Annotated in this window: 51 protein-coding genes (1 of these 51 running past the window's edge); 13 read left to right on the forward strand and 38 right to left on the reverse strand. The window is 61.5% G+C overall.

Translation table 11 applies throughout. From position 1 onward, the window contains the following. Positions 1-584: 584 nt before the first annotated feature. Complete coding sequence (locus tag ABVQ20_RS34340) at positions 585-1445, reverse strand: helix-turn-helix transcriptional regulator (RefSeq protein ID WP_354464266.1); 861 nt, start codon at positions 1443-1445, stop codon at positions 585-587. A 33-nt stretch (positions 1446-1478) separates the two neighbouring features. Here ABVQ20_RS34340 and ABVQ20_RS34345 point away from each other — a divergent pair, with 33 nt between their 5' ends. Continuing rightward, a complete protein-coding gene (locus ABVQ20_RS34345) occupies positions 1479-1829 on the forward strand; it encodes a hypothetical protein (protein WP_354464267.1) in 351 nt (116 codons plus the stop codon). Here ABVQ20_RS34345 and ABVQ20_RS34350 read toward each other — a convergent pair. Further along, positions 1819-2325 carry a hypothetical protein gene (locus ABVQ20_RS34350; protein ID WP_354464268.1) on the reverse strand — a complete coding sequence of 169 codons (507 nt, stop codon included), beginning with the start codon at positions 2323-2325 and terminating at the stop codon, positions 1819-1821. The genes ABVQ20_RS34345 and ABVQ20_RS34350 overlap by 11 nt on opposite strands. Before the next feature lie 171 nt (positions 2326-2496). Between ABVQ20_RS34350 and ABVQ20_RS34355 the strand changes: the two genes are divergently transcribed. Beyond that, positions 2497-3012, forward strand: coding sequence for an Lrp/AsnC family transcriptional regulator (locus tag ABVQ20_RS34355; RefSeq protein WP_354464269.1), 516 nt, complete (start codon positions 2497-2499; stop codon positions 3010-3012). A 3-nt stretch (positions 3013-3015) separates the two neighbouring features. After that, complete coding sequence (locus ABVQ20_RS34360) at positions 3016-3984, forward strand: ATP-binding cassette domain-containing protein (RefSeq protein ID WP_354464270.1); 969 nt, start codon at positions 3016-3018, stop codon at positions 3982-3984. A 116-nt stretch (positions 3985-4100) separates the two neighbouring features. Here ABVQ20_RS34360 and ABVQ20_RS34365 read toward each other — a convergent pair whose 3' ends face one another. The 5 genes from ABVQ20_RS34365 to ABVQ20_RS34385 form a co-directional block, all read right to left on the reverse strand. Further along, a complete protein-coding gene (locus ABVQ20_RS34365) occupies positions 4101-4874 on the reverse strand; it encodes an OmpA family protein (protein WP_354464271.1) in 774 nt (257 codons plus the stop codon). 77 nt (positions 4875-4951) lie between these two features. Further along, complete coding sequence (locus ABVQ20_RS34370) at positions 4952-8182, reverse strand: DUF6212 domain-containing protein (RefSeq protein WP_354464272.1); 3231 nt, start codon at positions 8180-8182, stop codon at positions 4952-4954. Between the two features lie 168 nt (positions 8183-8350). Beyond that, entirely contained in the window at positions 8351-10372 is a 2022-nt protein-coding gene (locus tag ABVQ20_RS34375; protein WP_354464273.1) for a sulfatase-like hydrolase/transferase, read from the reverse strand. Between the two features lie 1005 nt (positions 10373-11377). Beyond that, complete coding sequence (locus tag ABVQ20_RS34380) at positions 11378-12160, reverse strand: hypothetical protein (RefSeq protein WP_354464274.1); 783 nt, start codon at positions 12158-12160, stop codon at positions 11378-11380. A gap of 133 nt (positions 12161-12293) precedes the next feature. Next, the gene (locus tag ABVQ20_RS34385) at positions 12294-12785 is read right to left on the reverse strand and encodes a hypothetical protein (RefSeq protein ID WP_354464275.1); all 492 of its coding nucleotides are present in this window, start codon (positions 12783-12785) and stop codon (positions 12294-12296) included. A gap of 221 nt (positions 12786-13006) precedes the next feature. Here ABVQ20_RS34385 and ABVQ20_RS34390 point away from each other — a divergent pair, with 221 nt between their 5' ends. Continuing rightward, on the forward strand, positions 13007-15712 hold the full coding sequence (locus ABVQ20_RS34390) for a DUF6212 domain-containing protein (RefSeq protein WP_354464276.1): 2706 nt from the start codon (positions 13007-13009) through the stop codon (positions 15710-15712). A gap of 148 nt (positions 15713-15860) precedes the next feature. Continuing rightward, positions 15861-16148 carry a hypothetical protein gene (locus ABVQ20_RS34395; protein ID WP_354464277.1) on the forward strand — a complete coding sequence of 96 codons (288 nt, stop codon included), beginning with the start codon at positions 15861-15863 and terminating at the stop codon, positions 16146-16148. Between the two features lie 160 nt (positions 16149-16308). Here ABVQ20_RS34395 and ABVQ20_RS34400 read toward each other — a convergent pair whose 3' ends face one another. From ABVQ20_RS34400 to ABVQ20_RS34435, 8 genes are all read right to left on the reverse strand, one after another. Continuing rightward, complete coding sequence (locus tag ABVQ20_RS34400; protein WP_354464278.1) at positions 16309-17361, reverse strand: glycosyltransferase family 2 protein; 1053 nt, start codon at positions 17359-17361, stop codon at positions 16309-16311. Continuing rightward, positions 17358-18344 carry a UDP-glucose 4-epimerase GalE gene (gene galE / locus ABVQ20_RS34405; protein ID WP_354464279.1) on the reverse strand — a complete coding sequence of 329 codons (987 nt, stop codon included), beginning with the start codon at positions 18342-18344 and terminating at the stop codon, positions 17358-17360. The genes ABVQ20_RS34400 and galE overlap by 4 nt, the downstream gene beginning before the upstream one ends. Beyond that, complete coding sequence (locus ABVQ20_RS34410; protein WP_354464280.1) at positions 18341-19381, reverse strand: UDP-glucuronic acid decarboxylase family protein; 1041 nt, start codon at positions 19379-19381, stop codon at positions 18341-18343. Before ABVQ20_RS34410 ends, galE begins: the two co-directional genes overlap by 4 nt. 1171 nt (positions 19382-20552) lie before the next feature. Continuing rightward, positions 20553-21146 carry a DJ-1/PfpI family protein gene (locus ABVQ20_RS34415; protein WP_354464281.1) on the reverse strand — a complete coding sequence of 198 codons (594 nt, stop codon included), beginning with the start codon at positions 21144-21146 and terminating at the stop codon, positions 20553-20555. 69 nt (positions 21147-21215) lie between these two features. Continuing rightward, positions 21216-22166: a substrate-binding domain-containing protein gene (locus ABVQ20_RS34420; RefSeq protein ID WP_354464282.1), complete on the reverse strand. Its 951-nt coding sequence runs from the start codon at positions 22164-22166 to the stop codon at positions 21216-21218. A 55-nt stretch (positions 22167-22221) separates the two neighbouring features. Then, complete coding sequence (locus ABVQ20_RS34425; RefSeq protein ID WP_354464283.1) at positions 22222-23220, reverse strand: ABC transporter permease; 999 nt, start codon at positions 23218-23220, stop codon at positions 22222-22224. Further along, positions 23208-24803 (reverse strand): sugar ABC transporter ATP-binding protein, encoded by a 1596-nt coding sequence (locus ABVQ20_RS34430; protein ID WP_354464284.1) that lies wholly within the window; start codon positions 24801-24803, stop codon positions 23208-23210. The genes ABVQ20_RS34425 and ABVQ20_RS34430 overlap by 13 nt, the downstream gene beginning before the upstream one ends. Positions 24804-24814: 11 nt before the next feature. Further along, the gene (locus ABVQ20_RS34435; protein ID WP_354464285.1) at positions 24815-25516 is read right to left on the reverse strand and encodes a GntR family transcriptional regulator; all 702 of its coding nucleotides are present in this window, start codon (positions 25514-25516) and stop codon (positions 24815-24817) included. Positions 25517-25709: 193 nt separating this feature from the next. Here ABVQ20_RS34435 and ABVQ20_RS34440 point away from each other — a divergent pair, with 193 nt between their 5' ends. From ABVQ20_RS34440 to ABVQ20_RS34450, 3 genes are read left to right on the forward strand one after another with little or no spacing between them, the layout of a single operon-like run. Continuing rightward, positions 25710-26936, forward strand: a complete 1227-nt coding sequence (locus ABVQ20_RS34440) for an iron-containing alcohol dehydrogenase (protein ID WP_354464286.1) — start codon at positions 25710-25712, stop codon at positions 26934-26936. Positions 26937-26953: 17 nt separating this feature from the next. Beyond that, on the forward strand, positions 26954-28441 hold the full coding sequence (locus ABVQ20_RS34445) for an NAD-dependent succinate-semialdehyde dehydrogenase (protein WP_354464287.1): 1488 nt from the start codon (positions 26954-26956) through the stop codon (positions 28439-28441). A gap of 10 nt (positions 28442-28451) precedes the next feature. Next, a complete protein-coding gene (locus tag ABVQ20_RS34450) occupies positions 28452-29276 on the forward strand; it encodes an alpha/beta hydrolase (RefSeq protein ID WP_354464288.1) in 825 nt (274 codons plus the stop codon). Positions 29277-29410: 134 nt separating this feature from the next. Here the strand turns inward: ABVQ20_RS34450 and ABVQ20_RS34455 are convergent, their stop codons facing one another. Continuing rightward, entirely contained in the window at positions 29411-30136 is a 726-nt protein-coding gene (locus tag ABVQ20_RS34455; protein WP_354464289.1) for an SDR family NAD(P)-dependent oxidoreductase, read from the reverse strand. A 734-nt stretch (positions 30137-30870) separates the two neighbouring features. Here ABVQ20_RS34455 and ABVQ20_RS34460 point away from each other — a divergent pair. Together ABVQ20_RS34460 and ABVQ20_RS34465 are read left to right on the forward strand one after the other, a co-directional pair. Beyond that, the gene (locus ABVQ20_RS34460) at positions 30871-31629 is read left to right on the forward strand and encodes an SDR family NAD(P)-dependent oxidoreductase (RefSeq protein ID WP_354464290.1); all 759 of its coding nucleotides are present in this window, start codon (positions 30871-30873) and stop codon (positions 31627-31629) included. Next, positions 31626-32525, forward strand: a complete 900-nt coding sequence (locus ABVQ20_RS34465) for a sigma-70 family RNA polymerase sigma factor (RefSeq protein ID WP_354464291.1) — start codon at positions 31626-31628, stop codon at positions 32523-32525. The genes ABVQ20_RS34460 and ABVQ20_RS34465 overlap by 4 nt, the downstream gene beginning before the upstream one ends. Positions 32526-33163: 638 nt before the next feature. Here the strand turns inward: ABVQ20_RS34465 and speD are convergent. The 21 genes from speD to ABVQ20_RS34570 all read right to left on the reverse strand — a co-directional run bounded on the left by speD (position 33164) and on the right by ABVQ20_RS34570 (position 54468). Then, a complete protein-coding gene (gene speD / locus ABVQ20_RS34470) occupies positions 33164-33532 on the reverse strand; it encodes an adenosylmethionine decarboxylase (protein ID WP_354464292.1) in 369 nt (122 codons plus the stop codon). 11 nt (positions 33533-33543) lie between these two features. Continuing rightward, positions 33544-34668: a hypothetical protein gene (locus tag ABVQ20_RS34475; protein ID WP_354464293.1), complete on the reverse strand. Its 1125-nt coding sequence runs from the start codon at positions 34666-34668 to the stop codon at positions 33544-33546. Then, the gene (locus ABVQ20_RS34480; RefSeq protein ID WP_354464294.1) at positions 34668-35318 is read right to left on the reverse strand and encodes a hypothetical protein; all 651 of its coding nucleotides are present in this window, start codon (positions 35316-35318) and stop codon (positions 34668-34670) included. The genes ABVQ20_RS34475 and ABVQ20_RS34480 overlap by 1 nt, the downstream gene beginning before the upstream one ends. Next, on the reverse strand, positions 35315-36316 hold the full coding sequence (locus ABVQ20_RS34485; RefSeq protein WP_354464295.1) for an FAD-dependent oxidoreductase: 1002 nt from the start codon (positions 36314-36316) through the stop codon (positions 35315-35317). Before ABVQ20_RS34485 ends, ABVQ20_RS34480 begins: the two co-directional genes overlap by 4 nt. A gap of 135 nt (positions 36317-36451) precedes the next feature. Continuing rightward, positions 36452-37963, reverse strand: a complete 1512-nt coding sequence (locus ABVQ20_RS34490) for a polyamine aminopropyltransferase (RefSeq protein WP_354464296.1) — start codon at positions 37961-37963, stop codon at positions 36452-36454. Positions 37964-38000: 37 nt separating this feature from the next. Beyond that, positions 38001-38228: a DUF350 domain-containing protein gene (locus tag ABVQ20_RS34495; protein ID WP_354464297.1), complete on the reverse strand. Its 228-nt coding sequence runs from the start codon at positions 38226-38228 to the stop codon at positions 38001-38003. Between the two features lie 9 nt (positions 38229-38237). After that, positions 38238-38375 (reverse strand): hypothetical protein, encoded by a 138-nt coding sequence (locus tag ABVQ20_RS34500; RefSeq protein WP_354464298.1) that lies wholly within the window; start codon positions 38373-38375, stop codon positions 38238-38240. A 16-nt stretch (positions 38376-38391) separates the two neighbouring features. Beyond that, complete coding sequence (locus ABVQ20_RS34505) at positions 38392-39690, reverse strand: DUF4178 domain-containing protein (protein WP_354464299.1); 1299 nt, start codon at positions 39688-39690, stop codon at positions 38392-38394. Further along, positions 39690-40367, reverse strand: a complete 678-nt coding sequence (locus ABVQ20_RS34510) for a DUF4178 domain-containing protein (protein WP_354464300.1) — start codon at positions 40365-40367, stop codon at positions 39690-39692. The genes ABVQ20_RS34505 and ABVQ20_RS34510 overlap by 1 nt, the downstream gene beginning before the upstream one ends. Before the next feature lie 69 nt (positions 40368-40436). Next, the gene (locus ABVQ20_RS34515) at positions 40437-41450 is read right to left on the reverse strand and encodes an SPFH domain-containing protein (RefSeq protein WP_354464301.1); all 1014 of its coding nucleotides are present in this window, start codon (positions 41448-41450) and stop codon (positions 40437-40439) included. A gap of 607 nt (positions 41451-42057) precedes the next feature. Continuing rightward, positions 42058-42747: an SDR family NAD(P)-dependent oxidoreductase gene (locus tag ABVQ20_RS34520; RefSeq protein ID WP_354464302.1), complete on the reverse strand. Its 690-nt coding sequence runs from the start codon at positions 42745-42747 to the stop codon at positions 42058-42060. 52 nt (positions 42748-42799) lie between these two features. Further along, positions 42800-44254, reverse strand: coding sequence for an NAD-dependent succinate-semialdehyde dehydrogenase (locus ABVQ20_RS34525; RefSeq protein WP_354464303.1), 1455 nt, complete (start codon positions 44252-44254; stop codon positions 42800-42802). Then, positions 44251-45555: a 4-aminobutyrate--2-oxoglutarate transaminase gene (gene gabT / locus ABVQ20_RS34530; RefSeq protein WP_354464304.1), complete on the reverse strand. Its 1305-nt coding sequence runs from the start codon at positions 45553-45555 to the stop codon at positions 44251-44253. Before gabT ends, ABVQ20_RS34525 begins: the two co-directional genes overlap by 4 nt. 207 nt (positions 45556-45762) lie before the next feature. Beyond that, entirely contained in the window at positions 45763-45954 is a 192-nt protein-coding gene (locus ABVQ20_RS34535) for a hypothetical protein (RefSeq protein WP_354464305.1), read from the reverse strand. A 4-nt stretch (positions 45955-45958) separates the two neighbouring features. Continuing rightward, positions 45959-47656, reverse strand: coding sequence for a hydantoinase B/oxoprolinase family protein (locus ABVQ20_RS34540; protein ID WP_354464306.1), 1698 nt, complete (start codon positions 47654-47656; stop codon positions 45959-45961). 11 nt (positions 47657-47667) lie between these two features. Further along, positions 47668-49698: a hydantoinase/oxoprolinase family protein gene (locus ABVQ20_RS34545; RefSeq protein ID WP_354464307.1), complete on the reverse strand. Its 2031-nt coding sequence runs from the start codon at positions 49696-49698 to the stop codon at positions 47668-47670. 26 nt (positions 49699-49724) lie between these two features. Further along, positions 49725-50426 (reverse strand): GntR family transcriptional regulator, encoded by a 702-nt coding sequence (locus tag ABVQ20_RS34550; RefSeq protein ID WP_354464308.1) that lies wholly within the window; start codon positions 50424-50426, stop codon positions 49725-49727. Further along, the gene (locus ABVQ20_RS34555; RefSeq protein ID WP_354464309.1) at positions 50419-51480 is read right to left on the reverse strand and encodes a branched-chain amino acid ABC transporter permease; all 1062 of its coding nucleotides are present in this window, start codon (positions 51478-51480) and stop codon (positions 50419-50421) included. Before ABVQ20_RS34555 ends, ABVQ20_RS34550 begins: the two co-directional genes overlap by 8 nt. Next, positions 51480-52394 carry a branched-chain amino acid ABC transporter permease gene (locus tag ABVQ20_RS34560; RefSeq protein ID WP_354464310.1) on the reverse strand — a complete coding sequence of 305 codons (915 nt, stop codon included), beginning with the start codon at positions 52392-52394 and terminating at the stop codon, positions 51480-51482. The genes ABVQ20_RS34555 and ABVQ20_RS34560 overlap by 1 nt, the downstream gene beginning before the upstream one ends. A gap of 11 nt (positions 52395-52405) precedes the next feature. After that, positions 52406-53176 (reverse strand): ABC transporter ATP-binding protein, encoded by a 771-nt coding sequence (locus ABVQ20_RS34565; RefSeq protein ID WP_354464311.1) that lies wholly within the window; start codon positions 53174-53176, stop codon positions 52406-52408. A 95-nt stretch (positions 53177-53271) separates the two neighbouring features. After that, a complete protein-coding gene (locus ABVQ20_RS34570) occupies positions 53272-54468 on the reverse strand; it encodes an ABC transporter substrate-binding protein (protein WP_354464312.1) in 1197 nt (398 codons plus the stop codon). Positions 54469-54631: 163 nt separating this feature from the next. On the opposite strand from ABVQ20_RS34570, the gene ABVQ20_RS34575 reads away from it, so the two are divergent. The 3 genes from ABVQ20_RS34575 to ABVQ20_RS34585 all read left to right on the forward strand — a co-directional run bounded on the left by ABVQ20_RS34575 (position 54632) and on the right by ABVQ20_RS34585 (position 56893). After that, entirely contained in the window at positions 54632-55360 is a 729-nt protein-coding gene (locus ABVQ20_RS34575; RefSeq protein ID WP_354464313.1) for an ABC transporter ATP-binding protein, read from the forward strand. Between the two features lie 26 nt (positions 55361-55386). Next, the gene (gene lhgO, locus ABVQ20_RS34580; RefSeq protein WP_354464394.1) at positions 55387-56595 is read left to right on the forward strand and encodes an L-2-hydroxyglutarate oxidase; all 1209 of its coding nucleotides are present in this window, start codon (positions 55387-55389) and stop codon (positions 56593-56595) included. 133 nt (positions 56596-56728) lie between these two features. Further along, complete coding sequence (locus ABVQ20_RS34585) at positions 56729-56893, forward strand: hypothetical protein (protein ID WP_354464314.1); 165 nt, start codon at positions 56729-56731, stop codon at positions 56891-56893. A 388-nt stretch (positions 56894-57281) separates the two neighbouring features. Here ABVQ20_RS34585 and ABVQ20_RS34590 read toward each other — a convergent pair whose 3' ends face one another. After that, positions 57282-57671, reverse strand: the final stretch of a protein-coding gene (locus ABVQ20_RS34590; protein ID WP_354464315.1) for an SDR family NAD(P)-dependent oxidoreductase. The gene runs 420 nt beyond the window's last position; 390 of the gene's 810 nt are visible here — the last part of the coding sequence; its start codon lies beyond the right edge, outside the window; its stop codon occupies positions 57282-57284.

Genomic DNA, 57671 nt, shown 5'->3' on the forward strand with positions numbered 1-57671 from the left:
GCTCGTAGACGATGCGAGCGTCGGGCTCTCCCAGCCACGTCATGAAGGCCTTGTGGCCGCCATTGTCGTTGGCAAAGCGGCGACTCGCACCGTCGCTCAGCCTGTGGGTGTCGAGATGGTCTTTCGATATGTCGACCCCGATGGTATCGTTGGTCATCTTTCGCTTGTCCTGTGCTTGTCATCCGGAGCCGAACTCCGGGTATCCGTTCAGGCCTCAAGAGAAAGACGAGGGCGATCCGACTCTAGCTCGACCCGTTAAACGGTCCGCAATTCCACCGATCCGACCCTCGCCGCTGAGGGAGGGCGGCTACCCTCTCCCAGCGGTTCCTTTCTGACCCGTTCGGCAGCAAATGTCGTAAGACAAGCAATTCCAATGTGAAACCGTTTTCCGTTTGGAATTCCGTCAAAACAAAGGGATAGGGCGGTTCTGCAATTCCGCGAGACGATGAACAACCTAATCTAGGCTGAGATGCGCCTTTCCCGGGCCGCGCACTCGGGCGGCGCAAAGGCGTGTGGAGACAGCTTGTCTGACTCCCCCCGCCCCCAGCCTTGACCGCATCAACACGATGGATTGTAGGCCGATATCAGAGCAGGCGCCCTAGAAGCGCGATCAGTTCACTCTGCTTGTGGGTGTCGGTCTTCTGAAAGATCACCTTCAGCCTGTGCCTGGCCGTTTCGGAAGCTATCCCCAGCATGTCGGCGGCTTCTTTCAGCGAATGGCCAAGCAAAAGCATCTCGCACAGCCTCTGTTCAGAGAGCGTCAGGCCGAAGGCCGTGGCCAGATCCGCTACCGTACCGGCTTCAGCCGGCACGGACAGGTCGCGCACGATGACGAGAAAGAGCGGACCGCCGGAAAACAGGGAGCGCATCCCGGCTCCCCTGGGAAGGCGCGTAACGCCGATCTGATAAGCACCATCGGCAAAGAAGACGCGTGTTGTCGTACCAGGCTCTACGCCGGCCGCCCAAAGGCGCAGCGTATCCGCCAGCCAGCCATTGATATCGTATGCCGATAGCGAAAACTTGCCGGCTCGCATCGAGACCACCTTGCGGCGCTGGAATTCGCTCTCGGCCCGGGCGTTCGCCTCCTTGACCTTCAGTTGCTCGTCGACGACGCACGCGACATCGCCGGAACGCGAAACAATCGCAGCAGCCGACCTTTCGCGCTCCATGGCCTGTTCGAACAGGCGTGCTGCTTCAGCCGATCGCAGCAGCGGCCGGCTGATGGCGAGCAGCAATTCCGACACGTGTCGGTCATAGCTGTCGGCGCGATCGAGCCCATAATGCACCGCTACCGCGGCCAGGTTCTGGTCACCCGCTTCCAGAATGATCGCCGCCCCCGCGCGCAGTTCGGGATGCAGCCAGTCGTAAAATTCCGTATGACTGAAGCTGCCGGAAGGGCAGTCACGCTCGCTGACCATCACCGTGCCGGACGCGACGGAGCGCATCGGCGCAATCCATGGATTCAAGGTACAATAATATTGCCGATAGCTGGCCTCGTCATCCGGATTCATGTTCAGGACGCGGTCATAGTCGACCCTGTTCCGGCGCAGGTCGAGACGCTGGAACACGATGCACGTGCCGGGAAACGCGCCCCCAAGCATCTCAACAAAATCGTCCCACGCACTCGCATCGAAAACGGCGCGCTCAGCCGTTTCAGCGATCCGGGCGGACGTGTCGGTTATGAATTTCTGGTCAAAGACAGTGTTCTGCAATTGCTCCCCCAAGCCCGCGTAGTTTTCATCACGCGGGCAGCCAAATCAAGGGTAAGCGGCAGGGTCTGTTATCATCCTATTTTCCCGATCTGGAATGCTTCCTTGATCATTGCCTGATGAACGCGCCCGAGTAGGTCTGGCCGGCGAGCGTATAGGTTCCAGCAAGGGTTCCGTCGGACAGCATGTTGAAGCTGATGTCCGCGCCATTCGGGAGGCGCCCAAGCTTCAACGTGGTCCCCGCAATTCTCCCGGCGCCGGCGGCCTCTCCCGGATTGTTGTCGCCCAGGTTTCCCCATGCATAGGTGACCGTCACCTGTCCGTTCGAGGAGACGGATTGAACGGCCAGTTTTCCTTCATATTGGCCCTCCAGGCGCCCCGCCCATATGCCCGAAAAGGCAGCGTATCTTGTTGGGACGTTTTTCGCGGGCGGGGTGATTGTCACGGATTGATCCATGATTGCCGAACCCGGGGAAGACGCGGCGGGAACGGAGGCAGCCTGAGGAGGAATGATCGCGGGATTCGACGCAGGTTCGAGAGCGGGTTGCGGCGCTTCAGGTGCCGATTGGCACGCGGCGAGCGCGAGCACCGCGAAGCCAAGCATCGTGTTCCGCATCAAATCCTCCACTTTGTTTCTCCGAGCAGAACGAACAATTGAGGTCCCGGCGTCCGCCCCTCAAACCGGCATCCCGCGCTGCAGGGCATTTCACATTAGGCTGATGCTGCCAAGCGGCATAGTGCGATCGCGGCACCAGGCCCGGAAGACGTGCCGGCGTCATTGATTTAGTTGGCTTTTCGTGGGTCAAAATCAGAGGTCATTGACGACCTCGATCGTGAGATCATCCGTTATCTCTCTGAAGACGGACGCCTTTCGGCGGCCGAGATTGCAGGCAGGATGGGAGGCGCGTCGGAGCGCACCATCCGCAATCGCATTGCCGCGCTGTTGCAGGCCAAGATGATCGTCATCGGGGCTATTCCCGATCCAGTGGCGCTTGGACGCGACGTTCAGGTTGAACTGATCATCGAGGTCGAACCGGGGCGATCGGAGGAAGTCGCGATCCTGCTCGCCGAATATGACGAGATTGGCTATCTCGCCGCGACCAGCGGCTCGTCGAACCTTAGCGCTTCGCTTTTCGTCACCGACCATGCGGCGCTTCTGGAGTTCATCGACCAGGAGCTGGGCAAGCTGCCCGGTGTCAGCCGGGTGACGAGCCTCGTTGTCCTGCGGCTCTACAAGGTTTTCGGCACAAGGACGACCGCGCTTCCCCGTGGAACAGGCCCCAGCGCCAAGAAGAAGGGATAACCCATGCTGCGCATCGGGGTGGACGTGGGCGGAACCAATACGGATGCGGCGCTGCTGAAAGGCCAGGCACTTCGCCGCGCGCGGCAAAAAATCGGGGTCGTGTCGCAGAACCCCTACCTCTCGCTTAGCCCACGACTGACGATTGCGGAAATCCTTGCCGAACCCATGCTTGCGCAAGGACAACGACCAGGCCCCAGCATGCGGAGAAAGATCGCGGGCCTGTTATCGGACTGTGGCCTGCCTGCTGATTTCCTTGAGCGGCGAGCGCGTGAGCTTTCCGGTGGTCAGGCGCAACGAGTAGCGATCGCGCGGGCGTTGGCGTTGGAACCTGGGCTCATGATACTTGATGAGCCCACCTCGGCGCTGGATGTTTCCGTGCAGGCGCAGATCCTAAACCTGTTGTCGGACTTGAAGGAAAGTCGGGGTTTGTCGATGCTGTTGGTCACTCACAACCTTAAAGCTGTCGCGCATATTTCCGACGCCCTTCATGTGTCGCGGCGATGTTGTCGAATTTGGCAGGGCCGAAGAAGTGATGAGAGCGCCCACTCAGGAATACACGCGCGAACTGCTCTCCTTTGGCCTTCGCATCAGGCCAACACGTTAGGCAAATTCCACCATGGTCCCACCAGGTTTCTTTCGAACGCCAGAAGCCTACGAGATAAAATGAATTCACGCGTGAAGGCTTTCGGGCAAGCCATGGACATTTTAGCTATGGACTATGGTGCGCCCGGAGGATGCGCCGCGAACATTGGTTTCATTGGCTTTTTCGTGGCTAAAATCAGAGGTCTTCCCGTATCGTTCCGCACGGTTCCACGATCGCATTATGGTCGGACCTCTGTGTCCGTCCGGTATAATGAGGTCGTGGGCAGCCCTTCGAGCTCGATAATGCTGGCGACGGCGGCGATCGCCACGATCGGACTGTTCGCCGCTTTGCCTACCCGGCTACTCTCCGGCAACGACTTGCGGCCTTGAACACCGCAAGATTCAAACCCACAAGAAGCAATCGTCTATTCGTGTCGATGAGATCGGCGAAGAACCTTCTCGACAGGTCGATCCGACAGGGCGGCAAATCCAGATTTCGCAAGCCACTACATCAGAGACGCGGTCGCCAGGCGACTGCCGGCGACGTTCGGCTTCTTGTCACCAACGTATTCAACGTTCGTGTCCACCATCCGATCGCTGTCGATACCTGCCGCGGTCAAAATGTCCATCATCACTTTCACACGCTGCTTAGCCAGTTCCTTGTTCGTCTTTGCAGCGTTGGCGCCAGTGAATTCCTTGGCCGCCAAAGCAGTCAGTTCGACATTGCAGCGCGAGTCTCGAATGCTCGCAGCAAACTTCTCGAGGTCGTCCTTGACCTGCGGTGAAATTACAGACGACTGGCTGCTGAAAAAGAGGTCGACCTGTACCGGGCTTCGCTTCTCATATCGCCGGCACGATATCCCTTGCTTCGGCAGCGTGTACAAGGTCGCGCTCCGCGCTGCGTTTGTGTCGGCAGCGCCGTCGTCAACCCAATGCTGAACTGTCAGCACCATTTCGGGCTTGACGCCCTGCGCCTTGAGAAAGTCGCCTGCTGCATTGAGCCTGTGCCCGGCCAGGTCGTAAGCTTTATCGCCTTCCTTGCTCGCCGTTGCGTAAAGCCTGTAGCCGCAATCGCGCCCTGCGTCCTTGATAAAAGCCTTCAACGCGTTCGCGGAATCGCCCGATATCTTGCTGTCACCCTTTTTGAAAAGGACGTGATACGAGTTCCACTGTACGCATTTTGGCCCCACGTCACGTTCCTGGGCGGCCGCTCCGAAAGACGCCGCGCTCCCGGCCATGACAATGATAAATGCCAGAGCGAGATAGGAAAATTTGTTCATTTTCTTGGTACCTCCCGCGCTAACTCATTGTAATACCGCACTCATCCCTTGACAAGATGCCACCGACGACGCGGCCGTCAGTCCCAAAGGAGCAACAGCTTGCGCCAAAAAGCATTGGATGGCGTCGGCTTCGAGCCGCGCGGTAGCCGGATGGCCAGATAGATCGTCAGCCATTTGCGATCTATCTCCCGGATCGAAACCTTCAAGTCATGCAGTTCGAAAGGTTCTGAGACCCGTGTCCATCCGGAGAATGCCAAGGCGCCGACCGGGACGTCGTGTTTCCAGACAAGCTTTTCTTCCTGCCTGCCCAGGGCCATGGCGAACTCGAATGGCGATGCATCCTCATGAGCGATTTCCACCGTCGCGATGACACTTCTGGCAAAGGCCGGGAAAGCGGAATTGAGGGCGGCAACAACCAGGCCACGCGTGTTCGGCCGCAGGAATATGCCGCCATCGTCGCCGGCGACGAGCAGCGTCGGCAGATCGGAGGGATAATCGGTCACAAGCGTTGAATGCTTCAGCTCGTCATTGGTCATCCGACGCATGCGCTGGCGTTGTTGCGGTGCGTTGAGGCGCGGACGCCTCGCGCCGGTCGAAACGACATGGCGGATCTGGATGGCTGAAAAGCCGCCGAGTACACGCGCGTCCGCGCGACTGCCGCATCTGACCGCGAGCAGCAGATCACGCCTGCCGGTTGCCGGGGATCGGGCGGTCGCCATTATCTCGCGCGGCTCGCGCGCCCGGCTGACATCGGCCCAACCACTCCCGCCATCACTCTCGAGGATGTGGGCGAGGTCGCCGAAGGTCTGGTTTTCCGCATCGACGATCGCCAACTGAAACTGCGCACGGTCCGTGAGCTCCTCGTCGAGATAGACCCAACAGGTCGCGCCAGTAGCGCCCGGCGGGCAGACGCCCTTCAGCAAAGCCATCGCGACATTGCCGCCTTTGGCTTCGAGAAACAGCTGGTCCGGCGATTGTTCGACATAGCTCAGCAAGTCCGGATCCACATCCGGATACGAACCGACATGAGCCAGACGCATGGGCTCGGCGGAGAGATACTCCTCGCGGTAAAGTGAAGAATGCAACTCCGGCATGGTCTCTTCCGCCGCAGCGTTGAGCATTTCCACCACACCCAAGGCGAAGTCGGATCGCCCTGCATGGGCGAGCAGCGAAATCGCGGTATCCGCCCTGCCTTCGCGCGCGGCTATTTCGGCCAGCAACTGCATTGCGTCTGCCGTATTGGCCGAACCCGTACTCAGCCTGAGATACCGTTCGTCGTTGACCCGCAGCTCCAAATTCCAGAGGTTGAGGTCCTTCTCGTGACTGGCGGTGTTCGAGCTGATGCCGAGTTCCACGAACATGTCCGTTTTCGCGAACTTGTGCTTTCGGAAAACGTCGATGATCGGCTTGCGATTCCTCAGCCACTCGGCATTTCGATTCATGCCCGTCGGCGCCGACCGATACCAATAGAGCGGCTCCGGGATGGTGACGATCTCGAGGCCTGCCAGGTCCGCGCGAAGGAAAAACTCCCAATCGCTTGCGGAAAAGCCCCGCTGCTCGTTCAGATAACCTACCGTGTCGAATACCTCGCGCCGGAACATTGCATTGGCATCGCCATAGGGATTGATGAGCAGGGTGATGTCCGTAGGTCCGCCGACCGGGAAGTAGAGCATGTAGCCACTTTTCGTGTCCGGCGGCACGAAGGGCTCATTGAGCCACTTGGCAAAGGTCGTGCAGATATCGGCGCCGGACTTTTGCATGCAGGCGACGAATGTACTGACGGCGTTCGGGAACAGTGCGTTGTCGTCGTCCAGGAACAGGATCATCGAACCCTTGGCGGCACGGATTCCCGTGTTACGCGCCTTGCCGAGGAAGCCGTTCTTCTGCCGAATGATCCGCCAGCCACGCTGTTCGAACTCTGGCTCGAGCTCGGTCAACAACTGGATTGCATCTGGATCGGCGCTGCCGTCGTCAACGACGATCAATTCGATGTTGGGATAGTCCTGGTGTCGAACCGAGGCGATTGCCTGCGGTAAAAGGCGCGCCCGATTGTAGTGCGCCGTTATGATCGAAACGAGCGGCGCCCGGCTCCGGCTGCGACTGGAGACCTTATCGGGTTCACGGGAGAATTTCGCGTGCAGCTTGTTCCAGGTTTTCTCGCGCCCTTCCCTTTTTTGCCGCGGCTTCGCCGGGCCGAACGATCGGCTTTTCAGTACGGACGCAATCTTGGCCGCGATGGCGGACGCCGACGCTTCCATCATGACGGCGTCGACCGACTTCGAATGGAGCACGTCGCGTATGCTGCCGACGTCTGTCGCGACAAACGGGATCTCCTCGTCGAGGCACGTCAGTACATCAAGCGGAAGATGCGCAGCCGAGTGCGTAATCGCCACCAGCGCATGGCTCTGCCGCAGGTATCGGAAGATCTCGGGCTCATCTCGAATGGGCAGGAACTTCAGCTTGAACGGCCACTGCCGCGCGCGTCGAACGATCATGCCGCCCGAATGCTCGCCCAGGACATGACCAAACGCTCCGACAACCGTCACCGCCAGATCGGTGACGCCGCTGTCGGCCAGACGATCCAGCGCATCACAGAACAGCATCAGTCCATCGCGCGCCTCTGTGCCCGAAAAATGAACCACTTCGGCAGTGGGCCGCTCTCGCGGCCTGTCGTGATTGACGACAAAGGTCGAGCGCCACTCCTGTGGCTCAAGGGGCGCCGCAATGCGGCAGCTGGCGGGCAACTTCCATGCCGCCTTGGCCATCCAGTCGAGCAGAGACTGACCGGTGACAACAAGATGGTCGCACGTTTCGGCCGACGTCTTTTCCATGTGCGCGACGGTCATCTGCTCCTTTCGTTCGACCGCCCGGTTATTGGCTTCCAGCTTCCACATAAGCGGTTCATGAGCGAGCACGACGATCGAAGGAGGGTCGGGAAACACGCCCGTCCGCTTCGCAACCGCGGGGAAATGCGCCAGTCCGCCCTCAAGCGAAAAGTACACGATGTCGAAAGTGTTCTGCTTGAGGTAGTGGTAAACAGCTACCGAGTTCTTGTCGCTCGAATCCATGCCGCGCAGCAGCTCGGGCGACGGCGGCAGCAATTCGAGCCGCACCAGGAAATTGTCGAAGCACCATTTCCCCAGCCTGGCGATCTCCTGCTCGTCGGGCTGGCTGCCGAAAGGGCTCGGCACCCAAAGCAGCGTCACGGTGTCACCGGTTCCCGCCAGATGCTGGGCTAGCGCGTACGTCGCCGACCCGGGATCGGCTGTCACCGTCGAGCCGAACTCAACCTCCGAAACAATACACACACTGCTAGGCTTCTGGTTTGCCTGTCGCTTGCCCTTGGGCATTGCGCCTGCCTTAGAACCAACGCCCAATTAGTCCCCCTCATCCGCTGGCTTTTCTCGATACAGTCTTGCCAGCTGTTGGATAGTACTTTCGTAATTGTCTCGCAGGCTTACCAAGGCACAATAACGCTACATGCATCCTGCAACAAAAGGCCCGCTGACCCACAACGAGCCGTTGGTGTACATTGCCGTCCCGCTATCGTCGGTATAGCCATGGGACTGTTCGTCGACGTGCAGCCTGCTGTTGGGCACCACCTGCCCGTTCAACCTGATGCTCTTGATAAACAGGTTGCGATCGCCCGCCTTGCCCGGTCCGGCCCACAGATCGTTGACATAGCGAAGTTCGATCGTCTGCGGATTCGTCACGCCGCTGAGGTCGACATGGAGCGGCTGTGCGCCGGCCGACGCGTCCTTCAGCTCCGCCACGGCGGCCTCGGACGTCGATGCCGTGCTTTCCTTCCCCGGAACGTCGAACCCGGCAACACGCTTTCCGTCCACCAGGACGTCGAACCGGGGGGGCCCCTGAAAATCAACGCCAGCTGCATCAACCTCCAAGCTGGTGATGCTGCAACGCGGGGTGTCGTTCGCCGCATCGGCGACCAGATCGGCCACGCGCCGCCTCTGCGACTGCACCCATCCTGCGATGGGCTGCAGCAGCGCGCTTCGGTCGCTCGCATCGTCCCTGAAGAGGTTTGTTCTTTCGTCGGGATCGGCCTTGAGGTCATATTCCTCGACCTTGCCGGTTGTGGCGTTGAAGATGACCTTCCGGTCATTCTCGCGATAGCCGAACAGGAAACCACTCCAGGGATTGAAGAAAAAGGTCTTGTTCGGCCGTTGCTCGCTGAACAGGCTGCGCCCCTGCCACTGCTTTGGCAGCGGAATCCCGAGTATATCGAGGATCGTCGGGGCGATGTCGACAATTCCGCCGACGGAATGCACGACCTCATCATGAAAAAGATGCTTGTTGATCATGATGAGCGGGATGTGGATGTTTTCCTCATAGATCGCGCTGGCATGAACATAGTCGCCATGCTCTCCAAACGCCTCGCCATGATCGCCCAGTATGACCACGAGCGTTGAATCGAGCTTGCCAGACTGCTTGAGCGAATCAAGGATCTGGCCAAACGCCAGGTCGCCGATCTTCAGCGCATTGAGATAGGAATTGAATTTGTCGTCATCCGAGTAGTGAACCAGCGTGGTGTCGCGGGCGGAACGCGACATTTTCGTAAACATCGGGCTGTCGGTGACGAGGTAGGGATAGTGGGTCATCGCCGTGAACATTATGGCGAAGAAGGGTTTTTCCGCATCCGTGTTCAGCCAGTCGATGGTCGCTTGGGCCGTGCAAAGGTCGCTGTTGTAGTCCATGTTCTTCCATGTCTCGGAACTGAGCTTGAACGTGGGGGTGGCGCATTTCTGCCCGCGAAAATCCTGAATCGCGTCCAATCCCTTGTTAAGCAGGAACTCATCGACTCGCTGGAACCGGGAATCCGCACTCCAGAAAAACCCCGTGCGAAAACCATGGCTGGACAGAGTATTGGAGATCGAATCCAGCTTAAGATAAGGGTACCTGTTGGTCATACCATAGTATGAAATGTCGTTGTACATTGAAGAAAATAGAGAAAATATCGAATATTGCGTCGACGGCGCATGCGCATATATATTGTCGAATCGTATGGAATCCCCCGAATAGCTCTTTATGTTTGGAGTGACCGGGTACTTGCCGCCAAACGTCTCGATGTATTTGGACGGCACCGACTCCATCATGTAAACGAGAACGTTCTTGATCGGGTTTGGTGTTGATGCCTTGAAGTTGGACGTTTCGGGCGGGCGCTCCCCAACGCTGGCGACATCGGGATCATTGGGGCCGGCCTTCATGGTCAGGACGACCGGCATCGGACTGAGCAAAGCCGATTCAACAAAATGCACGATCGGATTCTGGATCTTCGTCGCCGGCAGCGCCTCCGCCCGAACGTGATAGCCGGTGCCGGCAGTCGCCAGGCCGACGCCCAGAATGAGCGCACCCAGGAGCACCCTGTGACCGACGACGCCCAGCCGCAGACACAATCTGGCTGCGGCGTAACCGAGCACAAGCACCAGAATGATTGACACGGACAGGGTCGCGAAGTCCCTCATGTTGAGCGCGTCGGCCATGGCGTTCCTGGCGTCTGCATTCTGCAGGAAGTCGCCATAGACCAGCCACTGGAAGGTGAAGGGTTCCCCCAGCATCTTGACGAGATTGATGTTCGCAAATCCCCAGGCCAGCGAAATCAGGATGGCCACATAGAAGAGGAAAACGACGATCGCGCAGCCAAGGCGGCTGCGCTTTGCCAGGAAAAGCAGGGCCAGCGCCACCGCAGTCAGGGATGCGATGAAGATCAGATCATAGTAGCTTGATGCTATTCCTACGGGGATCGACGCCAGAAGGCCTTGCAGCGTCGTTTGTGGATCGACGATAGAGCTTCGGTAGACACCCAAAAGCAGCCAGGACAGCAGTCCCGTGCAAATGATCTGCAGGCTCATGCGACGGAAGCGTATGTCCCGGAAAAAATCCGGGCGCGCCTTCGGTTCCATCTGACTGGTCACAGCACGGCTCCTTCGACACAAGTGCATTCAGCGGGAAATACAGCGGCATCCACGCCAGCACGACCGTTGCGAAAGTGTGTGGCCTGACATGCCCGATGTGCTCCGGCTTCAACCGCCAGAACCTGATCAGCCACGAGAACCAGAAAAGGCCGAGCTAACGAAACAGAACGCCAGGCCGAGCCGAAAGATCTATCGCTGGGCCGGCGCCAGGACGGACGCCAGAAACGGCGCTTACCCGCCACCTGGGGTCGGCTTATAGACCCCACATTGCCGCCAATGATGCCGGTGTCCGCGGAAGCACTCATACAACTACCCGCCGCCAGTCTGCGCTACGGCCCAACTGCGGCCGACAGCCTTCAAACCCCGCCGGCAGAATCAGCTTGCGTTAAGAGAGAGTCAACAAAATTGAGGGCTCGTTAACCAAGCTTCTTGGGAACTGGTTAACCTAACGCGTTGAATGGCGGTGCGTTTTGAGCCTCCTCCGCGGGTCTGGCGTCGGCCAAAATTGAAAAGCCGGCAAATCTTCGGCGCAGGAAAACACGCGTGTGGCGTATCAAGCCGAAGCTCTGGACGTCACTCGAGCGCGTACAAATCTTCCGTGGAAATGGCCCTGAAATACATCGCGAATTCCCGGTAATTCTCGATGCGTTCGACAAACGGGCGCGGTGGCTGTTTCAATGTCTCGGTCTCAAAATGGTCCAAGCGCTGCGCACCGCCGAGATAGGCGATTATGGCGTTTCCGACCAGAGGGTCCGCGATATCATTGTAATGGATCGGGAAATACGGTTGCCCGGTTGCGGACAACACAGATTTGATCTTGACCCGAAACAGGTTCAGTTCGCGGACATACGAATTGAACCGGTCGATGTCGAAATGCACCTTTTTGCGGCCACCGCCGGCCGGCAATGGTTCCGAGGCATGAACCAGCCAGACTCCGGATGCTTCCGCCTCGAGCAACGAAACGAAGGAGGCGACCGGGTTCCTGACAAGCCAGAGCTTCTTGACGCTTTCGTCTTCGAGTACGGGAAGAATGGCGGGACGCATCTGATCGGGAAATATATGAAATCCGATAAAGCGGGCCGACGGATCGTCGAAAATCCGCGCAATGAACTGCTCGGGTTCGGCATCCCGAACGTCAACGCTTTCACGCAGCAGGTTCATTTTCTCGTGGTAGTCATAGCGCAAGCCGACAAAGCTCGGATTGAAGACTTCGCCATGCATCACCATCCCTTCATACTGATTGAGATGGTGATTGAGTGCCTGAGATCCGGTCCTGGGCGAAGCGAGAAGGACGAACTTTTGGCAGTGCATTCGTACCAAGCCCTGAGAGCATGAAGACGCTCCGAAAATACGCAAGCGACCTCTTCAATCAATCGCGCGCTGCCATATGAACCAGCAATGGCGGACGCTGTCGAGCGCCCGCCATTATGGTTTTCATTCCTGTATTGACGTTTTCGAACGGCAACGATCAGCCACGGAGAAGGCGTGTTTAACCTAGACTCGCAACGGAGATACGCGGCGGTACTGAGGGGCAGGTCGGAAGATAGTGGCTCGCATCCGAGTACGTCATGGTCGCAATGGAACTCTTGAGCCCACCGCGCTTGGCGACCCAACTGCGAACCCATCCGGGGTAGTTTTTCATCAGGAAACTCGCGGCGACCTGGTTGCCTCGCGGCGAAACGCCATACGGCAAGTGAAAGCCGAACGACGCGTTCTGTGTGATGCACACGTTGCTCTTGGGCATCGACAGGTACAACGTGCAGGCAGAGTCACACGCACCGTCGAACCGAACATAGCCCCCACTGCGGCGCAGCTTGAGCACACGGATGGCATAGTCGATCACATAGCCGCCACGATCACTGCGGATCGTGTGGATGTTGGCAGCGTTGATGCGGGGGGGCGCCAATTCCTCGGCGGAGCTTGCCGAAACCATCGCACTCATCAAAGCGAGCGCACCGAGAAACTTCACTTTCGTTTTCATTCGCGCCTCCTGCTGTGACGACAATCATCAGCGGGAGGCCCTAAAAATTAGTTATGCCGTCAATAAAGTTATAACAATCGATCGATTGTACGGCGGTTTTAGGCCTGATTTACTAACGGCGCGGAAGACTGATCCCTCAGAAGTAAACCCGGCGCTGACGCGGGGGCAGAGAAACCACGCAGCGAAAGCGCCATCGGCGGATTTGGACCAGAGGAACTTCGATGGCCGTTCGGGGTAGGCAGCGGAGGCCGCTCAAGCCGGAAGGCAGGCGTCGCCGTGTCTGCATCGTGACGCGCGCGATTGACCATGGCGGCGACATCCGCGAGGAAACAGCGCTGTGCGACCTCGCCAGGCTTTTCGCCGAAAACGGCGATGACGTCACCCTGTTATGGGTTCCTGGCAAGGATGCGCGGTCTTCCCAGGAGTTGGCGGCGCGCGGCCGCGATCTGGTGGGAGCAGCCTCGGTCCGATTGGACATTCTTGATAAGTCCGATCAGTTGCTTCCTTCGCTGGCGACACCCGAGAGCCAGTCCGCAGCTGTTCTGCATTATCTTGAACGGTCCGGTCACGACCTGGTCTACGCGCCCCTCGAGGGTGGATTGCCTTACTACACTTTGCTGGCGGTAGAGACCGATGCCTTTGCCGCGCCACCGATTGTGGTCATCGCCCATGCTCCGGAAGAATGGAAACACGAGGCCGACAAGGCGTTCATGGGGAGCACCGACGCGATCGCTACAGCCTACATGGAGAGATATTGCGCCGAGATGGCGGACCGCACGATCTGTGTGTCTGCCACCCTGCGCAAATGGATGTTGTCGAAAGGCTGGAAGGTGAAGAAGGCGACCGTGACGCCGATGTTGCTGTCGCAGAGCCGTACCAACCGAGCCGGTGCGCGGCCGTCGGCCGAGACGAGAAGAGCACGAGAACTGGTCGTCCTTGCCGGGTGGCGCATCCGCGATGGCCTGATGCTGTTGTGCGATGCGCTCGACATCATTGTGCCAGAGGCGTCGAAAGGCCTGACGGTCACTGCATTCGGTCCATTCGGAAAGATCATGGGCGAGCATAGCGGTGGACTGCTTCTCCGGCGCGCCGAGCGATGGCCATTCAAGCTGAACCTGTTGCCGCACGCAGATTTGGACGCAAGGCTCGACTACATCACGCGGACCGGCGCACTCGCAGTCATACCCGCTCGCGCCGAATCGACCGGCGGACTCGTCGCCGCATGTATCGAGGCGGGATTGCCATTCGTTGCAACCAATGTCGGCGCCAACGCCGAGACCTGGAATGCGCAGGCGGGGCAAGCGCTGCTGGTCGATCCTGATGCTGCCGCGTTGGCGCAGGCGATTTCGACGGCGCTCGACGACCCGCCTCGCCCGCTGCGGATCGACAGCCTGCACCAGATCCGGCAGTCCTGGCTGGACACACGCAATCTGCCGCCGTCCGTCGCGCGGAAGCGCATACGCAGCAGCCCTGGATCATCGCCGCTGGTTTCAATCGTCATGGCCCATCGCAATCGGCCGCTTTATCTGAAGCAGGCGATCGCGGCGGTCGAAGTGCAAACTTACGGGCCGCTGGAGTTGATACTGGTCGACGACGGGAGCGACTTGGACGAAGCCAAGCGCTTGCTGGATGCACTGCAACCGACCTTCCGTCAGCGCGGCTGGAAGGTCCTGCGCCGGCCGCACAAGCATCTCGGTGCGGCGCGAAATGCTGGCGTCCGTGCCGCGCGAGGCGAATTGATCCTATTCGTTGACGACGACAACGCACTGTTCCCGGAAGCGGTAGACCATTTCGTGCGCGCCATGGCGGCATCGGGTGCGGACATCTGCACTGCGTTCCAACTCATCTTCTACGAGGACTTTGTGCCCGAGGACCGGGCCGATGGGCTGATCCAGTATCTACCTCTGGGTGGCCCCGACGCGCTCGGTCTGATCCACAATGTCTACGGTGATGCCAATGCGATGGTGCGCCGGTCTGTTTTCTCGCGGATCGGGTTTCTGATCGAGGAGCCCGGCTACGCCATGCATGACTGGGAGTTCCTTGCGCGAGCCTCGCTGGCCGGGCTCAAGATCAGGCCGGTTCCAAAGCCGCTTTACTGGTATCGCTCGAAACCGGATGGAATGTTCCGGATGTCGAATTGGTACGACAACCGGCTTCCGATCGTGGAGGCGTTCCGATCAAGCCAATTCGATGACGTCCGGCCGCTCTGCCAGTTGGCCATCGCACAGAACACGACGCGAGCCGAAATCGAAAGCGCACGCGAAAATCTGAAATACACCCCCGCCAATCGAAAATATCTGGAGCTTTGCGACCTCGAACCGAACAGCGATGTGGCCATCGAGAAACTTGCGGACATCGCTGGATCGATCGGCCGACCCGATACCGCGGCCATCTTGCTTGGGCGCACCCCTGCCACCATCTACCGCGACGCTGCGGACCGGCCTGACGCCGGTGGCAACGCGATCGCCCTCGGCTACAATGTACTGAGAGGCGCGCGGCTGCTGACCCCGCGCGTCTCGGCTCTACCGCTCCTGCTTGTCGCGCCGGATGGTGGCGGGGTGTTCCTGCGCCCGCATTCGGACGGCCCGGTCGCTGCATCTCTCGACAGTCAATTTCCCGCCTTCTTTCGGAGGATCGAAGCAACTGTCGAAGTCGCTCATGCCGACGCGCCTGCACTGGACTTCGGTCTTGCCCTTGCCCGCCCCGATCAAACCTTGGACTGGCAGCGGGACATCGCCGTCCAAGCGATAGCGTTTTCAGGCTGGATGTCAGTCGAAGATAAATTCGTGCGCCATCCCTTGGTCGCAGCGCTTCGTGTACGACGCAAGATGCCGCTTTCAGTCGTTCTTGCGGTTCGTTTCACCGGAATGCCCAATGGTTTTCCGACCAATGCCTTCTTTCGGAAGCTGACGCTGTTCGGCGATTGACAGCCATCCGGCGAGGCCGGTGGGGCTCCAGGTCAGTCAGTTGCCGGGGGTCGAAGGCGCCGGCATTGTGCCTGCACAAATGGTTGACAAATTGCTAACCGGCTAATATTATAAAGTCCTTATATGTATGTGGTGAATGGGGCTTGTTATGCGTAAGATCCAATCGCTACTGTTGGGCGGACTCAGTCTTCTGGGCGTAAGCGTCGCTTTCTCCGGCGCGACGCAGGCGCAAAGCGAAGCTGGGGTCAAGGAAGCCGAGCTCGCTTGTGAGCAAGCCCTTAGAATCGGCACCATCGAGGCGCTCGAGAATTATCTGCACCGTTATCCAAATGCGCCGACGGCTTGCAAGGCGCAGGCCCTGAACACCCTGTCCCAATTTTCCGCAAATGGCGCGAACACAGGCCAAAACGATCATGGCCATCACTACGGCGGTTAGACATCAGTCGGGTCGTCCCGGTTGGGTGGTTTGACACGTCAGATGGTCGTTTGGCGGTCCTAGATCAATTCCAGGAAAAGTGTGAACGGTTTTTCGTCCGGAATTGCATCAAAACAAAGAGATAGAGCGGCTCGGCGTTTCCGTGAAACGATGAACTGCTCTAGTGCGTGGTCAAGGTCGAGACGAATTCGGCATAGCGACCCGAGGTTTTCATCCAGCCGAGCTCTACAAGTTGCGTGGCGTCGCCGCGATAGCGGACAGACCGACTGTTACGAAGCGCCAGTTTCGGATTGCGCTCCAATGCTTCCAGATAGGCGGCGCGCTCTTCAAGCCCCTTTTCCCTGAGTCGCACATTCTCACTCAGAGCGGACGCTGATTTGTGGCGAATGCCCCAGACAAATTTGAAGTGGAGCAACGCGATGCGTAACTCACTGAATCGGACTTCGCTGATTGTGTGCTGCGCTACGTGGTAGTGCCTGCCTCGCCCCCACCGTACGATCGGCACCTTTGTCAGACACGGAGGAAGCGTTTGCTTGAACCGGCCGTGCCAGAAGACGCGTTGTCTCACGCCGCCGAACATCTGCTCCGGTGGATACATGCCGTCGCGGGCACGCAGCCACCCCGGCTCTGGATCGAAGTAGGGTGAAGCCTCTAGAAGCGGGAGCCTACCGTCATAGCTGCAGTCGGCCAACGGGCCGTCAGCGTACATATCGACCATCGAGCCGATTACCGCTTCGGCGCCGGTCAAGTCGAGATAGCTGCAAAGCTGCCGCAGGTTTGCCCTCTGACAATCGGGATAAACGAGAAGCTCATCGGCGTCGATCGAAAGGCACCAGTGGCCGGTGCCGAAGACATTCATGAGCGTGTTGATCCATCGCGGCGGCTCGACGTTTTCAGCGAAATGCGATCCCTCCGTGTGGAAGCAATGGCTGTCCGGCTGCTCCAGTATCAGTTCACGTGTCCCGTCCGTGGAACCATTGTCCAGGAAGAAAAAGCGATCGACGCCCAGGCGGCGGTAGTGGTCCAGAAGTTGCGGCAGCAGCGCCGCTTCGTTGCGCAGCCCGACAAAGCACAAGATCTCGCCGTCGATCATGTCAATCGGCCGATCGTCCAGTCGCGCGAGATGCTTTGGGGATTGAAGGCTGACCACCCCCGCGCCGTGGTCGCGGCCAAGGCGAGAAGCCCCTGCAAATGACGAGACCGCCAACGTCATCTGCCTGCCTCCAGTCCGAAGAATGGGGCCGCCGTCCTGACGATGGTGTCGATATCGGAAAGTTCCGGCACGAAGCCGAGATGGTCGCGTGCGCTGCCCGGATCGGCGTAAAGCTCCGCTGGGTCGCCCTCGCGCCGCGTCCTGAAGACGGCCGGAACCGATCTCGACGTCATCCGGGAGACCGCCTGGAGGATCTCTTTGATGGACACCCCTCGCCCGGTGCCAAGATTGACCGACAGGCTTTCGCCGCCCGCCTCGAGATGTAGCAATGCCTTCAAATGGGCGCGGGCCAGATCACTGACGTGGATGTAATCCCGTACGCATGTGCCGTCCGACGTATCGTAGTCGGTGCCGAAGACCTCGATCTCGTCGATCATGCCGGACGCGGCCATCAGCACCCTGGGCACCAGATGCGTTTCCGGCGAATGCCACTCGCCGAGTTCGCCGTCCGGATCGGCCCCACAAGCGTTGAAATAGCGCAGGATCGCATAGTGCATTCCGTATGCGGATGCGTAATCCTTGATGATTTGCTCGCCCATCAGCTTGGTGCGTCCGTAGGGGCTGATCGGGTTTTGTGACGAGGTTTCGCGGACGGGTAGCGTCTCGGGTACCCCGTAAGTCGCGCAGCTGCTCGAGAAGACGATTTCTTCGACCGCATTGGCCCGCGCCGCATCAAGCACTGAAATCGTGCCCGATACGTTGGTCGAATAATATTCGGCGGGCTCGTGCACGGACTCGCCAACATAAGCCAGTGCTGCAAAGTGGACGATTGCCCTCGGCCGATACGTCCCGATCGCATCCTGAAGTGCTGCCTGATCGCGGATATCGCCAACGACAAGAGGCCCCCAGGCGACGGACTTTTCGTTGCCTCGGGACAGATTGTCGAAAACCACCGGCAGGTAGCCCGCGGCGGCCAGCAGCTTGCAAGTATGGCTGCCGATGAAGCCAGCCCCACCCGTCACGAGGATAGCCCGGCCGTTCATGAGAAAGCAGCTTCCTTGACGTGATGGCCGCCGTAAAGCAGGGCATCAAAATACTCGACGGTATGCGCGAGCCCCTGGGTCAGACTGATCCTTGGCTGCCAGCCAAGATTTTCCCTGGCGAAGGAAATGTCGGGCCGGCGCTGCCTGGGGTCATCAACCGGCAGCGGCCGATGCACGATCTTCGACCCGGACTTCGTGTATTCAATGACCAGCGTCGCCAGTTCCATGATTGTGAATTCGACAGGATTGCCGAGATTGACCGGATGCAAGGGCGCCTGGGGCGCATTCATCAGCCGGACAAAACCCTCGATCAGGTCATCCACGTAGCAGAACGACCGCGTCTGCTGGCCGCTGCCATAGACAGTCAAGTCTTCGCCGCGCAGCGCCTGGACGACAAAGTTCGAGACGACGCGACCGTCGTCGGGCTGCATCCGGCGGCCATAGGTGTTGAAAATGCGCGCGACACGGATGTCGAGGCCGAACATTCTTGAATAGTCGAAGAACAGGGTTTCGGCCGAGCGCTTCCCCTCATCATAGCAGGACCGTGGTCCATGCGGATTGACGTTGCCGAAGTAGCTCTCCGGCTGCGGGTGCACCAGGGGATCGCCATAGACCTCGGACGTGGAGGCCTGGAATATCTTGGCGTTGTGCCGTCGAGCGAGTTCCAGCAAGTTCAGCGAACCAATCACGCTCGTCTTGAACGTATGGATCGGGTCTGCCTGGTAATGCGGCGGAGACGCCGGGCAGGCTAGATTATAGATTTCGTCGACGTGGAGGTCCGACGGCAGAGCGTCAACGACATCATGCTCGACGCAAGTGAATTTCTGATTGGGCAGAATGGCGTTGAGATTGTATTTCTTCCCGGTGTGGAAGTTGTCGAGCGCAACCACCTCATAGCCGTCCAGCAACAGGCGCTCGCAAAGATGAGAGCCCAGAAATCCCGCGCCTCCGGCAACGAGGGCTCGGTGGCGGTTCCGGTTGCCTCCAGTTCGACCAGTCGCGGGCCTGAGTTTCAGAACCTTGACAACCTTACTCATGCCGTCCCTCCACGCACTGCACGCGCCATCGCTCCAGGCAGCGCAACCGAGGCAAAGCTCTGCCCGGCCACGTCCTTGCGAACGCGACAAACCCTCCGCAACGGCGGAATCGCCATATGTTTTTGATGTGCGCTAAATTGCCTTTTGAGTTCGCTGGGCCGATGTCGTTCGCGGCCTGCTGGCTGCCGCGCGACATTCTATTCGCCCCGAAATCACGATTACGCTTTGTGTGCCTTCATCGCCGATTGCTCGCCCAAATTGCACATCCCAACGCAATTAAAAATATACCTGTGGAAAACTTAGTCAACTAAATTAGAGATTCCTTAACTTCAATCGTGCGTGAGTGGTTAACCCTGAGGCCGCCGCCCGAAGCCTCGGCGTCAGAAAATAACAAGAAGTCCAGGCTATCGACTGGAAGTCTTGTCTACAACCCCTCCCAAAAAGAAGAAGAAACCATAGAAATACAGACCCCATAGATCGCCGAAAATCATACCAGGAAGATCGAAAATACCTTAGGAAGCACGAATTTTCCACGCTTATTCTACTAAACATCGATATTCTATCGGCGGCCGACAAATTCCTTCCCCATGTCGTAGCTATGTGTAACAGCGAGAACCTCAGGTCAGAATGTTTCGGCACCAAAGTCCGAGAGACGTCAGATAGGCGGCACCGCGCGCCTCCTGTCCCCCCTCTATACTCCACCCACCCTCCGGAAAGCCTAGAAAGCCTCGCTCCACCCAGAGATTGGCGCGCCAGAAGTGTTGAACGGCACGGCTGAGGTTTACACCCTGATGACACAAGCGAGGGCCAGTAGGAGGAGCGTCGCGCGGTAGGGGGACGGGGCGACGGACAGACCCATGGGGTATGGGTCTCTCCTCCTACCTGTTGCCGAGCCTATGCTAAACAACGCCTTATCATACCCCTGTCTCGCGGAAGCGCCAATGCTGTTTCGTGGCGTCGTCATTGTCGGACCGGCGACGTGCTGCCTTACCTCGGTTAAACTCATGGCGGTTGAGAGCACGCGCGTCATGCGACGCTGGCGGCCGTTGAAGACGAGGTCGAGGAGACGATAATGCGTCAATGAGGCTAGGTTGGAGACGCGCTTGCCACTCGGACCGGCGCGCCCAGAGCCACTAAGGCCATCGTACCATATACGCCGGCCTTACCTCCGCTAGGTGTGGCGGATCTCGGTACCCAGAACCTTGAGGCATTCCCGGATGAACGCGGCAAGCGCCGTCCAGCCTTTGGCCGAAACCATCGTCCCGTCGACATAGGCGTCGGTCGGAGACAGGTCGATGTAGGTTCCGCCGGCCAGTGTCACCTCCGGCTCGCAAGCACCCAGCGCAGCCACCTTCTTGCCACGCACGACGCCGTCGACCGCAATCAGGATCTGGACGCCGTGGCAGATCGTGAAGATCGGCTTGTTGGCCTCGTGAAAATGACGCACGATCGCCTGCACCCGCTTGTCGGTGCGGATATATTCGGGGCCGCGGCCGCCTGCGCAATAGACTGCGTGGTATTGGTCGAGCTGCTTCTCAGCGTCGGAAAAGGTCTTGTTGATCAGCGCATAGTGACCGAGCTTTTCGGTATAGGTCTGGTCGCCCTCGAAATCGTGCAGCGAGGTCTTGATCAGATCTCCGGCGTTCTTGTCGGGGCAGACCACGTGGATGGTATGGCCAACGGCTTCCATCGCCTGCTGATAGACGAAGATTTCGTATTCCTCGGTGAACTCACCGGTCAGCATCAGTATCTTTTTGCCTGGCATGGCTCTTCCTCTCATTCTTGGGCTGGCAAGGCGCGATCGCGCCCTGCCTTTTTTCAAAATCGGATGCGATCAGAACGGTGAGTCCGGGAAATAGTATTCCTTGGCGTTGGCTTGAGTGATCAGTGGTGCGTCGAGCTTGACGGCGCCGCGCACAGGCGCCTGGCCGATCAGATTGGCGACAGTCATGTAGATCGCTGTCTTGATCATCGAAGGCGGGTACGGGGTCTCGACCGGCGTCATCGCGTCGCCGTCGATCACCTTCTTCACAATGTCCTTCATGCCGTTGCCGCCAAGCGCCAGCTTGATATCGGTCCGGCCCGACTGCTTCACGGCCTCGAGCACGCCAAGCAGCATGTCGTCGTCATTGGCCCAGACCGCATCAATATGCGGGTACTTGGCCAGGTAGTCCTGCATGAGCTTGAAGGCTTCGTCGCTGTTCCAGTGGGCATATTGAATGTCCAGCACCTTCAGGCCGGTGCCTTTGATCGCGTCCTGGAAGCCTTTGATGCGCTCGTCGTCGATGACGGTCGGAATGCCGCGCAGCACCACGAGGTCGCCTTTGCCGCCCAGCTTGTCGATCATGAACTTCGCGGTGTTTGCGCCCACCGCAATGTTGTCACCGGCGAGGTAGAGGTCCTGGATCGAGGAATCGGTGAGGCCCCGGTCGACGACAGTGATGAAGGTCCCCGCATCCTTGATAGCCTTGACCGGCTGGGTCAGCTCCTCCGAACTGTAAGGCAGGATGACCAAGGCATCCAGTTTGCGGCTGGCGGACAAATCCTCGAGCGCGCTGACCTGCTGCGCTGCCGATGGCGACGTCTTGACGACCACTTCCACGCCCGGGAAAGCGGCATTGATTTCCTTGGCGGCCTGCTGGGCATGATAGACCACGCCCGCCGTCCAGCCATGGTCGGCCGCAGGTATCGACACAGCGATAACCTTCTTGTCTTGTGCCATGGCCTGTCCGGCCAGGAGCAGCGAGCCAAGGGCGGCCGCCGCAATCCATCTTCTACTGAACATTGTCTTCTCCCATTGGACCTATAAAAACCTGGCTCCCGCGTGGTCCGGACACGAGCTATTTCGAATTCGAAAACCGTTGAATGAGCATGGCGATGATGATGATGACGCCCTGAACGGCGGCCACAAGGTATTCGGAGACGAAGTCCGACAGCACCATGAGGTTAGCGATGAGCTCCAGGATGACCGCGCCCGCGACCGTTCCCCACACATGGCCCTTGCCGCCACGCAGCGCGGTGCCGCCGATCACCACGGCGGTGATGACCTGCAACTCCCAAAGCTGACCGGTCGTGGGCGTAGCGGCGCCAAGGCGCGGCACGTAGCAAATGGCGGCGATGGCCACGCAGATGCCCTGGACGATGTAGGCGATTGTGCGGGTCTTGATGACCGAGATGCCGGAATAGCGAGCGACATCCTCGTTGGCGCCGACAGCCGCACATTTGCGCCCGTATTTCATCTTGTAGAGGACGAAGGACGCGACCGCGGCGACCGCGACGGATATCAGGATCGGGATCGGGACGCCGGCGACCGTGCCGAAATAGACCGGACGATAGGCTTCGCGCAGCGACCGGTCGATCGGGATCGTGCCGCCGTCGGTCAGATAGGTGATAAGGGCCCGGAAAATTCCCATCGTGCCGAGCGTCGCGATGAACGGCTCGATCCGGCCGACTGTGACGATCAGCCCGTTAGCGAGTCCACAGAGCAACCCGACCATAATCGCCACCACCATTCCGGCAGGGATGGCCCAGACGCCGGCATGCGGAGCCACCGCGTTCATGAACATGATGGTGATGCCGGTGATAAAGGCGGCCATCGAGCCTACGGAAAGATCGAGCCCGCCCGACGAGATCACGAACGTCGCACCGACCGCGATGATCGCGATGAAGGCGCTGCGGGTGATCACGTTGGCAAGGTTGGTGGCCGAGAGAAAGTCCGGATTGATGAGGAAGCCCGCCGCCAGCAGGGCAACCAATGCCAGGAAGGGGCCGACGTCGGTCCAGGTGAGATTCAGATCACTGAGGCGGCGTGTGGATGGGGATCCGGTCATGACAGCCATTCTGGTCCTCCCTTGGCTTTTGGCCTTGGTTTCGGGCCACTGGTTGCCAGCAGCGCCACGTTGCTTTCCGTCATTTCGGCGCCGCTGACCTCGCCGGTGACGCGGCCCTCGCGCATCACCAGGATGCGGTCGCAGATGCCAATCAGTTCCTGCATCTCCGAAGAGATGACGATGCAGGCCTTTCCCTTGGCGACCAGTCCCTGGATGAAGGCGTAGATCTGCGCCTTGTTGGCGATGTCGATGCCGCGTGTCGGCTCGTCGATGATGACCACCGATGGGTTGGTCAAAAGCACCTTGGCCAGCAGGAGCTTCTGCTGGTTGCCGCCCGAGAGCTGGCCCGCCTTGGCGCTTAGGCTTTTCACCCTGATGTCATAGGTTTCGACGGCCTCTTCCAAGGCCGTCGCTTCGCGGCGCCGGCCCATCGACAGGCCCGGATGGAACATCGAGAGCGCCGAGAGCGTCAGATTGGGTGCGAGGCGCTCCTGCAGCAGCAGGCCCCTGCCCTTGCGGTCCTCTGTCAGGTAGCCGATCCCGGCGTCGATCGCGGCGCGCTGCGAATGGAAGTGGACCGGCTTGCCCTCAAGTTCGACCGTCGCGGTTGCCGGGCGCAGGCCGATGATGCCCTCAAAGAGTTCGGTGCGGCCGGCGCCGACCATGCCGGCAAAGCCCAGGATCTCGCCCTTGTGGACGGTGAAGGATACGTCCTCGGCATAGCCGGGAACGGTGGCGTTCCTGACGCTCAGCATCGGCACATCCGAAGGCGCCGTGGTTTTTTCGGGATAGAGTGCGGCCAGTTCGCGGCCGACCATGAGCCGCGCCATGTCCATCTGGCTCAACGTCTTGCCGGGATAGGTGCCGACCATTTTGCCGTCGCGCAACACCGTGACCTTGTCGGCGACCCGTTGCACCTCGTCCAGCCGGTGACTGATATAGAGCACGGCGGTGCCGTGTGCCTTCAGTTGCAGCACGATCTCCAGCAGCCGCTCGACTTCCCCGCCGGTCAGCACGGCTGTGGGTTCGTCGAAGATCACCACCTTGTAGTCGTCGAGCAGCGCGCGGGCGATCTGAACCATCTGCCGGTCCGCCAGCGAGATGTCGCGCACCAGCGCGGTCGGCGAGACCGAGCAGCCGATCTGCGCCAGCTTCTCGACCGCCAGGCGCCGCATCGTACGGTCATCCACGACAGGGCCCTGCGAAAGCTCGCGCCCGAGAAACAGATTGTCCGTCACCGTGAGCGCCTCGGCGAGCAGGATTTCCTGATGGACCAGCGCGACACCGGCCTCCTGTGCCTGGCTGGGCTTGGTGAATTTCACCGGGTGGCCGGCCATCGACAATGCGCCGCTTGTCGGCTCGACATAACCGGACAGCAGCCGCATCAATGTCGACTTCCCGGCCCCGTTCTCGCCGATGATAGCGTGGACCTCGCCGGGCAGGACGTCGAGAATGACGTCCGACAGCACAGTCACAGGCCCATATTGTTTCGACAGATGTTCGGCGCGCAACACCGGTTCCACGGCGCCTGGGCCGTCGCCTTGCGGCAACGTGCTTCCTCCCTCCCCGGTGATGTTCGCGGCGATTGACATCGGTTCCGGCCTCAATCGAACGCCGGCAGCAGGCGGTCGCGCGAGTGCTCTATGTGGATGCGCATCGCCTTTCTGGCGGCTTCGGGATCGGCCGACCCAAACGCGGCGAGGATTGCCTCGTGTTCGTCGAGCGCTTCCTCGGTCACGCGGGCATGGTACATCAGGCGGAAGATGTGGAAGTGGGCGTGCTGGTGGCTCAACGTCTGGCGAATGAGCTCGTTTTCGGAAAACTCCATGATCTTGTCGTGGAAGATCGCGTCCTGCCGGGCGAAGTTCGAATAGCGCAGGCGATCGTCCTTGCCTTCGCGCCGTGACATCACGCCAGCCGCTTCCAGCAAAGTGTTGAGCTTCGCCTCGTCCATGGCGGCAGCGGCTTTCGCCGCGGCATGCGGCTCAAGCAGAAGGCGCATTTCGTACAATTCATCGAAACGACGCCGGGTAATCTGGGGTGCTGCGCGGTAACCAATGAGGTGCGTCTTGAGCACCAGGCCTTCACCTTCAAGGCGGCCCAGAGCCTCGCGGATGGGTGTGTGCGAGACGTCGAATTCCTTGACCAGGCTGTCCACGGTGATGCGTGAGCCGGGCGCAATCTTCAGCGCCATCAGTTGGGCGAAGATAGCTTCATAGACATCCTCGACCAGGCTGTTGGAGCGCTGGATGCGTCCCCCTGCGGCGATCATCTCGGTCGTATCGGGTAAGTTCGTGGTCTGCATCTTTTGCCTCTTGACAGTGAGGATGGCTAACACGATGCTTCGGTCGATGCAATCCTATATCCTATACGATTTTAACGCGGATACATTTTTGGACGCGACACAACCATCACAATGAGTTCAGAGCCGAATTCCGCGCCGTGGCCGGATTCAACGCGCTTTCGACTTCAGCCTCCATGAAAGGACGCAGATCATCATGAGCCTTTTCGCCGCCCTCCGGCTGCCGCGAGAAATCCTGTTCGGGAAGGGGCAGCGCCATGTGCTGCCGATGGTGGCTGGCCGGTTTGGCGGGCGCGCTCTGGTCTGTACCGACGAGCGCTTCGCCGGCACGGCGGTGTTCGCGGAAGTCGTCAAATCGCTTCAGGCCGCCTCGATCGAGGTGCTGGTGCATGACCGCGTCCTGCCCGACGTGCCACGCGACAGCGTCAGCATTTGCGTCGACGAAGCGAAAGAGTTCCAGCCCGAGATGGTGATCGGCATCGGCGGCGGCAGTTGCCTCGACTTCGCCAAATGTGCCACCTTGCTGCTCAGCCATGGGGGCAAACTCCAGGACTACTACGGTGAGTTCAAGGTGCCGGGGCCGACCCTGCCGCTGATCGCCGTACCGACAACGGCGGGCACTGGCTCCGAAGTGACGCCCGTCGCGGTGATTTCCGATCCCGACCGGACGCTCAAGGTCGGCATATCGAGCCCGTATCTGATCGCGGCGGTTGCCTTGTGCGATCCCGAACTTACAATGACGTGCCCCCCTGCCCTGACCGCGATCGCCGGCGCCGATGCCTTGACGCATGCGATCGAGGCTTTCACCGCCATGCGACGCGGCGAAAACCCCGAGCTGCCGCAGAAGCATGTCTTTATCGGCAAGACAGCGCTGACCGATCATTTTGCGCTGCTGGCCATCAAATTACTGGGGCGCAGCCTCGAGAAAGCCTGCGCCGATGGCACTGACGCCGATGCGCGTGCCGATGTGATGATGGGCGCGCTGGCTGCGGGCTGCGCCTTTGGTACTGCTGGAACGGCAGCGGCGCATGCCGTGCAGTATCCGGCCGGGGCGCTTACGCACACAGCGCACGGATTGGGCGTGGCGACGATGATGCCCTACGTCATGACCTACAACAGCCGCGTGGCCGCCGCCGAAATGGCCGAGATAGGGCTTGCGCTTGGCCTCGATACCAAGAAGCGGACCGTTGCCGAGATGGCCGCCGCCACCATCGAGGAGATCAGGCGGCTGTTCGCGGCGATCGGCATTACGCCGACGCTGGCCGATCTTGGCCTGCCCGCCGACAAGCTCGACTGGACCGCCGAGCAGGCGCTCGGCATCGAGCGTCTGATCAAGAACAACCCGCGCCCGTTCGATCTCGCCGCCATGCTTCGCCTTGTCCAGGCGGCCCATGACGGCGACATCGCCGCCTGCGCCATGTGAACCAACGGAACAAGACGATGAACCTTCCCCCAAATGTTCAGCAAATCGACCCGGATGGCTATGACGTGCGCCGGTTTTCGCACGGGCTTTACATCGACGGCACGTCGCACCCCGCTTCCAATGGCCGGCTCATTGATGTCGTCGATCCGTCCTCAGGCGCTGTGATCGCGGCGGTTCCTGATGCAACGCTCGAGGATGCTGTGGCTGCCGTCGAGGCCGCGGCTTCGGCCGCCAAGGGATGGCGAGAGACAGCGCCACGTAAGCGCTCGGAAATTCTGCGGCGCTGTTTCGAGCTCATGGTCGAACGATCTGAAACGCTCGCCATGCTGATTTCGCTGGAGAACGGCAAGGCGCTGCGCGACGCCCGCGGCGAGGTGGCGTACGCGGCCGAATTCTTCCGCTGGAATGCCGAAGAGGCGGTCCGCATCACCGGTGAATTCGGCACCGCGCCGTCCGGCACCAACCGGATCGTCGTCGACTATGAGCCGATCGGCATTTGCGTGCTTATCACGCCGTGGAACTTTCCGGCCGCGATGGCGACTCGAAAGATCGCGCCTGCGCTGGCGGCTGGCTGCACAGTCATCCTGAAGCCGGCAAGCGAAACGCCCCTCACGGCCTACGCGCTGGCCGCGCTCTACAGCGACGCCGGCGTGCCGGCCGGCGTCGTCAACGTTCTCACCACGACCAATCCCGGCCCGTTGACATCGGCCATGCTGGCCGATCCGCGCGTCAGGAAGCTCTCCTTCACCGGCTCGACCAGCGTCGGCCGAACCTTGCTCGCCGAAGCTGCCAAGCATGTGATTTCCTGCTCTATGGAGCTTGGCGGCAACGCGCCCTTCGTCGTCTTCGACGATGCCGATCTTGATGCGGCGCTCGACGGCGCCATGATCGCCAAGATGCGCAATGCCGGCGAGGCCTGCACCGCCGCCAACCGCATCTATGTCCAGTCCGGCATCCACGAACGGTTCGCCGACGGGCTTTGCAAACGCATGGCGGCGCTCGAGGTAGGCGCAGGCACCAATGCCGATACCGAGTGCGGCCCGATGATCACAAAAAAGGCCGTGGACAAGATCGACCGTCTCGTCAAGGACGCGGTTGAACGGGGAGCCAAGGTGCTTTGCGGCGGCTCGATCCTGGAAGGGGAAGGCTTTTTCTACCCGCCGACGGTGCTGTCGGCGGTATCGCCCGAAGCCGACATGGCGCATGAGGAGATCTTCGGGCCGGTGGCGCCGATCACCATGTTCGAAACCGAGGAGCAGGCCATCGCATATGCCAATGACACGGAATATGGCCTTGCCGCTTATATCTACACGCGCGATGTGGGGCGCGGCATGCGTGTGGCGTCGAGAATCGAGGCCGGCATGATCGGCCTCAACCGGGGGCTGATGTCTGACCCCGCGGCGCCCTTCGGCGGAGTCAAGCAAAGCGGCCTTGGCCGCGAAGGCGGCCAGCACCACGGCATCGCTGAATTCATGGAGGCGAAATACATCGCCATCACCTTCTGAGCCCGCAGCCATGCCGAAGGATCCCTTCCGCACCCGCGATCACGTCGCCGACTTCGATGACATCGTGGCCGATATCGTGGCGCGCAGCACTGCCACCAGGGCAACGCTGCCGATGGTCACTGATGTCGCCTACGGCGAAGGCAGTGCCGAGCGGCTCGACCTGTTCTTTCCACCGGGGAGGCATAAAAACCTTCCGGTTCACATCTTCATTCATGGCGGCTACTGGCGCATGTTTTCCAGGAGCGACTATTCCTATGTAGCGGACACAGTCACCAAGGCCGGTGCGATCGCGGTCATTGTCGACTATGCGCTGATGCCCGAGGTCAGGATGGCTGTCATCGTCGAACAGGTCCGGCGCGTGAAACGATGGGTGCTGGACAACATCGCCAGCCATGGCGGCGATCCCGGGCGGATAAGCGTCAGCGGCCATTCGGCCGGCGCGCATCTGGCGACATTCCTGTTCGAAAAGACGCCAATGCCGTCACGCATCCGTGCGGCGCTGCTGCTGGGCGGCCTCTACGATCTGAAGCCCCTGCAGACCTCCTTCCTCGAGCCATTGATCGGCATCACTGACGAGGAGGCTGCAGTCTTCACGCCAACGACACGGCAGCACGATCCGGAAACGGCAGTGACCATCCTCGTCGGAGATCAGGAAACACCGCCGTTCCACAAACAGGCCGCCAGCTTCGGAGCGCGATTGCGAAAGCAGGGCTTGGCAGTTCACGCCTCATGCCTGAAACACCGAAACCACATGAACAGTGTGCGGGATCTGGGCGTCGGCGGAACGCAGGCCAGCGATTGCTTAATGGAGATGATAGGACATACGTGCGGCTGACTCCAGTTCGTCGCTACGCCTTCTCGTCCTCAAGCTGTTCCAGCCGGGACGCCGGCCACCCTTCACGTGTTGCGGTCTAATGAAGGAGCATGTTGTCTCCTTGGTTTTGCTTGGGCTCTCTTTTTCGACTTCGCCTATGCGGCGGCCGGCTGTGCCGCCACGAGCATCGCAAACTGGAGTTCAACCGCCTTGACGGCGCTGCCACGCCAGCTCTCCGCCATCGACGCCGACATGGGATCCGGGAAAATGTCCTGCTCCCCCTTCGCCACGCCATCGAAGATGCCTTGCGCAACGGATGCCGGTGAGGCCTTAGCCACCTCGAGGTCGCGTGACATTTCGGTATCGACGGGGCCGGCCAGGACCGCATGCACGCTCACGCCCCGTTCAGCCAGGAGAGCGCGCAGAGATTGGGTTAGCGAAAATGCAGCCGCCTTCGAGATCGAGTAGGCAGGAATGACCGGCAGGGCAGCGAGGCCCGCCACCGACAGCACATTGACGATGGCACCGCGAGAATGCGTCAGCAGTGGCAAGAAAGCCCGGGCCATGCTGTGCGTGCCAAAGAGATTGACTGCAAGATGTTGTTCAAGCACCGCAGGATCGCTCAGGTCGTCATAAAGGGCCACACCGGCATTGTTGATGAGAATATCGAGGGATTCGATGCTCTCGACAGCGCGCTGAATCTGCTGACGGTCTGTCACATCCAAGGTCACGGCCGTAACGCGGCTGTCTGAATGGACCAGGGGCTGACGCGTACCAGCGTACACTCGCTTGGCGCCTTGCCTCAAGGCTTCCTGGACCAGGGCCTGGCCGATGCCGCGATTGGCGCCGGTTACCATCACGCTTTTGTTCTTGAGGGTCATTCATTCGCTCCGTTGTTGTCTAAGGCTAAGACGAATGAGGCCGCAAAAAAGAGTCACTGACGATCGGCTCGGAAGGTGGCGTGTCCGCGATAGAGCCCTCAGCCCGCCCAATGAGGCTGTTCAGCATCGCCGACATCCAATTGCCTTGAGACACGCGCATCCGTCGATTGGATCGCAGCGAGTTTCGCGCCGGTGCCCTCATGGAGCACCTGTTCGAGTGGCAACGGCAATTGAGCGGCCGGCTAAGCAGAGTGCGAGACGGCGACAACGAGCCGCACTGTGCCTGCAGGTCAAATCTCTTCTCACGAACCAGCCTCTATGCGCTAATCGGGCTTCACTCCGAGATTGCCGGGAAGATAGTGTGCAGCTGTCTCAACACGGTCCACAACGCAGCCGCATAGTGCCGTCGGCGAGACGCAGCTGCTGCAAGGCACGCTAAACACTGGTGAGGTGCGCTTGCTGCGGGTTTCGCGCGTCAATCGCAAATGGCGCTGGATGCTCCGTGATTGGGATACACACCACGGTTTGCCACAACCATATATCTGCGAAGATACTTTTGCTGGGTGGAGCTTCCTGCCCAGGGAAACTTCACTGAGGTCGCCATTGCCGACGTCGTCACCCGGCTACGCTGAACCGTTGTTACGGTCGCGAACAGAGGGCGTTCACAGTCAAGGCCGTGACTCCTTTTCGGCGCTTGGATCGTCCTAGCTATAGCTAAGAACTGGAGAACGACCATGAGCCTCAAGGATAAGAATATCGTCGTCACCGGCGGAAGCCGTGGCCTTGGCCTGGGACTGGTTGAGGCGCTTGTGGACTGCAGCGCCAGGGTCACGGTGGTCGCGCGCGGCGCCGATGCGCTCGAGGCCGTCCGGACCCGGCTGGGCGTTTTCACAATTGCCGCCGATGTGACCGACGAGACGGCCGCCCACCGCATCCTCATCGAGGTGCGGCCCGACATACTGGTGCTAAACGCTGGCATGTCACCGCCAATGCGTCGGTTTGACCAAGTGAGTTGGGCTGACTTCACCGCGACCTGGGAGCACGACGTCAAGGCCGGCCTCTATTGGCTGCAGGCAGCGCTTAATGTCCCGCTCAAACCCGGGAGTCGCGCTCTGGTTGTGTCGAGTGGTGCCGGCGTGAGCGGATCGCCGATGTCAGGTGGCTATGGCGGTGCCAAGCGCATGCTATGGTTCATGGCCCAATACGCCAATGGTGTCTCGGAACAGAAGCGCCTCGGGATTCGCTTTCAGGCCATTGTGCCGTTGCAGATTGTCGGTGGTACCGGTGTCGGCGACGCCGGCGCCGACGCCTATGCGCATGCCATGGGTGTTACAGCCGAACAGTTCCTGGCCCGCTTCGGAGCGCCGATGCCGCCGACGGAATTCGGAAAAAAGGTTGTCGAAGTGCTGGACGATCCGAAATACGCCGGGGGGCTTGCTTTCGGCCTCAAGGGTGGCACGGGAGTGACAATCCTCGAGGGAGCCGCTGCTTGAACACGGAGCGATCCTCGCTGAATAGCGACCGCCGGGCGGAGCTCGTCAGGCTAGTCGGCGAGTTGCGGTCTGAACTCCACCGCTATTGTGCGCGTCTCATGGGATCTGTCATCGACGGCGAAGACGTCGTGCAGGATACGCTCGTCCGGGCTTTCGCGGCGTTGCAGGACTTGGAGAAGGTGCCGCCGCTTCGACCCTGGCTATTCCGGATCGCCCACAACCGCGCCCTCGATCTGCTACGCGGCCGTGCGGTGCGTATGGCCGAGCCACTCGACACCGCCTCAGATGTCGTCGATTCGACCCACTCTGACCCTGTAGAGATGCTGATGCGCCAGGAAGCAGTCAGGACCGCCGTATCGCGCTTTGTGGAGTTGCCCATTCCTCAGCGGAGCGTCGTGATACTGAAGGATGTGCTCGACGAGTCGCTGGTCGAGATCGCCGCTCTCCTTGACCTCACAGTCGACGCGGTGAAGGGCCATCTGGCACGAGGTCGCGCGCGACTTCGGGAGATCAATGAGCAAGCCGGCCCGCCGACGAATGCGCGGCCGCCGTCCGCTGCAGTGGCACGCTACGTCGCGCTCTTCAATCAGCGAAACTGGGAGGCTTTGCGCGCGCTGCTCGCAGAGGACGTCAAGCTCAATCAATCGACGCATCCGATCCGCGTTGGAGCGGCCGACGTTAGCATGTTCTTCACCATCTACGCTCGGAGCGAAACGGTTCACTTGGCTCCGGCCTGGTTGGAGGGCCGCGAAGTCATCGCAGTGTTCGAGAATGGGCCAGGGGCAAAGCCTAGCCACTTCATGTCGTTGGAGTGGCGAGACGGGCGCATCACGTTCATTCGGGACTATCGCTATGTTAGCTATGTCGCGGAGAGCGCGGAACTTGTGCTCGCATGAGCATCCTTCAGCCCCGCCCCTTCGATCCCGGCGCGGGGCCGAGCAGTTGCTGTGTGTCTCCCCTCAAGCGTCATTAGCCTGCTCGGCCGCGCGGCTCGGCTCGACGATCTCCGGGCACATCGCTGCGGCGAGATCGCGAACCCGGGGAGTCGTGAAACAGCTTGCAGAGTGCGCCTTCTTGGCCGCGGCACCGCGGCGAAAAGTTTCCTTCGGGTACTCTTGGGTGGGAGCGTCGAGCGAACCGCGTTTCGCCACAGTATACCGATGGAGGGAGAGGCATGAGCTCGGGCAACTCGTCGAGCAGGTCCGCAACAATGCCCGCCAAGAGACGGTCATCCGCCGCTAGTTCTCAAATGGCCGCATTGGGGCCAGGAGCGGACTGACCGCTTTCTGGACGAAGTCGCGTGTACTTGCCTTTCCGCATGCGTGAAGAGTTTCGGGCGCCGGCAGGCGTACGAAAGTCCCCGAGGATGGCAAACGGTGCCGCGCCTGTTGCGACTGGGACGATGCCTGTGATGTGTTTTTCAGGCACGCCTCCTCGCGCATGAAGGAGATCCAGTGCGTCGGTCCCGCCTGTGTTAGTGAGGCGCTCCTCGATCTCAAAGATGGTGCCCTGGTCTAACAGTCCGGCTGCGATCTCATCCCCTTCGGTGCTCCGTTATCCTTGTACTGCCCGGCGAGAACCACGCCTCCAGCACTGGCAAGGCTGCTCGAGGGTCACAGCGGCCGCACATGAAGAGGTCGAGGGCTGCATAGCCGGTCTCGGGCCAGGTGTGGATGCTGATATGGGATTCGGCGAGCAAGGCGACGCCGGTGATGCCGCAGCCCTCGCCGAAATTGTGCAGCATGACGCCCAGCACCGTGGCGCCGCAGGCCGCCGCCGCCTCGCGCAACACGCGCTCGATCCCCTTGGCATCCTGCAGGCCGCGGCACTCCCAAAAATCAACGAGTAGATGCAGACCGGGGGCGTAGGGTTGGGCCTGCTCAGTTTGGGCTTGATCGGTCACTCGGGTATCCATCAGGACCGCCCCGGCTCTTGTGCGAACAGCACCCGCTTCCAATTGGTGTCCCTGGTCTGCATGCGCCAGATGAAGGCATCGAGGATGTAGTGCGTGGCCTGGGGCATTGCGAGCAGCGGCGCTAGCCAGATCAGTGCATCGGAAGAGCCGAGCGACGGCAAGGTGCCGAAGACGCCGAAGAGGCTACCATGCTCGCGCCAGACGAAGCCATCCCACAACCCCTCCTCCAGATAGGCGAGGCCGAAGAGGGCGGCCATGTAGACAGGCACGGCCCGCCAGGTGAACAGATGGGCGATCCATGGCGCCAGGAAGGAACTGCGTCCGCCCTGCAGCCGCGCCTGGTTGCGGCCATAGCCCCAGATCAGCGCGATATAGGGGATGCCGTGGGCGATGATGTTGGTGCCGGTGAAGACGAGGTCGTTGTCAAACAGCACGATGCCGATGAACCAGGACGTCGCGGTGCCGGCGAGCAGCAGATTGCGCGGCAGGTTGAAGCCTGTGCCGCGGCGCAGCAGCGCGGCCTCCTTGACGATGTAGGCGGCCAGGATGACGCCATAGAAGAGGCCGGCGATGGTGGCGAGCAGCGGCAGGTCGAGGCGGATGAAATCGCCTTCGACGAACCAGGAGAATTGCCGCTGATGGCAATGCCAGTAGACCAGCGGATAGAGCGTGGCGCCGTAGATCGCCGCCTTGTCGATGCGGCAGAAGAGCGGTGGCAGGCCGCGCTCCCGGCGGGCATAGATCATCATGAACCCGTATTGCTGGCGCACGAAGTGGAACACGGCGGCATAGGCAAGCACGCGCCAGAACACCAGGCTGCCGCACCAGTAGAGCAGGCAGCCGCCCAGCCAGGCCAGCAGCGGCGTCAAGCCATAGAGCCAGGGCCGCGCACTCAACTCGGCGCGGTCGAGATAGGTGCGGAACAGGGTCGAATAAACATGGGCCACGTCGACGCCGACGACGAGCACCAGCCAGACCCAGGGCGAGGTCTCGCTTGCCGCGCCGCCGAACAGCGACCAGGCCAGGGCGGCCAGCGTCACCGCCAGCGCCGGCGCCAGGATGAAGCCGAGGTCGAAGCGGGCGGAGAATATCCAGGGTTGGGTCTTGAGGAGGGAATGCGCCATCACAGCACCGTCTCGAAGGGATGGCTGAGATAGGCCATGGCGTTCTCGGCCGCACGAACCCCATGCGTATAGGCCTCCTCGAAGATAGAGACGCCGCTCATGTCCGAATGGGCGGTGAAGATGGGTGCCTTCTGCACGAGACCCACGCGCCGCTGCGCGCCCCAGATGAAGCCTGGCACCGGCCGGATCATCGCATGCCCCCAGACCCAGACGTCGACCCGCCGGACATGGCCTTCGAGCTCGGGGTGGACAGCAAGAAGCTCCTGGAGGAAAATGCCCTGCCAGGCCTGCAGCGGCCGCGCCAAGGCCTCCCGACGCGCCTCCTCCGGCTGCAGGTGACTGAGCGGCCAGTAGTAGGTCAGCACCGTGTTCGTGGGGCGCATCTGCGTGATCTGGTGGGTGGCCACGACATAGCCGAGCAAGGGGCTGTCGAAGACGACATTGTCCCAACTCAGGCCGGCGCCAGTACCGCCCGGCAGGCTGTCGAGCGTGATGTTGGCCACCGCCCAGGGCGCATAGGAAGAACCGGCGGCAAGGGCTGCATCCTTCAGCAGCCGCGCAGTGACGAAATGAGGCGTCGCCAGCACCGCGGCCTTCGCCTCGACCCGGAAGGTCTTGTCCTCGGCCGCATCCCAGACGTCGACCGTCACGCCGCTACCAGCTGTGTCGACGGCAAAGGCAAGCGCCCGTGGCCGCACGCGCGGGCCGAGGACCTCGGCGAGGCGGTGCGCGAGATAGCCGTTGCCTTCCGGCCAGGTGACCAGCCCCTGCTCGCCGGCATCGGCCGCCCTGCCGTTGCGGGCGGCGAAATAATGGAGCCGGCCCAGGCCGAGACATCCTTCGATCGTGTGCCGTAGTCGTCGCGGCAGCAATAGTCGACATACCAGGCGAGCCCCGGCGAGCGATAGCCTTCGCGCTCCATCCAGGCCGTCATGGCGATGGCGTCGAGTGCCATCAGGTCGGCGTCCTGCGAGCTCAGGTCGAGCGGAATGGCGAAGGCGCGCCGGCCGTCGCTGCCGACGCGCCGGCGAAAATCGCGCATCGTGGCGAAGAAGCGCCCGGTCTCTGCCTCCTCCTCCGCAGTGAGGCCTATCGCCGGCACCAGGCCGTCCTGCCAGCGCCCGTAGCGGTATAGGCGCTCGGTGGGGTCGGCGCACAGGGCATACTCGTCGTAGACCGGTACGCCCGTAGGGCCGTAACCGGTGATGATCCCGAAATCCTCAAACAGTGCCCGCACTGCCTTGGCTTCCTGTGTGAGCAACGGCACGTAGTGCGCGCCCCAGGGAAAGGCGCAGACCTCGTTGCGTCCGCTGGCGGCATTGCCGCCGGGAGCGGCTTCGAGATCGAGCAGCAGGAAATCGTCATAGCCGGCCCTGGCAAGGCGATAGCCGGCGCCCAAGCCTGCCACGCCGCCGCCGACGATGACGACATCTGTCCGGCGGATGTCGCCCGGCGCGGCGAAGGTACCGCCTCGCAGCCTGTGGCCAATGGAGGAGGAGGCGCCGACGAGTTCACCGGGAACCGCACCGCCCTCACCGGTACTGAACAGCACCCTTCCGGCCAGTTCTCCGCCGGCCAATCCGGCACCGGCGAGGCCGAGCGAGGCGGCTCCAAGGGCCAGGAACTGCTTGCGGGTGATCCGGCTCATGGCAAGGCTGCCCCGGTGTGCCGGCCCTCAGTCCGGCGTGCCGGCAGCGACGCGTCAGCCGTCGCGCGCGATACCGACCGCCCGGTTGGCATCTTCGGCAGTTTCTTGCCGGCCCGAAGACCGGCGCGCCGGCTCTCAATAAATGAGGTAATCGCCCCACTCCTCGTCGAAATAGCGCACCAGCGGCTGGTCATCGAGCCGCTGGATCGCGGTGGCGACATGCGCCATGTCAGGCGGAAACTGGAACATCGCCTTCATGGTCGGCAAGTCGAGGAAGCGCAGCCCCTCGGGCAGGTGCTCTGGTACCCGATAGGGCGAGAAGGATCCGATGATGAAGCCCCACTCGCCGAAGGACGGCACGAAAAGATGATAGGCGGCGGTCTGGTAACCGGCCGCTGCCAGCGTGTTGTCGACGCACCAGAAGGATTTGCGCGCGATGAGCGGCGAGGTGCTCTGGATCACCACGATGCCGTCATCGTTCAGCGCCGATTTCAGCTGGCGGTAGAAGGTGAGCGAGTACAGCTTGCCGATCGAGAAGTTGGAAGGATCCGGCAGGTCGATGATCGCGGCATCGAAGCGCTGAGCCGCCGGCTTCTGTTCCCGAAGCCAGAGAAAGGCGTCGGCATTAATGAGTGTCAACTTGGGCGAGGACAAAGAGCCGCCATTGAGGGCCGTCATCAACTCGTTGCTGGAGAACAGGCGTGTCATGGCCGGGTCGAGATCGACCATGGTCACGGCCTCGACTGCTGGATATTTCAATACTTCTCGGAGCGCCAAGCCGTCGCCGCCGCCGATGATCAGCACCTTGCGTGGCGCCTTCATCGCGCTCATCGCCGGATGCACCAGCGCCTCGTGGTAGCGATATTCGTCCAGCGACGAGAATTGCAGGTTCGAATTGAGGAAGAGGCGGATGTCGCGCTTCTGGCGGGTGACCACAATGCGTTGGTATGGCGTGGATTCGGCGAAGATCACTGTGCCTGGATAAATGCTCGCCTCCGAGATCGACTGGATGCGTTCAGACCAGACAAAGCCGGCCCCGAGCAGCACCAGCACGGTGAAGGCCGCGGCCTTGTGGGCCCCCCGCCGGGGTATGATGTCGGCCTTGATGGCATAGAGCATCCAGATCGCCACCATGGTGTTGAGGATGCCGAACAGGAAGGCGGAGCGGATCAGGCCGAGATGCGGCACCAGCACCAGCGGGAAGAGCAGCGAGGCGAAGAGCGCGCCGATGTAGTCGAAGGTAAAGACCTTGGAGACCAGGTCCTTGAAGGCGAGCCGCCCTTCCAGGATGCGCAGCAGCAGGGGAATTTCGACGCCGACCAGGATGCCGATCACGCCGACCAGGAAATAGAGCCAGAAGCGGAAGGAGGCGACCTGGTCGAACAGGATGAAGAGCACTGCGGCCGAGGAACCGCCAATCGCCCCGATCATGACCTCGATGCGGACGAAATGGGCGAGCAGGTTGCGTTCGATATAGCGCGAAAGCCACGACCCGACGCCCATGGCGAAGAGATAGGCGCCGATGATGGTGGAGAACTGCGTGACTGAATCGCCGAGCAGATAGCTCGCCAGCGTGCCGGCGATCAATTCGTAGATCAGCCCGCAGGTCGCGATGACGAAGGCCGAAAAGAGAAGCAGGATTTCCACGAAAGCGCCCTACGCCGACTCGCCGGAAGATCGCTTGTCAACCATGAATGGCCGAGGCGATGATGATGGCGATCCCGATCGCCACCGACCCCAGGAAAATCGCCAGCGCCATGTTCTGCTTCTCGCAGATTTCTTTCCAGACGTGCACCTTCGGGGTCAGCAGGTCAAGCAGCACGAAGGCGATGACGAAGACGAAGAGGCCCAGGCTCGAATAGACCAAAGAGGCAACTACGAGTTTCAAATCGATCAGACCGGTCACATCCATTGAAAGCCCCTATTTGTGATATTCGTTGACGCCGCGATTGGCGGCCTGCTTGCCGTTGAACATCGCGGTCACGGCATAGCCGTTGAAGTTGGCCGCTGACATGGCGAGCACGACCAGCGTGGCATAGATCATCTGCAGCTTGCTCATGTCTTCCCTCCTCGCATCACTCGGCAACACCACCCTTTTCCCAGCGCGACTTTTCGAACAGCGATCGCCTGGCGATGCCGAAACCCGGCACGACCAGCAGCAGCGCCATGGCGATCAGGTAGTTCGACCAGACCGGCACACCATGTCGGACAGAGATGGCGACACGCTGCACCGGTGACGGCGCCTTGGAGAACAGTCCTGCATCGGGCTCGATCAGCAATTGATAGGTGCCGGGCGGAACCGGCGGCAGCAGCGAGGTCTCCTCATAGCCGCCCTCCTCCCAGGGGCCGTCGGAATCTTGCCCGCTGTAATGCTCCAGCGCCTGGAACACCGGATAGCCCTGGTTGGTGTCCATGTTGACAAGCGCCATGTCGAGCTCAAGCCAGTCATTGTTGAGGTACGAGGTGGTTTCGATCTCGACATTGCCTTCCTTTTCCAGCCGGAACGGCCCTGAGGACAGGGTCTTGCCCTTGTCGGCGGCGGTCAGATTGTAGGTTTGCGCACTGACGAGGTTGTTTTCTGACATCGCCAGCGAGACGAATTGCAGCAGCGTTCCGGCAACCACCGCCGCGACAATTACGGCGAAGGACACCTTGTACGGATTGACCTGGCTGACGCCGGCGGAGGAAGACGAAGGCACGCGCAGGGGCAGCTTGAAGGCGTCGGCGACGAGGCGCGCACCGAGATACTCGCCCTCGGAGACGATGATCTCCTCATCGTTCCTCTCCACCATCAGCCGGTAGGGCGGCGCGATATAGTCGGTTACAGCGGTAACGTCCGAGGTCGATGCTCGCCAGAAGAATTCGCCGGCGACATAAGTGGTGCGAGCAAAGCCCTTGCCAAAGAACTGGTAGGTACGTCCCATCGCCGTGATCTGGCCCTGGCTGCCCGCGCCCGGTACGTCGCGATTTAGCATCTTCACCAAGGTCCAGTGGCCGTATTCCTCGGCCAGGAAGCGATAGCCGTGATAGGGATTGAACAGCAGGTACTCGGTCCACTGAAAGTCGCCGGGCCCGTCGCAGCGCCGCATGAAACCGACCACTTCCCATTCGACATCCCCAAGCCGGGCTCGCGCGCCGATCGGAATCTCGGCGTCCTGCATCGCCGATTGCGCCGTCTTGATGATGTTCAGATTTTCATCGGCGACATCGATCAGGGACGAACACTGGCTGCAAGTGGCTGTGATCGACTGGCCGACAGCGCGCAGCGTGACCGGCCCACCGCAGTTCGGGCAGGCGAAGGTGCGCGGCCTGGCGGGCGCGCGCGTCGGCGGCGCCGGCTCGGCGGACGGCATGGTCGAAGTCTGGTCGCCCATCACCATCCCTCCAGCGGCCGCAGATTGGTGAAGCGGAAGGCGTCCCATTCCACATAGCGGCCGACATACGCATGGGCCTCGCGGCCATCATGATCGAGCGTCGCGAACTCGCCTTCCTTGCCGACGCAATCGATCGCGACCGTCCGTCGCCCCTTCGGCGCGGCGAAGGGCAGTTCGCCCTCAGATCCCAGACAGGTCGCCAGCTTGATATCGACTGCCCGCAGCGTGGTGCCGCCGAGTTCCAACAAAAAGCCAGGCCTTGCCTCGTCGGCGCCCTCGCCACCCTTCAGCAGCGGCAGACAGTATTCAAAGGTCGCCGTAACGTCGTCGGGCAAGGCCCCCTCCAGTTCGAAGCTGATGGAAAAGGCCCCTTGTGCCTCGCCGATCCAGCCGCGCCGGCCATCCGCCATCAACAGGTGCCATTCGTTCCACAGCCCATCGCGCCAGCCGATCTTCAGGCGTCCGATGAGCGTGAAGGGCTGCTCCTCGAAATAGCCGCCGCTGCCCAGTTGCAACGGGCTCATATCGTCCGGCAGGGCGGCCATGATGCCGATCGACGTCACGTCTACATCCGTGCGCACCACCATGGACTGGCAATAGGCACAGACGGCATAAACCGATTGCGCGGACCGGAAGGTGACATCCGCGCCGCAGGACGGGCAGTCGAACTTGCGCATGAAAACCCTGAGTTGGCGGTTGGCTACGCCGGACCTCCCGGCGTCGGCAAGGATGAAGTGTCCGGGCTCTCACTTGATCCGGGACAGCAGTTCGGCCTTCTTGGCATCGAATTCCTGCTGCGTCAGGATTCCCTTGGCAAGCAAGCCACCGAGCTTTTCGAGAAGCTGGATCGGATCCTCGGTCGGTGCGGCTGGCGCCGCTTGGGCCTGCGATGACGGAGCGGCCGGGTTGGCGAAGCCCTGCGCCATGGCCTGGCCGATCGCCAGCCCTGCTCCCAGGCCGGCCCCCGCCCCCGCCAGGCCGCCCGGATTCTCGGCAGCGATCGGGATCGATTCGGCAGTCTGGAACTGGACATAGCGATTGAGGTCGCCCAGCATGTTCATCGAACTCACCTTGTCGAGAACGCGCTGGAGTTCGTCCGGCAGCGACAGGCTCTGTACGTAGAAGCTCTTGACGTCGATGCCGTAGGCCCGAAGCGCCGGACCGATCGCCTCGGCCAGCTTCTGCGAGAATGCTTCCTGGTTGGCCGCCATGTCGATAAAGGCGACGCTGCTTTGGCCGAGCGTGGTGGCGATGGCCGTAAGGATGATACCGCGCAGCTGCCCTTCGATCATCTCGGAGGTGGAGCGCTCGGCCGTGCCGACCAGGCGCGACCAGAACATCTCGACATCGCCGATGGCATAGGAATAGTTGCCGAAGGCGCGGAGGCGGATAGGACCATATTCCTTGTCGCGGATGGTGAGGGGCTGGGTGGTGCCCCATTTGCGGTCGATCTGGTCCTTGGTGTCAAAGAAATACACGTCCGACTTGAAGGGGGACTCGAAGAACTTGTCCCAGTTCTTCAGATAGGTCAGCACCGGCAGCGTCTGGGTGTTGAGCGTGTAGGTCCCTGGCCCGAAGACGTCGGCGATCTTGCCTTCATTGAAGAAGGCTGCCTTCTGCGTCTCGCGCACCACGAGTTGGGCGCCGTTCTGAATTTCCATGCCCGACATCGGGAAACGATAGGCCAGCACGCCCGATTCGTCGGCAGTCCACTGGATAACGTCGATAAATTGCTTGGAAATGAAGTCCAGAATGCCCATGCCCGTTCGCTCCATTTCGACTGATCTAAACCCCGAGACGGCCTATCTGACCTAGCACCGCTGGCAAATGAGGAAGACTATCCCAGGATCTCGAACCGCCGCGACAACTGGCCCTTTAGTAACCGGTCGCCAAGGTCGAGTACAACCACTTTGTGAGACGGGCCGGGCCTATGTTTGTTCAGTTAAGCAGCTGCTCCGGACGCATTAAGCCGTGGGGTGAAGGTCCGCGGATGGATGGACCCAGAGCAATTTGCGGAATTTCAAAAACTATTGGAATCCGATTGGTGGGCGCCCGCGTATGCGGGTGCTTCCAAGGCCGCCTTTGAGGCGCAAACGCGATCTGTGGCACGGTCGCCGGCAATGTCTGCTCCGGGCGGTGGCACAGTCGACTTTAACGGCCGACTTCAGGCGCTAAGCTGCCGTGCCTGGATCGGCAACGTCGGGCCGTTGCCCGACCGACCGCTAGCCGGAAAGAAACGGGCCTGGTATGGCTCGGCGAAGCTTTGAATGACGAGAGCCAGCAGCGCGAGCACGATGATCGGCGAGGCCGAGCGACGCACTGTGGACAGGAACAACTGCGCGCGACGTCACGCAGTCTGCGCAGTGCCTACCAAGCAAGGGGTTGGTTGCGGAAATCGACGAAATGAATGCCACCAGCGCCCGAACGGGCGATCAGTGTCTCGGCAATTCCGGCGGCACTCGTCTCTATGTCGAGCGGCGCCCCATTGCCACCCATCTCCGTGCGTACCCATCCCGGCGACATGGCGATATAGGTTCGCCCGTCTCCTTTGCGGACCGCGAAACTTTTCATCATCTGATTGAGGGCCGCCTTGCTGGCGCGATAGATCTCCCATCCGCCGCCGGCATTGTCGTTGATGCTGCCCATGTCCGAAGACATCGCTGCGACAACGCCTTCGGGATCGACCAGATCGTGGAGCGCTCCAATGACGCGCAGCGGAGAAAGCGCGTTCGTGACCATGACGTCCACGAAGTCCTGTGTCGAGACGGTTTCCGCGGCAATGGAAGGGTCAATAGCAACGCCCGCATTGACGAACAAAACGTCGAGCGCGCGCGCCGAGAGCATCTTCCGAAGGGCCGCTATGTCTTCTGGTTTGTTGATGTCCATGTGTGCAATGGAAACCAACCCATTGCCGGCAAGGGTTTCCAGGGCGCCGCGGCCATGCGCGCTGCGTACGGTCGCTATCACCTCCCATCCGCGTGACACGAAGGCATGAGCGAGCCCGAGACCCAGGCCTCGCGATGCACCGACGACGAGGGCGACTTTTCGATCTGGCATCTTAGTCCCTTTCTGGGCCTGCTCCTGTCTGGCGAATAACAAGCGCCATGCCTCACCCCACCTTCAGCCCGCCGAAGCAGGCATATTTCAGCTCCACATATTCCTCGATGCCGTACTTGGAGCCTTCGCGGCCGAAACCGCTTTCCTTGATGCCGCCAAAGGGGGCAAGCTCGGTGGAGATCAGGCCTTCGTTGATGCCAACCATGCCGAACTGCAACTCTTCGAGGACGTGCCAGATGCGGTTGACATCACGGGCGTAAAAATAGGCCATCAGGCCGTAGCGCGTGTCGTTGGCGAGGCGGATGACTTCCGCTTCGTCCTTGAAGCGAAAGACCGGAGCGATCGGACCGAAGGCTTCTTCCTGTGCCAGCCGCATCGGCGCCTGCATTCCGCTCAGCACGGTCGGTTCGAACCAGGTGCCGCCGAGCGCATGCGGCTTGCCGCCAGTCTCGATGCGCGCGCCGCGATCCACGGCGTCGTCGACAAGCTCTGCCACTTTCGCCACGGCTTTCGCGTTGATGAGCGGCCCCTGCAATACCTCCGGCGCGGCGCCGTCACCGACTTTCAGGCTAGCAACCTGCTCGGTCAGCTTTGCCACGAAGGCAGCGTGGATGCCGTCCTGCACATAGATGCGGTTGGTGCAGACGCAGGTCTGGCCGGAATTGCGGAATTTCGAGGCGATAGCACCGGCGACGGCGAGATCGAGGTCGGCGTCGTCGAAGACGATGAACGGCGCATTGCCGCCGAGTTCCAGCGACAGTTTCTTGAGCGTATCGGCGCACTGCCGCATCAGAAGCTTGCCGACTGCTGTCGAGCCGGTGAAGGAGAGTTTTCGGATCACCGGATGCTCGCAGAGCAGGCGCCCGATGCCGGCGGCATTCTTCGACGGCACGATGTTGAGCACGCCGGCCGGAATGCCGGCCTGCCGGGCAAGCTCGGCCATTGCGAGCGCCGTCAGCGGCGTTTCCTCGGAGGGTTTGACGACCATGGTGCAGCCGGCGGCGAGTGCCGCCGCCGCCTTGCGGGTGATCATCGCCAGCGGGAAGTTCCAGGGCGTGATGGCAGCGCAAACGCCGATCGGCTGTTTCAACACGATGAAACGCCGGTCGCGACCGGCCGACGGGATGACGTCGCCATAGACGCGTTTGGCTTCTTCCGAGAACCAGTCGACGAAGGAGGCGCCGAAGGCGACCTCGCCGCGTGCCTCGTAGAGCGGCTTGCCCTGCTCGGCCGTGATCAGCTGGGCAAGGTCCTCGGTATGGGCGGTGATCAGGTCGAACCAGGCGCGCAGTAGCTTGGCCCGTTCCTTGGCAGGGCGCTGGCGCCAGTCCACGAGCGCGCGCTCGGCCGCAAGGATCGCCCGCTCGACGTCGGCGGCCGCAAGATCGGCGACGCGCGCGAGAACCGCGCCCGTCGCCGGATTGCGAACATCGAAGGTCGCGCCCGTGTCCGCCCCGGCCCAGGCGCCATCGATGAAGGCCTGGTCGTGAAGCAGCGCGAGCGTCATTGTCCGCGCTCCACCTTTTCCAGTGCCGCCCGCAGGCTGTCCTTGAGGATGGCAATGCCTTCGTCGAGATGGTCGAAGGGAATGGTCAGCGGCGTCAGCACACGCACGACATTGCCATGCACGCCGCAGGAGAGCAGCAGCAGGCCCTTTTCGGCAGCGGTGTGCGTGATGGCTTTCACCAGTTCAGGCCAAGGCTGGCGCGTCTCGCGGTCACGCACGAATTCGATCGCCACCATGGCGCCAAGGCCGCGCACCTCGCCGATGCAGGAAAACTCGTTGCCCTCCTGCCAGCCCTCGAAGACCGCCTTCAGCCGGCGGCCGACCTCGTTGGCGCGGTCAATCAGCTTCTCGTCCTCGATGATCTCCAGCACCGCGATCGACGCCGCGCATGATAGTGGATTGCCGGCAAAGGTGGAGCCGACGCCGCCCATCGGAATCTTGTCCATGATATCGGCGCGGCCGGTGACGGCAGCGATCGGGAAGCCGCCCCCAAGGCCCTTGGCCATGACGACGATATCGGCGGCAACGCCGGCATGTTCCATCGCGAACATTTTTCCCGTGCGGGCGAAGCCCGTCTGGATCTCGTCGGCGATCAGCAGGATGCCGTGCCTGTCGCAGATATCGCGCAGCGTGCGCAGGAAGGTGACCGGCGCCGGGTAGAAACCGCCCTCGCCCTGCACTGGTTCGACGAAAATGCCCGCGACGCGCGTCGGGTCGACCTCGGAGCGGAAGAAGCGGTCGAGCGCGGTCAGGGATTCCTGCTCGGAAATGCCGTGATAAGGGATCGGGAACGGCAGGTGGAAGACATCCGGCACCAGCGGACCAAAGCCGGCCTTGTAAGGATTGGTCTTGCCGGTCAGCGTCATCGCCATCAGCGTGCGGCCATGGAAAGCACCGGAGAAGGCGACGAAGGCCGAGCGACCGGTTGCGGCGCGGGCAATCTTGGCAGCGTTTTCCACGGCCTCGGCGCCGGTGGAGACGAGAAAAGTCTTCTTCGGGAAGTCACCCGGCAACAGCTCGTTCAGCTTCTCGCAGACCGTGACATAGTCGATATAGGGCGTGGTCTGGAACGAGGTGTGCGTGACCTTGTCGAGCTGGTTGCGCACGCGCTCGACCACCTTGGGATGGCGATGGCCGGTGTTGTTGACGGCGATGCCGGCGGCAAAATCGATGTAGCGCTTGCCTTCGACGTCCCACAGTTCGGCGTTCTCCGCCTTCTCGATATAGACGTCGAGATGTTTCGACAGGCCAGCCGGAATGGCGGCAGCGCGCCGCGCCGTGAAGGCAGCGTTCGTGGACATGGGTATCTCCTTGGACAGTTTGTTATGGCGCGGCGCTATCGCGGCGCTTCAAGTGGCCGGCCCCATCCCTGGCGGACGGGGCCGGCGCATCAATCCCGAAGCATGATGCCGAAAGGTGTGAAGCGGTTTCGGACGACATCATGCTCTATCTCTTTGATTTGGAGGCGGATTAGGATTTCAGGCCATACGGGCTGAAATCATCCGGCTCTAGACGGCGGCCTTGGGGCGGCGGGCGTCCCGTTCGATCTTCCAGTCGACGCATTCCTGAGAGCAATAGATGCTCCCGTCATGCGTCTTCCTGCGGGCGGAATCCTCGGCCGACGCCTCATAGATCAGCACGCCGCAATTGGCGCATTTCGTGTAGCTTTCGATGTAAAGCCCGTTCAGCGAAAACTTCATGGTCTCAGGCCTCCTGATAGCCGTAGTGTTTCTGGGCGGCCGCCTTGGAGACGTAGCCCTCGCGGACATCCTCCGCGACCGCCGCCGGATCGCGCTTTGCCGGCTCGCCGTAGCCACCACCGCCGGGGGTGACGAGCCGCACGCGGTCGCCGCGGCGGATCGAGACGTTGGAATAGCGGCTGGTCGAGGCCTTGCCATAGGCCTCGCGCATCGTCTGCCAGTCTTCGCGGCCGTTCTTCATGACCAGCGTCGCGCCGACGCCGCCTTCCGTGCCGCCGTTCAGGCCCCAGGGGGCGAGCAGATGGCGGTCGGTCATCTGCGAGCAGATGATTTCGTCGTTAAGGCACAGCATCTGCTTGGAATAGCCGACCCCACCACGATATTCGCCGGCACCGCCGGCATCGACGTTGAAGGCGAGGCTCTCGATGCGCCAGGGGAAGCGCGTCTCGTAGACTTCGACCGGCGTGATGCGGCAATTGCCGTTGATCGAGTCGACGCCGTCATTGCCATCGGCAAAGGCGCGGCCGCCCCAGCCGACCGCTTCGAGGTCGTAACAGGCGAAATACTCGCCTGTGTCGGCATCGACGCCGCCGAAGACGAAGTTGCAGTGGGTGGCACCCTCCGCCGCCATCACCCGGTTCGGGATCGCCGGGGCCATGGCGCCGAGGATCGTGCCGACGATGCGTGGATGGGTTTCGGTGTTGCCGCCGACTTCCGGCGCGGGGAAGTCCACGTTGACGATGGTGCCGGGCGGCGCCATGACGCGGATCGGCCGGAAGCAGCCGGAATTGCGCGGGATCGTCGGGTCGGTCATGTGCAGCACGGCGTTGTAGGCCGCCGATGTGGCAACGCCGAGCGTCGCGTTGATCGGGCCGGAGGCTTGCGGCGAGGAACCGTGATAGTCGACGATGATCTCGCCGCCGCGCTTATGCACCTCGACAGCGACCGTGTAAGTGCGGTCGGCGTCGATACCGTCGCTCTCAATCTTGTCGGAGAAGGCATAGATGCCGTCCGGGATCGCCTCCAGTTCGGCACGCATGCGACGCTCCGAATAGAGCAGCAAGTCGTTGACCGTCTCCTTGATTTTCTCCTTGCCGTACTTCTGGTAGATCTGCGTCATCTGCTTTTCGCCGAGGTCGACGGCGGCGATGAGCGCGCGCAGATCACCATAGTTGACGCGCGGCGTACGCACGTTGGCGAGAAGCAGCTTCCAGACCTCGATATTGTCCTTGCCGCGCTTCTTGATCTTGACCGGCGGAATGCGAAGTCCCTCCTGGAAGATTTCCGTCGCCTCGCCGCAGAAGCCGCCGGGCGCCATGCCGCCGACTTCGGCGATATGGCCGATGGCGACGGCGAAGCCCATGATCTCGCCGTCGACGAAGATCGGCTTGAAGAAGGTGTGCTCCGGCGTATGCAGGCCCCCGCGATAGGGGTCGTTGTGCAGGATGACGTCGCCCTCCTCGATCTCGTCGATCGGGATCTCCTTGAGGCAGGATTTGACGAGCAGCGGCATGCCGCCGATCTGCGCCGGGCAATAGTCGGCGACCGCGATCATGTCGCCGTTCATGTCGGCAAGCCCGCAGGTGAAGTCGAGCGCCTCGTTGAAGATCGTCGAATAGGACGTCTTCATCAACACGATCCCCATCTCCTTGCAGAGAGAGACCATGCTGGATTCCAGAATGTTCATCGTAACGAAGTCCATGATGGTACTCCTCAGGCCGAAATGATCAGATTGCCGAGCCGGTCGACGCGGAGCGTCTGTTTCGGCTGCAAAATGGTGACGGAGGCGCTTTCCTCCACAATGGCGGGACCGGCGACGGTCTGCCCCTGCTTGAACGCGCCGCGGTCGTAGGTCTTTACGTCGTGCCAGCCGTCCTCGAAGCGTACCTTGCGGCTGCCGGAGGACGCCGGCGTGCCTTCGCCCTTTTCGAGCTCCCGCATCTTCGGTTTTTCGGAGACGGCGACGGCGACGACCTTGAGATTGACCGTCTCGATGGTCTCACCCGGAATGGAGAAGCCGAAGCGGTTCTGGTGCTCCTCGTGGAAGCGTTCCCAGAGGCTTGCTATGGTCTCCTCGGTGAACTGGTTGGCCGGGAAGCTCAGTTCCAGCTCGTGATTCTGGCCGAAGTAGCGGGCCTCGATGGAGCGGTAGACCTCTACCTTCTGCTGGTAGCCCTGGGAGACCAGCTCGGCGATGGCGCCATCCACCAGTTCCGTCATCGCCGCCGTGGCGCGGGCACCGTCGAAGTATTTCGAGATCTGCTGCACCGTGCGATGCCGGTCAACGCGCGCATCGGTCATGATGAAGCCGAAGGCGGAGAACTGGCCGGGATAGTTCGGCACGATGCCATGCGGAATGCCGGAAATATCCATCAGGTCGCAGATATGCACCGGCCCCGCGCCACCCGAAGCGACGAGCGAGAAGTCGCGCGGATCAAGGCCGCGCTGGAGGAGAACGGCACGCAGAGCGCCAAGCATGTTGTTGTTGGCGATCTGCACCATGGCGAAGGCAGCAGCATCGACCTCGAGGCCGAGCTGGTCGGCGATCGTCTTGACCGCGCGATGCGCCGCCCCGGCGTCGAGCTTCATCTTGCCGCCGAGGAAGTAGTCGGGGTTGATGCGGCCGAGCACGACATTGGCGTCCGTCACCGTGGCATTCTCGCCGCCACGGCCGTAGCAGGCAGGCCCCGGTGCCGCACCGGCCGATTGCGGGCCCATGCGCAACATGCCGCCCTTGTCGATCCAGGCAATGGAGCCGCCGCCGGCGCCGATCGTGTGGATGTCGATCATTGGGATCTGGATCGGCAGGCCCCATTCGATCTCGAAACTCGTCGTCACATGCTCCATGCCGTCCACGACGGTCGAGCAATCGGTCGAGGTTCCACCCATGTCGAAGGTGACGAGGTTCTTGATGCCGGTGAGTTCGGAGAGGACGCGGGTGGCGACGACCGCACCGGTCGGGCCGGAGAGCGTCATCTGCACCGGCGCTTCTGCAGCACCTTTCAGCGTCGATTCACCGCCGTTCGACTTGATCACGCCGATCCTGTCGCCGATGCCGATGCCATCGAGGCGCTTCTGCATGCGATGGAAATTGTCGGAGACGATGGGCTTCAGATAGGCGTCGGCAATCGTGGTCGAGGCGCGGTCGTATTCCTTCCACTTCGGCAGCACCTCGTAGGAGATCGAGATCGGCATGCCGGGCAGTTCTTCCGCGAGGATGTCGCGGATGCGCTGCTCGTGGCTCGGATCGATATAGGAGAACAGCGTGCAGACGGCGATCGCCTCGATCGTGCCGTCGGCCTTGATCGTTGCGGCCACCTCGCGCACGGCCGCCTCATCGAGCGCCGTGACAAGCTCGCCCTTGGCGCTGAAACGCCCGCCGATCTCATAGGTGTCGGCGCGCTTCATCAACGGCTTGGTCTTGATCCAGGTAATGTCGTAGTGGCTGCGGCGATCGCCGCGCTGGATGAAGGGAACATCGCGAAAACCGGTGGTCGTGACATAGGCGACCTTCGCGCCGCGCCTCGTCAGCAGCGCGTTGGTGGCGATCGTCGTGCCGAGACGGATCTTGTCGACGCTTGCGACATCCTCCACCTGCGCGAGCCCCTGGAGCACGCCTTCGATCGGTTCGGAGGGCGTCGTCAGGTTCTTCCAGTTTTCGATGGTGCCGGTCGCCGCATCGTAGGAAACGAAGTCGGTAAACGTTCCCCCGATGTCGATGCCGATGATTTTGCTGTCAGGCATTATGTCCTCATTTCTCATGGATAGGATCAGGACGAGCGGGGTTTTTCCCGGTCGTAAGCTTCAAGCAGGTGACGCCAGGAATCGCGGATATGATCGCGGACGGCATCCATCGCCTTTTGGGGATTGCGGGTGCGCAGCGCCTCGACGACCGGCCAGTGATCGACGGCCGCCGCCATCTGGCTCTCGAACTGGCGTTCCGCCATCGTGATCAGCATCTGTACTTCCGCCTGGATGTTGGTGAAGGCGTGCAGCGTCTGGCGGTTCTTCGAGAGCCGGCAGATCTCCAGGTGGAAGGCGAGGTCGTTCTCGACAAGCGCGATCTCGTCATTGGCATTGGCGGCCGCGACCATGGCATCGACGAAACCGGCGATGCGGTCGATGTCGGCATCCGTCATCTGCGGCAGCGCCTGTTCCATCGCGAAACGTTCGACGACGACGCGGAAGGAGAAGATCTCGTCGATATCGCTGTGCAGGAAAGTGCGAACGAAGGTGCCCTTGCGGGGAACCGCGACGAGCAGGCCACGCTCCTCCAACCGGCGGATCGCCTCGCGGATGGGATTGCGGCTGATCCCGAGCTGGCGGGCCAGTTCCGCTTCGTTGATGCGCTGGCCGGGCTGGAGCCGGCCGAAGATCAGTTCGCGCACGAGCAACGTCGAAACCTGGTCGGACAGCATCCGGTGGTCGATGATGCCGATCGGCTCGTCTGTATTGAAGAGATTGTTAGCCATTGATGAGCCCCTTCTCGCGGTGTGGCTGCTGCGGCAGGCCTATTTCTCGCCCTGCCATGATCCCGTCTTTGCGGAAGACCAGTATCAACAGCATAAAGCCCGCGATGATAAGCTCCTGCGTTCCCGCCGGCAGCGACCACTGCTGGCCGCCGATCGAGATCCCCCCTTCGAGGCGACGGAAGATATCGACCATCGCCGTGATGACGACGACGCCGACCACCGCGCCGGCAAGGCTGCCCATGCCGCCGACGATGAGCATGGCGAGCGCGAGGAAGGTGAAGCTCAGGAAGAAATTGTTGATCGACACGGTGCCGAGGTAATGCGCCTGCAACACGCCGCCGAGGCCGACCAGAAAGCCCGAGAGCGTGAAGGCGATGAGCCGCGACCAGTAGAGCGAGATGCCCGACGCGGCGGCCGCGACCTCGTCTTCCCGCGTCGCCCGGATCGCAAGGCCGAAGGCGGAAATCTGGTAGAGATAGGCGATGACGATCGCGAGAACGGCGCAGCCGAGCGCCAGCCAGGCCGTTACATAGGTCGGTAGCCCGACGATCGAGGCAGAGCCCATCGTGACGCTGTCCCAGTTGGAATAGACCACGTTCAGGATGAAGAGCACAGCAAGCGTGGAGATCGACGCCGCAAGGCCCGTGAGCCGCATGATGACGAGGCCGGTGAGGAAGGCGGCGGCGCCGGCGAGCAGCACCGAGACGATGGCGGACGGCAGCAGCGGAATGCTCTGGTCGCGCAGGAAATGCGGCAGGCCGGACATGGTGATCGGCTTCAGCATCTCGCAGCAGGTCTGCCAGGCCGAGGCATAGGCTGCGATCGCCATGAAGGTGGCATGGCCGAAAGAAATAATGCCGGAATTGCCGACGAAGACGTAAAGCCCGACGACGATGACGATGCTGATCAGCATTTCGATGACGGTGCGCTGCAGGGACAGGCCGCCGAAGTGGCCGGTGACCACGACGATGAGCGCGAGCGGCACGACGAGCGCCAGCACTGGAAACCAGAAGCGGCCGATCGCGGCAAGGGATGGCATGGTCTTGCTCTTCATTACACACGTTCCTTCGCGGCGCTGGTGACGATCAGGCCTTGCGGGCGGACGAGGAGGATCAGGATGACGAGCGTGAACACACCGGCATCGCGGAAGGGGCGCAGATCGGCCGGCAGGTAGGTTTGCAGGAGCACGCTGGCGACACCCACGAGGAACCCGCCAAGTGCTGCCCCCGGCAGCGAGCCCATGCCGCCGATAACAGTGGCGAAGAAGCCGTAGACGACGGGCATCAGGCCCATCCGCAGATCGAGCGTGCCCGTCTGGATCGTGAGCAGCAGGGAGACCACACCGCTGAGCAGGCCCGAAATGGCAAAGGCGAGCGCGATCACCCGGTTCGCCGGCATACCGAGCAGCCGGGCCATCTGGAAGTTTTCCGCCGCTGCCCGCATCTGGATGCCGAGCGGTGTCTTCTTGAGGAAGAGAACCAGCGCGACGAGCAGGCCGGCGGTGACGCCCATGGTCAGGAGCTGCACGCCCGGAACGCGCACGCCGCCGATTTCCACCGCATTTGCGAGACTCTGCCCGATCCCGACCGATTTAGGCCGGCCGGTATGGATGAGCATGACGAGGTTCTGCAGGAAATAGCTGACGGCGAAGGAGGAGATGAGCAGCGTCGACGGGTTGGAATTGCGCAGCGGTCGGAAGGCGACGCGCTCCGTCAGCAGCGCCAGCACGACAACCACGAAAAGCACGCCGCCGATCATGAGGGCAGCGGGAAGCGCACCGAGCAGCAACGGCGGCGTGACGCTCGCCGTGGGCACGACCAGCGCATAGGCGCCGATGGTGATATAGTCGGCCTGCGCGAAATTGACGAGCCGCATGACGCCGAAGACGAGGCCGATCGCCAACGCGACAAGGGCATACAGGCTGCCCAGCGCGATGGCATCGACGAGAACTTGAACGATGTTGGCCATGGCGTCCGGTCCTAGATCGCGAGTGTGCTGTCGGCCGCTTTTTCGCCCAGATAGGCGCGGCGAACGGCGGGGTTCATCCGGATATCCTGCGGCGAGCCTTCGGCGAGGCTCTGCCCGCCATCGAGCACATGGATGCGCTGGCACACCCCCATGATCACCTTCATGTTGTGTTCGATCAGCAGCACGCCGCAGCCAAAGCGGGCCGGCAGCTCGGCGATGACTTTCATCAGCGCCTCGCACTCAGCGTCGTTCATGCCGGAAGCCGGCTCGTCGAGCAGCGCGAAGGACGGCTGCAAGGCGAGTGCTCGGGCGATGCCGACGCGCCGCTCGTCGCCATAGGAAAGACTGTCGCAACGGTGATCGGCCTTCCCCGCGAGGCCCATCCAGTCGAGGATGTCGAGCGCCCGCTCACGGGCCTCCCGACGAGACAGCCCGCCGCCGATCGCCGCAACGGAGAGGTTCTGCTCCACCGTCATTGTCCGGAACAGCCGGGCCGCCTGAAAGCTTCGGCCGATGCCGGCCTGGGCGATCTTGCGGGCAGTCAGCCGCGAGACGTCGATGCCGTCAAGGCGGATGCTGCCGCTCGTCGGCCGCTGGAAGCCGCTCAGCACATTGACCATCGTCGTCTTGCCGGCGCCGTTCGGACCGATGAGGCCGAGGACTTCGCCGCGGCTGAGTTCGAGGTCGACCCCGTTGAGCGCCCGGATGCCGCCAAAGGCGACGGCGACACCGCGGGCTTCCAGCCGTTCTTTCGATCCCGATCTTTTCGATGGGCGTGACATATCGGGCGAGACCTATCCGTAAGCTCGGCTGTGAATTTTCCAGGAGATTTGGTTCCGCCAGCCGCACCACTATGCGGCCGGCGGATCGCGGTCGGTTACTGACCGACGCGGAACAGGAGCTTCATGTCCGGCTTGAACGAGTTCCGGTAGACCTCGACGGCGTGGAAGGAGCCGCTCTCGACCTTCATGATCAGCCAGGGGCGGTCGACCTGGATATGCAACTGATCGGTAAACGAGGTCGGTCCGGCCGTGAACGGCTGGTCCTTGAAGGAGTTCATGACGCCGACCACGGCTTCGGATTCAGTCGTCTTCGCTTGCTCGACCGCATACGCCCACTGCTCGATGAGGCTGTAGCCCAGAACCGAGTAGGAGGAGACCGGCGGCTCGCCGTAACGCGCCTTGTGGCTTTCAAGGAACTTGTTCATCTCCGGCCGCGGGTCATCGCCGTAGAGCGACATGAAGGCGGGCAGGTAAAAATCCTTCAGGCCCGGTACGGCGTTGAGCCAATAATTGTCGACCATCGCCGTGTTGGCGAGGATCGGCTGGTCGATGCCGGCGGCGCGCAGCTGGCGCACGGCAGAAGCGCCACCCGGCGTGAACGAGCAGACGAAGACCGCGTCCGGCTGTTTTGCAAGCCCCTTGAGGCGGGTGATCTGCGAGGCGATCGACGGGTCGTCGTTCTTGAAGGTGTCGTTACCGAGGATCGTTTCCTCGCCGCCACCCGCGACCCAGGCCGCCCGGAATCCGGCGCAGGCCGACTTGTTGTATTCGATCGTCAGGTCTTCGAGCACGTAGACTGACTTCAGGTTCATCTTCTTTTGGGCATATTCGGCAATCGCGATGCCTTCCGACTGCGCCGCGCTGTTGGCGGTGAAGGTGAGTGGACCGACGCCCTGGACGCCCATCTTCGGATCGGCGGCGCACAGGCTGAAGGCGATCTTGCCGGCCTGCTTGGCGGCGAGCGCCGACGGGGCGCCAAAATCGTAGTCACAGGAGACGACCAGCATGTCGACGCCGCCATCGACGAGCTGCGCGCCGACAGTTGCAGCGCGAGCCTGGTCCGTCTTGGTGTCCATGACAGAATATTCGATCTGGCGTCCCAGCAGGCCGCCAGCCTTGTTGATCTCCTCGATCTTCATGACCGCCGCTTTGAAGGGCGCGCTGTCGTAGTTCGAAAGCCAGCCGGATTCCGCGATGGCGAACCCGATCTTGATCGGCTCTTCGGCGCGCACGCCGGTCATAGGCAATAGAAGGGCGATTGCGGCCGAAGCGGCCACAGCAACAGATTTCATCGTCGTTCCCCTTGGCGATGAGCGATGCACCGCCTTAATTATTTGCACATAGTCCTCTGTGGACAGAAGACAGAATGCGAGTTAGATTTTTTTTGTCAATGGCAAAAAAACGGCGGGCCATTCCGAGTTCGATCGCGCCCACAGACCGTCAAAGGGGAATGACATGCTTGAAATCCGCGGCCTCACCGCCGGCTATGGCCGGCTTGCTGCCCTGAAATCGGTCGATCTTGAGGTCAGAAAGGGGGAGGTCATTTTCGTCGTCGGACCCAACGGCGCCGGCAAATCCACGCTTCTGAAGTCAATTTCCGGGCTCATGGCGCCGACCGGGGGCACGCTTGTCTTCAATGGCGAGCCGATCGCCGGCCAGTCGCCGGAAAAGCTGTGCCGGAAAGGTTTGGCACTGGTGCCGGAAGGCCGCAGCATCTTCCGGACACTGACGGTGCAGGAAAACCTGCTGCTCGGCGGCATGATCCGCAAGGACAAGGCCGAAGCAGCCGCCGATCTGGAACGGGTTCTGGAAGCGTTTCCGATTCTCAAAAACCGCTACCGCGGCGTTGCCGGCCACCTTTCCGGCGGCGAGCAGCAGCAGCTTGCCATTGCCCGCGCCATCCTGCAGCGCCCGTCACTGATGATGATCGATGAACCGTCGCTAGGCCTTGCGCCGCTGGTGATCGACCAGGTCTATGAAAGCCTCCGCCAGCTTAACGCCAGCGGGCTGACCCTGCTCGTCGTCGAACAGTCCACCGCCCGTATTCTCGACCTCGCTTCCCGCATCTACGTGTTGCGCAACGGCCATGTCGCGCTGGAGGGTTCGGCAAGCGAACTTGCCGATGGGCATGCGCTGGAAGAAGCCTATTTCGGCTACGGCGACCGTCAGACGGCTCACGCATAAGCAGGCAAACAAGGGCAAGACATATGATTTTCGACTATTGCGTCATCGGCGGCGGCATCGTCGGCCTGGCGACGGCCATGCGGCTGCTTGAGACATATCCCGGCTGCAGCCTGATCCTGCTGGAGAAGGAGGAGGCTCTCGGCAGGCATCAGACCGGCCACAACAGTGGCGTCATCCATGCCGGCATCTACTACCCGCCGGGCAGCCTGAAGGCCGAGCTCTGCCGCAAGGGTGCCGATGCCACCAAGGCCTTCTGTCAGGAGAACGGCATCCGCTTCGATGTCTGCGGCAAACTACTCGTCGCCACCTCCTCACTCGAAGTGCAGCGCATGGAGGCGCTCCACGAACGCTCGAAGCAGAACACGATCGAAGTGCATCGCCTCAGCGAGGGTGAATTGAAGGAGCGGGAGCCAAACATCCGCGGTCTTGGCGCGCTTTTCGTGGCCTCGACCGGCATCGTCAGCTATGCCGACGTCTGCCAGGCCATGGGCCGGCGCATCAAGGCTCTCGGCGGCGAGATCCGCCTGTCGACGCGCGTCACCGGCATTCGCGAAGCCAGGGATTCCGTCGACATCGCGTCGGTCGGCGAGAACTGGCAGGCGCAGAAACTGGTGGTCTGCGGCGGTCTCCAATCGGACCGGCTGGCCGTGCTCGCCGGGCTTTCGATCGAGCATCGCATCGTTCCCTTCCGCGGCGAATACTATCGCCTGCCCGCATCGAAGAACGACATCGTCCGCCATCTGATCTATCCCGTCCCGGATCCCGCCTTGCCCTTCCTCGGCGTGCACCTGACGCGGATGATCGACGGCAGCGTCACGGTCGGGCCGAATGCCGTGATCGGTTTTGCCCGCGAGGGCTATCCACGGCTTTCGTTCAATGTTTCGGACACGGCCGACTACGCGCTGTTTCCCGGCTTCTGGAAGACCGTGTTCGCCAACCGCGGATCGGCGTTGACGGAACTCCGCAACTCGCTCTGGAAGCCAGGCTATCTGGAGGAGTGCCGAAAATACTGCCCGAGCCTCGACCTCGCCGACCTGCTCCCGCACGAAGCAGGCATCCGCGCGCAAGCCGTGCGCAAGGACGGCGCCCTCATCCACGATTTCCTATTCGCACAAACGGACCGCATGCTGCACGTCTGCAACGCCCCCTCACCCGCCGCCACGTCGGCGATCCCGATTGCGGAGATGATCGTGGGGCGCATGGCGGATGAACGTCGACGCATGCCAGCGAACTGAAAAACGGCAGTTCGGGATAGGGGCCGGTTGGAAGCTGTGCACGAGCATCGCGAGACACGCCCACAATCCGGCACCGTCACTCGCCAAGCAGTTCTATATTCCGGCAGTATGAACCGCGGATGCGGCACGCTCCGTGCTAGTAGCCTATGGGCATCCGTTCGCGGAGAAAAGCCTTACCGGAATGATTGCGCACTGGAACAAGAAACGGATGGCTGTCGATATCGCCCGTGCGATCAACGAACGAGAAGCTAAGCGCGATGCCATGCGCCAGCAGATCCCCCTGCGCGTCATCAAATAACCGATTGAAGGCCAGCCGAAACGCAGGGCCGCTTGTGGCCGCACATTTTTTTGGGCCCATGACGGGCCCAGAACGTTTTGGGCCGACGGCACTTTTTCTCAATAAAATCAACAGTTATGGTGGGCCCGGAGGACGTAGCGAGAGCATTGATCCCATTGACTTTTTCGTGGGCAAAAATCAGAACTCTTCCCGTATCGTTCCGCATGGTCCCGTGACGCCAAACAGTCGACTGTAGCTAACCTCGTTTGCGAACGTTCGGAGCCATGCTCAGAACGGCCGCGATGGGCCGGAAGCGAACTGGCAGCTTCGGGTCTTCGGAAGGTCGATAGCAGACGCCCAGATCGAGAGGAGCGAGGTTCCGGATGGTCCGAGGGGGTCAAAAAGGAATCTAAACTCCGGGCCACATTCCGCCATCAAGCCTCAGGTTTGCTCCCGTGATGTAACTGGCTCGGGGGCTGACGAGGAACGAGATGGCATCGGCGATCTCTTCAAGCGTTCCGACGCGCCCCACGGGAACTTGGGCGAACATCGGTAGCACCGTTTGTTCGATTTCCGTCCATGGCGCATTCGCCGCAAGCCCTTGGTTGACTGCCGCCTTCCGGAAGGCCTCGTCGAGGCTGACGCTATGAATCGTTCCAGGCGAAACGGTGTTTACTGTGATACCATCCATCGCGACGGCCTTCGCCAGCGAAGCGGTCATCGCTATCATGGCCGCTTTGGCGGCCGAGTAGTCCGGCCTTTTGGGTGGAGGCATCAATGCCGCAAGACTGGAAATGTT

This window comes from Mesorhizobium shangrilense (assembly GCF_040537815.1).
GTDB lineage: Bacteria > Pseudomonadota > Alphaproteobacteria > Rhizobiales > Rhizobiaceae > Mesorhizobium > Mesorhizobium shangrilense.

Coding starts and splice junctions, on each gene's coding strand:
- ABVQ20_RS34340 (WP_354464266.1), bottom strand. CDS start 1,445: ATGCGCTCCGTCGCGTCCGGCACGGTGATGGTCAGCGAGCGTGACTGC.
- ABVQ20_RS34350 (WP_354464268.1), bottom strand. CDS start 2,325: ATGCGGAACACGATGCTTGGCTTCGCGGTGCTCGCGCTCGCCGCGTGC.
- ABVQ20_RS34360 (WP_354464270.1), top strand. CDS start 3,016: ATGCTGCGCATCGGGGTGGACGTGGGCGGAACCAATACGGATGCGGCG.
- ABVQ20_RS34365 (WP_354464271.1), bottom strand. CDS start 4,874: ATGAACAAATTTTCCTATCTCGCTCTGGCATTTATCATTGTCATGGCC.
- ABVQ20_RS34375 (WP_354464273.1), bottom strand. CDS start 10,372: ATGGCCGACGCGCTCAACATGAGGGACTTCGCGACCCTGTCCGTGTCA.
- ABVQ20_RS34385 (WP_354464275.1), bottom strand. CDS start 12,785: ATGAAAACGAAAGTGAAGTTTCTCGGTGCGCTCGCTTTGATGAGTGCG.
- ABVQ20_RS34390 (WP_354464276.1), top strand. CDS start 13,007: ATGGCCGTTCGGGGTAGGCAGCGGAGGCCGCTCAAGCCGGAAGGCAGG.
- ABVQ20_RS34395 (WP_354464277.1), top strand. CDS start 15,861: ATGCGTAAGATCCAATCGCTACTGTTGGGCGGACTCAGTCTTCTGGGC.
- ABVQ20_RS34400 (WP_354464278.1), bottom strand. CDS start 17,361: ATGACGTTGGCGGTCTCGTCATTTGCAGGGGCTTCTCGCCTTGGCCGC.
- galE (WP_354464279.1), bottom strand. CDS start 18,344: ATGAACGGCCGGGCTATCCTCGTGACGGGTGGGGCTGGCTTCATCGGC.
- ABVQ20_RS34410 (WP_354464280.1), bottom strand. CDS start 19,381: ATGAGTAAGGTTGTCAAGGTTCTGAAACTCAGGCCCGCGACTGGTCGA.
- ABVQ20_RS34415 (WP_354464281.1), bottom strand. CDS start 21,146: ATGCCAGGCAAAAAGATACTGATGCTGACCGGTGAGTTCACCGAGGAA.
- ABVQ20_RS34420 (WP_354464282.1), bottom strand. CDS start 22,166: ATGTTCAGTAGAAGATGGATTGCGGCGGCCGCCCTTGGCTCGCTGCTC.
- ABVQ20_RS34425 (WP_354464283.1), bottom strand. CDS start 23,220: ATGGCTGTCATGACCGGATCCCCATCCACACGCCGCCTCAGTGATCTG.
- ABVQ20_RS34430 (WP_354464284.1), bottom strand. CDS start 24,803: ATGTCAATCGCCGCGAACATCACCGGGGAGGGAGGAAGCACGTTGCCG.
- ABVQ20_RS34435 (WP_354464285.1), bottom strand. CDS start 25,516: ATGCAGACCACGAACTTACCCGATACGACCGAGATGATCGCCGCAGGG.
- ABVQ20_RS34440 (WP_354464286.1), top strand. CDS start 25,710: ATGAGCCTTTTCGCCGCCCTCCGGCTGCCGCGAGAAATCCTGTTCGGG.
- ABVQ20_RS34445 (WP_354464287.1), top strand. CDS start 26,954: ATGAACCTTCCCCCAAATGTTCAGCAAATCGACCCGGATGGCTATGAC.
- ABVQ20_RS34450 (WP_354464288.1), top strand. CDS start 28,452: ATGCCGAAGGATCCCTTCCGCACCCGCGATCACGTCGCCGACTTCGAT.
- ABVQ20_RS34455 (WP_354464289.1), bottom strand. CDS start 30,136: ATGACCCTCAAGAACAAAAGCGTGATGGTAACCGGCGCCAATCGCGGC.
- ABVQ20_RS34460 (WP_354464290.1), top strand. CDS start 30,871: ATGAGCCTCAAGGATAAGAATATCGTCGTCACCGGCGGAAGCCGTGGC.
- ABVQ20_RS34475 (WP_354464293.1), bottom strand. CDS start 34,668: ATGGCGCATTCCCTCCTCAAGACCCAACCCTGGATATTCTCCGCCCGC.
- ABVQ20_RS34485 (WP_354464295.1), bottom strand. CDS start 36,316: ATGAGCCGGATCACCCGCAAGCAGTTCCTGGCCCTTGGAGCCGCCTCG.
- ABVQ20_RS34495 (WP_354464297.1), bottom strand. CDS start 38,228: ATGGATGTGACCGGTCTGATCGATTTGAAACTCGTAGTTGCCTCTTTG.
- ABVQ20_RS34500 (WP_354464298.1), bottom strand. CDS start 38,375: ATGAGCAAGCTGCAGATGATCTATGCCACGCTGGTCGTGCTCGCCATG.
- ABVQ20_RS34505 (WP_354464299.1), bottom strand. CDS start 39,690: ATGGGCGACCAGACTTCGACCATGCCGTCCGCCGAGCCGGCGCCGCCG.
- ABVQ20_RS34510 (WP_354464300.1), bottom strand. CDS start 40,367: ATGCGCAAGTTCGACTGCCCGTCCTGCGGCGCGGATGTCACCTTCCGG.
- ABVQ20_RS34515 (WP_354464301.1), bottom strand. CDS start 41,450: ATGGGCATTCTGGACTTCATTTCCAAGCAATTTATCGACGTTATCCAG.
- ABVQ20_RS34520 (WP_354464302.1), bottom strand. CDS start 42,747: ATGCCAGATCGAAAAGTCGCCCTCGTCGTCGGTGCATCGCGAGGCCTG.
- ABVQ20_RS34525 (WP_354464303.1), bottom strand. CDS start 44,254: ATGACGCTCGCGCTGCTTCACGACCAGGCCTTCATCGATGGCGCCTGG.
- gabT (WP_354464304.1), bottom strand. CDS start 45,555: ATGTCCACGAACGCTGCCTTCACGGCGCGGCGCGCTGCCGCCATTCCG.
- ABVQ20_RS34535 (WP_354464305.1), bottom strand. CDS start 45,954: ATGAAGTTTTCGCTGAACGGGCTTTACATCGAAAGCTACACGAAATGC.
- ABVQ20_RS34540 (WP_354464306.1), bottom strand. CDS start 47,656: ATGGACTTCGTTACGATGAACATTCTGGAATCCAGCATGGTCTCTCTC.
- ABVQ20_RS34545 (WP_354464307.1), bottom strand. CDS start 49,698: ATGCCTGACAGCAAAATCATCGGCATCGACATCGGGGGAACGTTTACC.
- ABVQ20_RS34550 (WP_354464308.1), bottom strand. CDS start 50,426: ATGGCTAACAATCTCTTCAATACAGACGAGCCGATCGGCATCATCGAC.
- ABVQ20_RS34555 (WP_354464309.1), bottom strand. CDS start 51,480: ATGAAGAGCAAGACCATGCCATCCCTTGCCGCGATCGGCCGCTTCTGG.
- ABVQ20_RS34560 (WP_354464310.1), bottom strand. CDS start 52,394: ATGGCCAACATCGTTCAAGTTCTCGTCGATGCCATCGCGCTGGGCAGC.
- ABVQ20_RS34565 (WP_354464311.1), bottom strand. CDS start 53,176: ATGTCACGCCCATCGAAAAGATCGGGATCGAAAGAACGGCTGGAAGCC.
- ABVQ20_RS34570 (WP_354464312.1), bottom strand. CDS start 54,468: ATGAAATCTGTTGCTGTGGCCGCTTCGGCCGCAATCGCCCTTCTATTG.
- ABVQ20_RS34575 (WP_354464313.1), top strand. CDS start 54,632: ATGCTTGAAATCCGCGGCCTCACCGCCGGCTATGGCCGGCTTGCTGCC.